Origin of the sequence: Nocardia anaemiae NBRC 100462, assembly GCF_001612725.1 — a bacterium.
Classification (GTDB): Bacteria; Actinomycetota; Actinomycetes; order Mycobacteriales; family Mycobacteriaceae; genus Nocardia; species Nocardia anaemiae.
Genome location: NZ_BDAZ01000024.1, coordinates 56,075 through 113,745 on the forward strand (window position 1 = coordinate 56,075; position 57,671 = coordinate 113,745).

Below are 57,671 nucleotides of genomic sequence, written 5' to 3' on the forward strand. Positions count from 1 at the left end.
AAGCTCGACCCACGGGTTTCCCCACTGCTGGCCCCCGATCTCGCCGGACTACCTCCGGCGCTGATTATCACCGCCGAATACGACGCGCTGCGCGACGAGGGCGAAGAGTACGGGCGGCGACTCGAAGAGGCAGGAGTCCCGGTCAGCCTCACCCGCTATCCGGGGATGATCCACGAATTCGTCCGGCATCCCTTCGACGACAGCTTGCGAGCCCGACTCGATGCCGCGACGGCGTTGCGAAAGGCATTCGCGCGGTAGTGAATTGCGTCAGCTGGTGGTGTCGGGGTTCGATGGTGCCCGCGATACGACGATGGGCATCCGCCACGACAGGCGGACCGGATTGTCGACCGAACGATGCAAGAGCAGCCATTGGGCGACGGCCGCCATGGTCGAACCGAGCGAGGTCGCTACCGCGATAAATCCCCAGTGTGTAAGGCCAGCGGTTGTATAGCTGGCGGTACTGGTGCCCGGGATGGCCAGTTTGCCTCGACCGGTTGCCCAGTTCAGTATCTGTCCGATTTGGCCACCCAGGTCATAGGTGCGACCGGTCATGGCCTTGAGTTCGGCACCTTTGCCATTGAGGTAGATCAAGCACAGGATCACGAAAAGTGCGGAGCACGCCAATGAAATCATCGTCAGGCGGGCGAGAAGTTCGTTGCGAAGGCGGATGTTCAGCGCGATGGCGCAGAGCGCGATGATGATGGCAGAGCTGGCGAGGATGGCCCACGTGCCGGTGACCGGCGGGGTTTTGGGCGCCACTTTCGACCAGACGTTCATGGCGTTCGTGGTTATCTCGAGCCGACCGAACGCGTTCGCGGCGACCCTACCGTCGGGCCCCTGTGCGGTGATCCATGATTGGAACAACAGCAGGAGGGTGGCGGTACTGCCGACTGCGGCCAGTATGTAGCCCCAGTGCGATTGGAGCGGCCCCAGCCGCGCGCGGAGATCGGCCAAATCCGCTGCGCGGCCTTGGGTCGGTCCCGGCGGAGCGGTCCCGCGTCGAGAGGAAATGGCTCGGGAGGAGTTCTGCTCCATTAACTCAGCTTAAGTGTGGAGCACTGACGCGATTCACCTCCAGTGGGAACGTCCTATTCGGGTTCGTCGGCCGCCTGCGCACTGGGACCGAGCCGCACGACACCGGCGTCGAGATCGATCTCGACGCGCGGACGGTGCGACTGCCCGTCGCTGTCCTCACTTCCCTCATCGGCCAGTTTCTGACCGGGGAACAGTTCACCCATAACGCCCATGGTTCGACCATAGTCCTGAGCCCGGATATCAGGTTCCGGCATTTGCCACATCACAGGCGACTGGCGACCATCGGCACCTACACTGGCGCGCATGTCTGTGCCACGGATGCTCGCATTGTCCGCGTTCGCCCTGCTCACGCCGCTTGCCGCGGCGGCTTGCTCGTCCCAGGGAGCCGGGTACAAGTCCGAGTGTCAGGTCAGTGGTTGTACGGTCACGTTCACGCGTGGGGTGAATGCCAAGGCGAGTGTGCTCGGGATCGACGCGGAACTCGTCGCGGTGAACGGCAATACGGTCACGTTGAAGGTGGGCGGTCAGCAGGTCGATATTCCGATTGGGCAGACGCAATCCGGCAACGGGTTCAGCGCGACGGTGCAGGATGTCACCGATGACCAGGTCGTGGTTCGGATCAACACCGGCATCAATAGCAATTGACGGCGTGAATTGCCTTGCGGCTATAGCGGTTCGTCGCTGGGTTCCTTCGCCGCGGGCTTTCCCGCCGATGCTGAGGTCTATGCCGAGGAGTACCCGCACCTCAACGAGGCGCATCTGCTTGCCGAGCGGCAGCAGCGGATCGATCAGCACGCATTCGACGTCGGCCTGGAATCACTGCTGGATGGGCTCGAGGGGCGATACCGGTTGCCGGCGCGCACTCGGTAGCTCGAAGTCGGTGCGCTGGTAGGCATCCGGGGGTGTCTGTCTATCGGGTCACAACCGGTGCGTTCATCGAGGCCGTACCGGCGCGGCGCACCATGCGATATGCGGGTCGCGAAAAGACCTAGGAGAGAGCAAGTTTCATCGAAATCTCTGTTCTCTACAACGCACCGATCACGGCCGTTTCACAAGTTTCGTGTGCATGGGGTCACGTTGCCCCACAGACCGCGGAGTCCTAACGTAACTTCCTGTTAACAGACGATGTCGTCTGTACCAATTCCTATTATTCGTCCCAGGAGGACATGCCCCGCAGCGTCCGCTTCCCCGAATCCGGAAGTGGCACAGCAGGTGTGGTTAGAAATGGCACACACAACGCCTTGGCAAGAAAAAGATGTTCAGCTCGGTCGCTTCGAGAACGATGACGATCTCATCGGCGAGGTGACCGCACAACGCTTCGACCTACGATCCGACTGGGCCTATCTATGTGCCCCGGGTCTGAGTCTGCTCACCTTCCTACTGCTTTTCCAGCCATGGATTTCGGCAACCGGACCCAATGGCACTATCAGTGCCAATGCCTTCGGCCGAATCGATGGATTCACCACCGGCTCATTCCAATCCGTGATCAGCATCAGCAGCACGTGGGCGGTCCTCACCACCCTGGCGATCGCCGGTACGATCGTTTCCACCGTCCTGTTTATCCGGATTCGCAACCGGCTGCTTTCCTACCTGGTGCTCGGCTGCACCAGTGCGGCAGCCCTTTTCGTGCTCGCGGCCTTGGCCTATCTCAACGGCAAGGTGCCGGAGCTGCGCGAAATCACCGAATCCGCAAAAAACACCGGCCTTTTCAGCTGGCTCTTCGGCGATAACTCGGCGACGAACCTGCTGGGCGGTGAGCACCGAATCGCCAGCGCCGGTCTCGATCTCGCCGCGACGCTCGCCGCCATCACCGCATGCGGTGCCGCGTTGGCCGCCGGTGTCATGAGCCTGCGCAAAGAAGGTTTCACAGTTCGCCTGATCTCGACCCCCCAACCGAATGTCACCGCAGCGGAAAGTCCGTCGGAGACGTCGGCCCAGAAGGACTCGGAAGCCAACATATTCCTCTGGGAACAACTGGCTTTCGACGATGACCTGGCCGTCTACGACCCCCAGGTCCGCCGCCGAATGGTCCGTCGAACCAGGACGGCCGATCGCCGTCCCCCGGCCCGCGAAACGGCACTCACCAGGTAACCGTTTCGCGCGCAGGAAAGGGCCGGGCAGCCGATAGGTGCCCGGCCCGATTGCATTGTGTTCGATTACCTCCGATGCGTGACCTATCACGGGAACGGCGAGAAGAACCCGATCGTGGCGCCGATGGCCGCGCCGATGGCGCATCCGACGATCGCGCCGACCAGGAAGAACCAGATCCCGATCAGAACGCCGATAGCGCAACCGATGGATGCGCCGACAACGATCGAAATCGGTCCCCATGCCTGGTGCACGCCGGGCAGCTGGGAGTTGACGGCCTCAGTTGTCGGCCCGCCGACCGGCGTCAGCGTCAGTTGCGTGCTGGTGCTGTCCAGCGACGGTGTTACCGCGAGGCTCTGTCCGGCCTCGGTACGCAGTGTCGTCGGGATGGTGCCGACTACCGCACCGTTGTCCGCTAGAACCGTGATGGCGTCGGGTGCGAGGACGAATCTGCCGGAGGCCAGGCTCACCAGTGCGCTGGTGTGATCTGCTGCCAGACTCGTTGTGTAGGCGACCGGGCCGTCCGCACCTGTGACGCTGACATCGGCCAGCATCCCCTCGCCATGTGCGGTGGCAGTGGCTATGGAGGTCGCCGCGACGGCCATAAAGGCGGTCGCTATCAATTTCTTGACGAACATTGGACTTCCAATCATTTCCGATTTCCATTGACGTTCCCCGACAAAACGGTACCGGATAGCTATAATGATGCTCCGCCGATTTGATTGATGTCGATAACTATTTTCCGGGATCGAAGTCGGTTTTCACCCCCTAGGGATATGCGATTCGGATTCCGAACGAATGGCATCGACCGATTTCTCCGGGGAGCGCCGCGTCGAACTACGCAAGGCGACTGCGCGCGCCGGAAAAATGATCGCCGGTCAACGTGAAATTCGGGTACCGGACTACTCGGTACTTCCGTGCTCGATCGGCCGACACTCATTACGTGTCCACCGGTAAGAACATCGTCATCTGTCTCGACGGAACAGGCAATCAGGTACGCGCCAGCGGTTGTACGAATGTGGTCCGCCTGTTCGAGATGCTGGACCTGAGCGATGCCACGAAACAGATCGCCTACTACGACCCGGGCGTCGGTACTTTCAGCGCTCAGGGCGCATGGACGCCACCGGCCCGGTGGTTGTCCCGAGTGCTGGGACTGGCGGTCGGCAGCGGACTGCGTTCGAATCTCGCCGAGGCCTATTCCTATCTGATAGGGCACTGGCAGCCGGGCGACCGAGTGTTCATATTCGGATTCAGCCGCGGCGCGTATACCGCGCGAGCGCTGGCCGGACTACTGCACGAGCCGGGCCTCTTGCGTCCGGGTAGTGAGAATCTGGTCCAGTACGTTGTCAGCGCCTACACACGCAAGACCACGAACTGGCCGGAACTTCGCCGATACGCCCGCACCTTCTGCTCGAAGTCCACCGACGGCGATTTCTCGATTCCCATCGAATTCCTCGGCGTATGGGACACGGTGAAGGCGGCCGGACTGCTGCGCTGGGAACTGAAATGGCCTTTCACCAGGCAGGTGCCCAATGTGGTGAAGGCACACCATGCCGTTTCGATCGATGAGAAGCGTCGTCCGTATGAGGAATATCTGGTCACCCCGAAGGGCAACCGGCCGATTCTCACCGAGGCCTGGTTCGCCGGTGTCCACTCCGACGTCGGCGGGACCTTCGAGGACGATCCGAAGCTGGCCGAAATCGCGCTCAAGTGGATCACCGACGGTGCGCTCGAGGCCGGATTGCTGCTGCGCGCCGGGGCCTACCTGGATACCTGCGCGATAAGCCCCGCACACGCCAACGGCAGCGTGCACCGGATGGGCTGGATCTGGGCGCTGCTCACTTACCGCCGACGGAAGGTTCCGGCGGGTGCTCGAGTACACGCGAGTGTGCGATCACGGTGCGCGAGCGACACGACATATGGAAAACGAATCCCCCGAGATGTCATGTGGGAGGACGAGCAATGGACGAAACTGCGAATTTAGCGGTGTACTCGAGCGGAATCTGTCCACCGGCCCGGCGCAGGCTGCGCACCTTCGCATTCGATCCGATGTCGACGCGTCTGTCCGGCCAATTCCTCACCCTTGATATCCCGTTCGAACACATCCGGGGACCGGGCCCCGACGGCACGCTCGTACAGGTGGTCGACTTCGACGCCAGCCGTAACGCCTGGTACGAACCGGTAGACCTGGACGATCCATATGTATTGGCGCAGGACGGAATTCGTCCATCCGAAAGCGATCCGCGTGCGCACCAACAGGTCGTCTACGCGGTCGCGATGAGCGTCATCGAGCGGTTCGAACGCTTCATGGGACGTCGATTCCGGTGGCACGGCGACCAGATCCTGCGTCTGGTCCCGCACGCCTTCGAGGGGCAGAACGCCTATTTCGATCCGCGCCGCCGCGCCTTGCTATTCGGCTATTACCAAGCCGATGCCGAGAATCCCGGCGCGAATCTCCCCGGACAGGTCATCTTCACCTGTCTGTCGAGCGACATCATCGCGCACGAGGTGACGCATGCGATCGTGCATCGAATCCGGCGGCTGTACAACGAATGCACCAATCGGGATGTCTTCGCTTGGCACGAGGCCGTCGCCGACTTGATCGCGCTGTTCCAGCACTTCACCCACCGAGACGTGGTGCTCGACGCGATCGCGACCACGTCGGGAGTACTCGAGAAGAGCGCCGGACTACTGGATTTGGCCAGGGAGTTCGGTGAATCCACCGGGCGCGGCGCGGCATTGCGTTCGGCGATAAAGGACCGCAGCCGCACGCCCGAACGATTTCGCGCGGCACAGGAGCCACACGAACGCGGTGCGTGTTTCGTTGCGGCGATATTCGACGCATACCTGGACGCCTACCAGAACGCGATCGCGGACCTGCTGCGGATCGCCAGCGGCGGCACCGGAGTGCTGCCGCCCGGTCGGCTGCATCCGGATCTGGTATCTCGGATCGCCGACGAGGCGGTCAAGACCGCGGACCGGATGCTCGGGATGGTTGTGCGGAGTTTCGACTACCTTCCGGTACTCGACGTCAATTTCGGCGATGTCGTGCGGGCGATCGTCACCGCGGATCGCGCACTTTATCCGGAGGACCGGCAACACCTGCGCAGCACGCTCGTGGAGGCGCTGCGGCGGCGCGGCATCTGGCCGATAAGCGTCACCTCGCTGACCGATGAAGCGCTGGTCTGGCAGCGGCCGGACACCCGGCTCAACCTCGGCGACGGCGATCACCCGGTCGATTTGTCCCGGGTCATCCTGTCCGCATCGAAGGATCTCGACCCGATCGGCATTCCGGGCGAATTGCGTACCCCCGCCGTACCCGACGGCAACGGCTCCTCCGGTCGGGACGTATCCCCGACCAGGCGTTCGGTTTTCGAGCAGGTCGCCCAAGAGCTCATCGGCTGGGCCTGCTCGAATGCCACCCGAATCGGGCTGGATCCGAACTTCAAGATCAGCTGCGAAGGCATCCATGTCTCGTACCGCATGGCGGGTGATCGGCTGCCGCGTCCCGAATTGGCCATTCAACTGCTGCAACGTCGCACGGACCTCGAAGATGCGGGACAGGCCAAGCAACAACCGGTGATCCGCGCCGCCACCGCGCTCGTCGTCAGTGCCGACGGGAGCGTGGACTATGTGATCGCCAAACCTCTGCCGTTCAGCGACGAATCGGCGGCGGCTGACGACACTGCCATTGCATTCCACCGAGCGGGCGAGCTGCGGCTGGCCGCGATGCGGGAATGGTTCGACCGACTGGAAGCCGACGACACACTGAGCGCGTGGACCGCCGAGCATGCGATCCATCGCCTGGACTTCGCGGCGATCCACGCGCAAGCAGATGAGTAGGTACGACATGTCGACGCCGACAACGATTGCCGTCCGGATGTACAACGTCGGATTCGGCGACGCCTTCACCGTGACCGTGCGGCGCAAGCACGAAACCTGGCGCATGCTGGTCGACTGCGGCGTGCACAGCCAGGGCCAGGCCCGCCCGATCCGGGACTCCGTGCAGGCCATCATCGCCGACCTCACCGCGGCCGATCCGCACCACCGACCGCATCTCGACATCGTGGTCGCCACCCATCACCACGCCGATCACATCACCGGATTCGCCTGCCGGGAATGGGAGCAGGTGAGCGTGGACGAGGTGTGGGTGCCGTTCGTCGAGGACCCCGACGACGAGGACGCGCGCCGGATCCGCAGCGGTCAGATCGAGGCCGCGAACGGTCTGCTCGCGCTCATCGAGCGGCGCGGCGACGGGCATCGCATGTCGGCGGCCGTCGAACAGGCACAGGCGTTCGCGGTGAACTCGCAGGGCAATGCCGCCGCGACCGATCGGCTGCTCGGCCGCAATTTCAGTGGATTCGCCGCACCGCACCGGGTGCGCTACCTGCCGAGCAAGGACGAAACCGAGAATACGATCACCGTGGATCGCGTCGGGCTCGTCGCACACATCCTCGGGCCGCCGCGCGACGCCCGATTCCTCAAGCGCATGGATCCGCCCGCGAAGCAATCGTGGCCGCTGGTACGGGCCGGCGCGTCCGCGGAGAGCGACGGCAGGCCGACACCGCTGTTCAACCGGCGCTATATCGCGCGGAATCCGCTGCCCGGCCGCCTGCTCCAAGCGAAGGCGGCTCTGAACCTGGACGAACTCGTCGACGATGACGATCGCCTGCTGCGCGCCGCCTCGATCCTGGAGAACGCCGTCAACAACACCAGCGTCTTCTTCGTACTGGATATCGCCGGAACCCGGCTGCTATTTCCGGGAGACGCGCAGCAGGGTGCATGGGAGCACGTCCTATCCGATCCGCGCAATGTCGAGCTGGTTTCCCGCCTGGCCTTCTACAAGGTCGGCCACCACGGTTCACACAATGCCACACCGCGGCGTTTCGTCGAAACAGATTGGCAGACAGAAGGTTACGCGATGATTCCGTTCGGACTCGTCAAGCGCTGGGCCAAGACCATACCGAAGAAATCGCTGGTGGACGCGCTGGTGGGTCACGATCACACCGTCATCAGAGCAGACGAGGCACCCGATGTCGTCCCAGGCAAGGTCGCCGTAAACGGTGACCTGTGGACCGAGGTAACCCTCACAGCCTGACTCCAGATCTAATGCCGCGTCCAGCCTGCCTGTCGCGCTTCTCCCGGCCGCTCGCCGAGCGTAGTGATATGGCGTCGAATTCACCGTGGGCAACCACGATTTCGACTACGTTCGACGAACGTCGGCGACTAGCCGCCGCGCAGCCAGCGTTCCTTTAGCATCCAGTGGTTGGCCCACCAGGCACGGATGACTTCGGGGTCGGCGTTCAGCGAGGGCGGCGGGGACTCACCGGGGAAGAGCCAGTTGCCATCCGGCGCGCCGACAGTGGTCGAAGTCGGTGTCGGCGATTCGGGCGTCGTGGAGCCGGGAGCGGCTGGGGGCGCGACCGGGGTCGTTGTCGCCGTTGATGGGGCGGAGCCGGGTCCGGTCGGGGCCATCGTCTCCGTTGTGGGTGCGGAAGCGGTTGCGGACGGAGTGCGGCGTGCCGGTGGCCGGGTGGGTGCGATCGGCGCGATCTGTTGCGGCGTCGGTTCGACGGCAGGGGTAGTGGGCAGTACGGATTCGATAGTGATCGGCGCGGATGGGATGGCGGCCGGGGGCGTGCTCGGCGGGGGCGATGCGGCTCGGCCGACGGCCTCGCTCGGATGGTCATCGAGGATCTGCGCAACCGCGATACCAGACGCACCGAGCAGCGTCGCGATGGCGGCGGCGCCCAGTAGCAGCCGCCGGTTCCGACGGCTATTGCTCGGCGTCACCACCGGTAGCTCGCGCAGCCGCTCGGCGGCGATCAGCGCCGCCCCGCGTGCCGCGGCATCGGCGAGTTCGCGATCCGCCCCGGTCAGCACAGCCAGCGCCGACCGATCCGAGACCAGCGACGACGACGCCCACTTCCCGGCCGCCAGCTGCGAGACGATCGAGCGCCGCTCGGCCACCGACCGGTACACGATGGCGACGTCCTCGACCCCAGCACCGAGCTCGTCGACGAAACCATCCAGCACACCGGTGATCGCGGCCCCGACCGCCCCCTCGCGCAGAGGTCGCTGTTCCGAACGCACAACAATGCCCGGCACCCCCTCCGCCAGCACGACCCCGCGCACCACCGCCTGCTCCACCGATATACCGACTGTGGCCATACCGAACACCTCTGATCGGAGACAACTCTCCTGATGGATTCGAAACGGACACGTCAACCGATTGCACCCAGCTCGATCTGAATCGGAGCTCATCGAATGGAGCGACGCCCGTACGCTCCACCCCAAACCGATCGGCTCAGACAGCACATGCCTCGCTGACCAGCGGCCGCCTCAGACAGGCGGACATAGCTAATACATGGCAAGCAGGCTCGAACACCTGCTCGGCGCATCCAGGTTTCAGGGCCGCGTTACGCGCCGCCTGGGGCAAGCCACAGATTTGCCGCATGCCTCTTGGATTCGGCAGTTCTCCATGCGCCGATCGTGTCAGCCGCTTAAACTATCCCCGCCGCAACGTGCGACAAGCAATCAGAGGTCGAGAAATAGCTGGTAGAAATCCAGGAGGTGCGGAATGTCGGAAGCCAGTCGTCGGCACCGATCCCGTCCGATATTGATTGCGAGTATGTTGCCACTTGCGGTCCTTCTCGGCACAGGAGCAGCCAACGCGTCGCCGGATGACGCCACGCAGGCACCTGCGGCGCCACCGATAACAACGGATTGGCTAGCGCCGACACACCACGAGCCGTGGCGAAGTTCATTCCCAGCGAATCCGCTCACCGCCGATCGTTGGACCCGAGTCCAGGCGGTGGTCACACCGGACGCGCCGCCGGCCGCAGATCAGGAGCCGATCCAGGCGTTCTGCGCGCACATCCCGGTAGATCCCGGCCGATGCACCGTCACCGCCGTCGACGCGGGTGTCGGTGCGGCAATCGGTGCTGGCATCGCCGCGGGCGTGTCCGCGCCCGTCGCGATATCCGCCGCACTCGCTGGTGCGGCCGCCGGGTTCGTCGCCGGTATCCCGTTCCTGCCGACCGGCTTGGTGGTCGGCCCGCTCGCCGGGGCGGCCGTCGGCGTCGCCGTCGTCGCGGTCCCCGCCGCCGTGCTCGGTGGGGCGCTCGGGGCGGCGGTCGGTGCGATAGTGGGCATCACCACGCCTCTCCCGCAAGGGGACGGCCGAACCGATGGATCCAGCGCGCCCTCCACCTCGCCGAACTGAACGCGGTCCTCACTCCAGTCGTTCATCGAGAATCCGGGCGATCTGGGCGACCGCGCTCGGTTCGGTCATCGCGAGGTGGGTCGCATCGATGTCGAAAACCGAAATCCGCCCGCGGATTACTTGCTCCCATCCCTCGTGACCTGCGGCATCGGATCGTCTTTCCCGTGTCGCGGTGAAGTAGAGCATGTCGCTGTCCAATACTGCGGGCCGCCACCTGCCAGCTGCCCGGATCGCCATGTTGTAGGCGTCGGTCAGGCGCTCGATTCTCGCGGCATCGATACCGAGGCTGCCTCCCAGGTGCCGTTCGATCAGGTCGGCGGCCTCCTCGGCGGTCGCATCGGGCCGCACGAAATCGACGCCCATGACCGGGCCGAGATTGCTGATCAGCTCTCCGGCCGTGACGGTGTAGAGCGTCGACACGTCGACACCGTCCAACTCGGCGTCCAACAGGGCCAGCAGCGCGACTTGTTCACCGGCGGTACGCATCTCGACGGCAATGGCATGGGCGATCACACCACCCAGCGACCAGCCGAGCAGGTGATAGGGGCCGTGCGGCTGAAGCGCCCGAATCTCGTCGAAGTAGCGTTGGGCCATTTCTTCGATCGACGTCGGACCGGGGACCTCGCCGCCGATTTGGGGCGCCTGAAGGCCGTAGATCGGTCGGCCGTCGGAGAGGTACCGGTCGAGGGTGCGGTAACACCACGACAGGCCGACGGCCGGGTGGATACAGAACAGTGGTGCTCGCTCACCGCCGGTCCGGATCGGCAACAGCACGTCGAAGCCGTCATCGGTGCGATCGACGGCGGGACCCGAGCGCATTCCGGATTCGATCCGCTTGGCCAGGTCGGCCGGGCACGGATCGGACAACATCCAGCTGATCGGAATCTCGCAGTCGAGTTCTCTGCGCAACTCGCTCACCACTTGCACCGACTTCAGCGAGTTACCACCCAAGGCGTAGAAGTCGTCATCGGCGCCCACCCGATCCACGCCGAGCACCGCTCCGAAGGCCCGTGCGACCTCCCCTTCCAGCCACGACGCGGGCTGCCTGAACTCCCCTACTGCGAGCACCGGCTCCGGCAGCCGGGTGTGGTCCAGCTTTCCCGGCGCGGTGAGGGGTACCGTGTCCAGCACCATCATCGTGGTGGGCACCATGTAGTCGGGCAATTCGGCCGCCGCGTACGCCAAGACCGCGGCGGTGTCGATGATGGCGCCCGCAGTGGGTATCACGTAGCCGACGAGGTAGTCCACCGCACCGGTGGAATGCACCACGGCGAACGCCCGCGCGACGCTCGGGTGCTCGGCGAGTACTGCCTCGATTTCACCGAGTTCGATACGCAGGCCGCGCAGCTTCACCTGGAAATCGGTGCGGCCCAGGTATTCCAATTCGCCGGTGCGGCGCCAGCGCACCAAGTCGCCGGTGCGGTACAAGCGTCGGCCGACACCGTACGGATCTGGCACGAACCGCTCCGCGGTGAGGCCAGGGCGTGACTGATAGCCGCGCGCGAGCTGGGCACCCGCCAAGTACAGCTCCCCGGCAACACCGGGCGGTACCGGATGTAACCGGTTGTCGAGTACGTATGCCCGCGCATTCCATACCGGCGCGCCCATCGGCATGCTCCCGCTGTCGGCTTCGGTCACCCGATGCGCGGTCGCGCACACGGTGAACTCGGTCGGCCCGTACAGATTGTGCAACTCGGCCCCGGGCACTGTTCGCCGCACCGTGGCCAGCACATCGGGTCCGAATGCCTCACCACCCACTAGCAGCGTCCGCACCGATGCCAGGGATTCCGCGGGTACCGCGTCCGCGAATACCGCCAGCATCGACGGCACGAACGCGGTGATCGTGACCCGCTGGGTGGCAATGGTTTCGGCGAGATAGGCCGGGTCGGTATGCCCGTCGGCTCGCGTGATCACCAGCTTCGCCCCCATCGCCAGTGTCGCGAAAAGCTCCCACACCGACATGTCGAACGTGGCCGGGGACTTGTACAGCACCACATCATTCGGCATCAGCGCGTAGGTCTCGTTGACCCACCGCACCTGGTTGACCACCGAATAGTGCGCTATCGCAACACCTTTCGGTCGACCGGTCGACCCCGAAGTGAAGAGCAGGTATGCGACGTTGTGCGGGCGCAGCGGTGCCAGCCGATCGGCATCGGTGACCGGCGCGTCATCGAATCCGGACAGCTCCACCCCGTCGAGCGACGACAGCTCCAGCACCGGTGCGGCGATCGACAGCATGTACGCGATGCGGTCGTCCGGAAGGTCCGGATCGACCGGCACGTACCCACCGCCGGCCGCGTGCACCGCGTACATGGCGGTGACCTGGTCCAATGAACGCCGCATCCGCAGCGCCACCAACGATTCCGGACCCACGCCGCGCGAGATCAACCACCGCGCCAATCGGGATACCCGAGACGCGAATTCCGCATAGGTCAGCGATTGTTCTCCGAAAGTCACCGCGGGCCGGTCCGGGTAAGCCCGCACGGAGTCGGCGAAGATCGAGGCGAGCGTCTCGCCGGATGGGACCGCGCGATCGGTCGAATTCCACTGGGTCAGAACGGCTTCCCGTTCATCGGCGGCGAGCAGATCGACCTCGTACACCGGCTGTGCGGCATCGGTGACGAGTGCGCCGAGCAACCGCAGCAGGCGATCGACGATCGTGGTCACCGTCGTCGCGTCGAAGAGGTCGCTCGCGTAGGTCACCGCGCCGCTGATGCCAGCGGGGGCGCCGGTGGAGTCGTAGGAATCCGACACCATGATCTGCAGATCGAACAGTGCGCTGTCGGTGTCGGCGGTCATGGCCGACGCCGAGAGCCCCGGCAGTTCGAACTCGGCCGTGCCGACATTCTGGAATGCCAGCATCACCTGGAACAGCGGATGGTGGGCGTGCGAGCGCACTGGGTTCAGCTCCTGCACCAGCCGTTCGAACGGAACATCGGCGTGCCCGAACGCGGCCAGATCGGTCCCGCGCACCTGCTCGAGCAACTGGGTGAACGTCATCTCGGGGGTCAACCGGGTCCGCAGCACCAGGGTGTTGACGAACATCCCGACCAGATCGTCGAGTTCGGGCTCACCGCGTCCGGCATACGGACTGCCGATCGCGATATCGTCCGTGCCTGCCAGCCGGGCCAGCGTAGCCGCCAGCGCGGCGTGGAAGACCATGAACAGTGTCGTGTTGTGTGCTCGCGCGATCTGCTGCAATCGCGCGTGCAGATCGGCACCGACGGTTATCGGCACGCTCGCGCCCGCATAGCTCTGTGTGGGCGGACGCGGTCGGTCGGTCGGGAGTTCCAGCAAGACCGGAAGCTCCGCCAATTCGAGTGTCCAGTAGTCGATCTGGGCGCGCAGCAGCGATTCCGGGCCGTCTTCGGTCCCCAGCACCGTCCGCTGCCAGATCGCGTAGTCGGCGTACTGCACCGGCAGCGGCGCCAGGCTGGGTGTCTCACCGCGCAGGTGTGCCGTGTACGCGGTCATCATGTCCCGCGCCAGCGGGCCCAGCGACGACCCGTCGCAGGAAATGTGGTGCACCACCACGGCCAGGACCCACTCGTTCGGCTCGAGCTCGAACAATCGCACCCGGACCGGCGCCTCGACCGTCACATCGAACACCATCGAGACGAACGCCGACAGCGACTCGGCCAGTTCCGATTCCGCGATCGCCGTCACGGTGACCGGCGTAATCACCTCGGTGGCGGGAAGGACCACCTGCGACGGCTCGCCCTCGGCGTACGGATATATGGTCCGCAGGACCTCGTGCCGGTTCAGCACGTCCTCGACGGCCGCATGCAGCGCGTCGAGATCCAGCTCTCCGGACAGCCGCAGCAGGATCGGAATGCTGTAGGCGGCCGAGCCGGGTTCGAGCTGGTTCAGGAACCACATTCGCTGCTGTGCGTAGGACAGCGGGATGCGCTGTGGCCGTTGCTGTGCGGTCAGCGCCACCCGGCCGGTATCGGCCTGCGATTCGGCGCGCGCGGCCAACCGCGCGACCGTCGGCGCCTCGAAAATCATCGACGCCGGGATGGTCGCGTCGAGCGCGACACCGAGCCGCGCGGCGACGCGGGTGGCCACCAGGCTGTTGCCACCCAGTTCGAAGAAGTCGTCGTCGGCGCCTACCGGACCGTCGATGTCAAGGACGTCGGCGAATACGGCGGCCACTATTTCCTCCACCGCTGACGCCGGTGCCCGGAAACGCTTGGCCTGGACGACGGGGGCGGGCAGAGCCGCGCGATCGAGCTTTCCGTTCGGCGACAATGGGATCGAGTCCAGGATCATCACCGCGGCGGGCACCAGGTACGACGGTAGCACCTCGATCAACGCCGCCCGCAACTGTTCGCCGGACAGACTCGCCCCGGTTTCGGGCACCGCATAGGACACCAACATCACCGGACCGGTACCGTCCTGGCGCGCCACCGTGACCGCGTATGCCACATCCGCGCGCGCGCTCAGCACCGCATCGATCTCGCCCAGCTCGACCCGGTAACCGCGGATCTTCACCTGGAAATCGTTGCGCCCCAGGAACTCCAGGGCACCGTCGGCATTCCAGCGCACCACATCACCCGTGCGGTACATGCGACGTCCCGCTTCCCCGAACGGGTGCGCGACGAATCGTGCCGCGTTCGTCGCCGCCAGATTCAGATAGCCGCGAGCCAGCGCCCGGCCCGCCAGATACAGCTCACCCGTCACCCCGACCGGCACCGGCTGCAACCGGGCGTCCAGGACCAGCGCCTGTATTCCGGGCACCGGGGCACCGATCGTCGGCCGGTCGTCCGGCCGCAGCGCACCCGTCGCCGTGGCGACTATGGTGGCCTCGGTCGGCCCGTACAGCACCTGGAATCTTCGGGCGCCGTCGATATCGGTGCCCGCCCAGCGCCGTACCAGATCCGCCGGGACCTCCTCGCCACCGGACAGCACCAGCCGCAAGTCGTCCAATCCGGCCGGGTCCACCGATGCGAGCGCGGCCGGGGTCAGGAAGGCATGGGTGACCCGCTGCACGCGCAGGAACTCGGCCAGCTCACCACCGCCGTACATGCCCGTCGGCGCCACAACCAGTGCAGCGGCCCGGCTGACCGCGATCAGGATCTCCATCAGTGCGGCGTCGAACGACGGTGACGCGAAATGCAACATCCTGGACGTGGGCTGGAACTCCGGTTCGGCGCGCCAGCTCGAGACGAAGTCGGCGATGCCGGCATGGGTGACGGCGACGCCCTTCGGCACCCCGGTGGATCCGGAGGTGAAGACCACGTAGGCGATATCCGCGGCCCGCAGCGGCCGCGTCCGCTCGTCATCATCGATCGGGCCGCTCGCCGACGCGTCGATCCGCGCGGCGTCGGCCGGGTCGTCGAGCACGATCCAGTGCACCGAATCGGGCAGCTGGGCACGCACCGAGGACACCGTAACCCCCAGCGTCGCACCGGAATCCGACACCATCTGCTCGATCCGCGCCGCGGGATAGCCGGGATCGACGGGCACGTATGCCGCACCCGTCTGGACCACCGCCCACCACGCGACCACGGACTCCATCGACCGCGCTGCCGCCACCAGGACCGGACACTCCGGTCCAGCGCCGCTGCGGATCAGTGACCGCGCCAGCCGACTCGACCGCTCGTCCAGCTGTGCATACGACAACGTGGCTTCCCCCGCGACGACGGCGAGTCCGTCGCCGTTGTCGCGGACGGCCGAGGCGAACACCTCCGGCAGTAATCCGGACGGCTCCGGCATCGCGACGGTGCGCGCCCCCACCCGCGACGTGAGCGCCGAGCGCTCGTCGGCCTCCAGCCAGTCGATATCCCCGATCACCGCGGCCGGATCGTCGGCGACGGCTTCCAATACCCGCACCAGCCGTCGGACGATCGCCGCCGCGGTCGCCTCGTCGAACAGATCCCGCGCATAGGTCATCGTTCCCGAGATGCCCTGCACCACACCGGCATTGCCGAACGAATCGGACAGCATCAGTTGCAGGTCGAACTGGGTCGCCCCGGTATCCACATCCGCTCGGGTAACCCGGACATCGGGCAGTGCGATATCGACCGTCGACACGTTCTGGAACGCCAGGGCCACCTGGAACAACGGATGCCGCGCCGCCGATCGTTCCGGGCTCAACGCCTCCACGACCCGCTCGAACGGCACGTCCGCGTGCTCGAACGCAAGCAGGTCCGTCTCGCGCGTGCGCCGCAGCAACTCGGCGAACGGTTCGCTCGGATCCACCTGGGTCCGCAAGGCGAGGGTGTTCACGAACATCCCCACCAGATCGTCCAGCGCGGGCTCGCCGCGCCCCGCAACCGGGGTGCCGATCACTACATCATCGCTGCCGCCGAGACGCCCCAATACCGTTGCCAGCGCGGCATGTATCACCATGAACAGCGACGACCCGTGCGACCGTGCCAGCGCGAGCAACCGCTCGTGCAGCCTCGCATCGATCTGCACCGGAACCCGGCTTCCCGACAGTGACGCGACGGTCGGGCGTGCTCGGTCCGCGGGCAGTTCCAGCCGGTCCGGTGCACCCGCGAGCGTCGAGCGCCAGAACTCCAGCTGCGTGGACATCAACGACGTCCGATCGTCCTCGGTCCCCAGCATCTGCCGTTGCCACCACGCGAAATCCGCGTACTGCACGGCGAGCGGCGACCAGTCCGGCGCGTGCCCTGCCAGTCGCGCGGCATACGCCGCCATCACGTCCCGGGCCAGCGGCCCCATCGACTGACCGTCGCCCGCGATGTGATGGACCACCAGCGCCAGTAGGAATTCTCCGGTGGCACCGTCGAGCTCGAACAATCCCACTCGCATCGGCACCGCGGCCGTCACATCGAATCCGCGCCGCACGAACTCGCCCACCACATCCGGGACCGAATCCACCGGCACGCGCACCGGCTCCACCGGCACCGCGGGCTCGTCGAGAACGACCTGCCGCGGCTCACCCGAGACTTCCGGATATATCGTTCGCAGTACCTCGTGACGTGCCATCACATCCGCGAGCGCGGCCGCCAGCGCCTCGGTGTCCAGCCGTCCCGACAGCCGCAGCAGCACCGGAATGTTGTATGCCGCAGAGTCCGGCTCGAACCGGTTCAGGAACCACATCCGCTGCTGTGCGAGTGACAGCGGCACGGGGTCGGGCCGCACTCCGGCCAGTAGGGGCAGTCGCCCGCCGCCGCTGAGTGTCCCTGCGAGCGCGGCCAATTCGCCGACGGTCGGCGCCTCGAATACCGATCGCACCGGCACGTGCACGTCCATGGCCGCACCTATGCGCGCCGCCACGAGCGAGGCGCTCAGCGAATCGCCGCCCAGCGCGAAGAAGTCGTCGTCGACTCCCACCCGGTCCACGTCGAGGACCTGCTCGAATGTGCGCGCGACCAACTCTTCCAACCCCGGCGCAGGCGCCCGGAATTCGCGGACGACGGCAACCGGTTCGGGCAACCGCTCGCGGTCCAACTTCCCGTTGGCGGTCAGCGGCACCTCGTCCAACACCACCACCGCGGACGGCACCATGTACCGGGGCAACGCCTCGGCCAGCGCCGCACGCAACTCATCACCCGAGACCTCCGCCCCGGTCGCGGGCACGACATAGGACACCAGCAGCACCGCTCGTCCCGCATCGCCGCGCGGCACGGTGACGGCGTATGCCACATCCGCACGCGCACCCAGCACCGCGTCGATCTCCCCCAGCTCGATCCTGGTGCCGCGCACCTTCACCTGAAAATCGTTGCGCCCCAAGAAGTCCAGCTCACCATCGGCGGTGCGACGCACCATGTCACCGGTCGCGTACATGCGCTGACCCGGCGCACCGAACGGGCATGCGACGAATCGCGCGGCAGTCAACGCCATCCTGGCGACGTACCCATGGGCCACGCCGGGTCCGAACAGGTACAGCTCGCCCGCGACACCGGTCGGCACAGGCCGCAACCAGGTATCCAGGACCACGGCCGCAACCGGTCCCACCGGCCTGCCGATCGTTATCGCGGCACCCGGTGTCAGCGCGTCGCCGGAGGTGGCCCAGATAGTGCATTCCGTCGGCCCGTAGACATTGACCATCGCACGATGCGGCGCCCACCGATCCACCAGCTCCGGGCCGACCGGCTCACCGGCCGCCGCCAGCACGCGCAGCCCGTCGAGACCGTCGCACGGGACTGTCGCCAGCGCCGACGGGGTGACTATGGCATGCGAAATAACTTCTCGCCGGATCAGATTCGCCAGCTCGGGACCGGCGTAGACATCGGCGGGCGAGACGACGAGCCGACCGCCCGAGCCGTGCGCCATCAACAGCTCGAACACCGAGGCGTCGAAGCTGGGCGAGGCGACCTGCAGCACCACCGATGTCCGGTCGACGCCGAGCATTCGCCGCTGCGCCGCGACGATATCGGCCAAGCCGCGATGGCTGACCAGAACGCCCTTGGGCGTTCCGGTCGACCCGGAGGTGTAACTCACATACGCGGTCTGATCCCGCCGAATCGGCCCGCCGCGTTCGGCATCGGTGATCGGCGCGGCCGGTAGTGAGTCCAGGGCGGCGAACGTCTGCTCCGCGTCGAGGATCAGATAGTCGGCACCATCCGGAAGGTGCTTCCTGGTGGACGTATCGGTAAGCCCGAGGATGGTTTTCGAGTCCGACAGCAGAAATTCGATGCGGTCCGATGGCAGGGCCGGATCAATCGGCAGGAAGGCGGCGCCCGTCTTGGCCACGGCCCACAGTGCCACCGTCGCCGCAAGGGATCGCGGAAGCACGGACGCGACGACCTGTCCCCGCCGGGCGCCGTGCCGCAGCAGGACCCGAGCCAGACGCGCGGAGCGCTCGTCGAGCTGTCGGTAGGTCATGGTGGCCGTACCGCACCGGACGGCGATCGCGTCGGGTTCGGCGGCGGCGGTGGAAGCGGCGAGCATGCGGTCCAACGTGTCCGGAATCGCCACCTTCGGATCCGAAACCGGCCACAACGGTCCCGGTTCCTCGTCGAGCGGCAGCTCGCCCAACCGCACGTCCGCGTTCGCGGCGATCCGGCGCAGTAACTCGACGAAACGGTCGAGGATGCGACGCGCCGCGGCGGTGTCGAATGCGCGCTCGTGGAATCGGAGGATGATCCGCAGCCCCTGTGTCTCGCCGTCCTCGGACGGCTGCGGTTCCACGACCAGGCTCAGCGGGTACGGCGTCGCGTCCACACCGCTGAGTTCGTCCACCCGCAGGCCCGCCGAATCGACGAGTTCCTGCAGTGCCGCCCGGTCGACGGGGAACGACTGGAAGGTGAGCACGGTGTCGAAGAGTTCGGGCAGGCCGACGCTGCGGTGAATTTCGGGTAGGCCGATATGATGATGCTCCAGCATGCGGGCGTGCCGCGCCTGAATGCCGGTCAGCAACTCGCGCACCGTCATGGTGGGTTCGAGCGGGACGCGCACCGGAATCGTAGTCAGGAACATGCCAAGCGTCTGATCGACCAGCGGCAACTCCGGCGGTCGGCCCGACACCGCGGCGCCGAAGATCACATCGGTCTCACCGGTCGATACGCGCAGATTCAAGGCCCAGGCCGCGGCGACCGCCGTATTGATGGTGACGGCCGTCTCCGCCGCCACGCGACGAAGTTCTGCGAAACGATCCGCCGTGAGTTCGGCCGTGACCTCGGCGGCGGATACGGAGCCCGCCGCGCCAGCGTCGCGGGATACCCGAGTGGGTGAATCGACATCCGAAAAGGCATGCGCCCATGCAGCTTTGGATGCGGCGCTGTCCTGTCGGGCCAACCAGGACAGATATTCGCGGTAGGAGGGGGCGGGTCCGGCGGAGTCGATATGCGCGGGCGATCCGTAGTAGTCGAGCAGTTCTCGCATCAGCAGCGGCATCGACCAACCATCCAGAATCACATGGTGATTCGTGACGAGCAGCCGGTAGGAGCTCGCATCGAGACGGATCAGCGTCAAGCGCAGCAGCGGTGGCGCCGACAGGTCGAAACCCGACGCCGCGTCCGCCGCGGCAATCGCTTCCGGATCGGATTCCGCATCGCCGCTGTCGGCGAGATCGATCTCCCGGAGCGGGATTTCGGCGTGGTCCAGCACGATCTGGCACGGTCCCGCCACCGTCTCCACAAATGCGGCCCGCAGGATATCGTGCCGGTCGACCACGGCCTGGGCGGCACGTCGCAGGCGCTCACCGTCTACCTCGCCGGAGAATCCGATCATCGTCTGGACGGTGTAGTTGTCCCCGGCATCCGGGTCGAACGTCGAGTCGAAATGCATCCCGGATTGCATGGGCGACAGCGGCCAAATGTCGGACAGGCCGCGGTACTGCCGTTCGAGCCGATCGATGTCCTGTTCTGTCAACGCGATGAGCGGATAATTCGAGGTGTGCTCTCGCTGAGTTTCCTCGACGGTCACCGGAGCCGCATCACGACCCGCCAGCGCGGCGAGGGCGGCAACCGTCTTGCCTTCGAAGACATCTCGCGGCGTGAACGTGAGCCCGGCGGATCTCGCCAGCGCCACCAGCCGCATCGAGACGATGCTGTCCCCACCGAGTGCGAAGAAGTTGCTGTCGGCGGACACCGTGTCGAGACGGAGCACGTCGGCGAACAGTTGCGCCACAACCTGCTCGGTATGCGTCGACGGCGGCCTGCCGGCCGATGCGTGCGATTCGAAGACGCGCTCGCACAAAGCTTTCCGATCGATCTTGCCCGTGGGCGTGCGCGGCATCTCGTCGAGCCGCACGATCGCCGCGGGATTCATATAGCGGGGTAACCGGTCGGCGAGATCGTCGCCGAGTGCCGCGACATCCACGGCAGCGCCCGGCGCGCCGACGACATAGGACACCAGAACCGGTTCACCGGCAGGCCCTTGCACCGCAACTGTCGCAACACTCGCGACGTCCGGGTGCCGGGCCACGTAGGCATCGATCTCCCCCGGCTCGATCCGCAGGCCGTGAATCTTGATCTGCTGATCGCAGCGGCCCAGGTATTCCAGTGCCAACCCGGCGGATCCGCGCACCCAGCGCACGGAATCGCCGGTCCGGTAGATCCGCTCGCCACGGGTGGATCGCGGATCCGCGACGAAGAGCGCCGCGGTCATGCCCGGTCGATCCACATACCCGCGGGCGACTCCGGGGCCGCCGATATAGAGTTCGCCCGCGACACCGACCGGCACCGGTCGCAGCCACGTGTCGAGCACCATCGCGGACGTACCGCGGATCGGGCCACCGATCGTCAGCGGCTCGCCGGGTACGAGGGCATCCGACCCCGTCGCCCAGATCGTGCACTCGGTCGGTCCGTAATGATTCATCAGCCGTCGTCCACGACCCCACCGGTGCACGGTGTCCGGCCCGGTCGCTTCGCCGACGACCGCCAGCGATATCAGCGACGGTATCCGGGACGGATCCATCGTGTTCAGCACGGACGGGGTGAGGATCGCATGCGAAACCTGCTGCGACCGAAGCAATTCCTCGAGGTCGGTGCCGGCGTACACCTCCGGTGGCGCCACCACGAGACAGGCGCCACTGCCGTGCGCCAACAGCAGCTCCGACAGGTAGGCGTCGAATCCCGGCGACGCGACCTGCAACACCAGCGAATCCGGGCCCACGCCGAAGGCGTCGGCCTGCGCCGCGACCAGATCGGCCAGACCGCGATGGCTGAGGTGGACCGCCTTCGGTTTGCCGGTCGATCCGGACGTATAGATCACATATGCCGCATTGTCGACCGAGAGCCGATCGGACCCGGCCGGACGCGGCGGACCATCATGGGTGTCCGAAGCCGAAGCGTCCAGCGCCAACCACTCGATGGTATCCGGAAGCCCCTGTGCGACAGCGCTCGTCGTCACGCCGAGACCGATCCGCGAGTCGGACAACAACTCCTCGATCCGCGCGGCGGGATTGTCGGGATCCAACGGCAGGAAGGCCGCACCTGTTTTCGCCACCGCCCAGATCGCGACGACCAGTTCAGCCGAACGTGGCACGGTCACCGCGACGATCGACTCGGCGCGAGCACCGTGCCCGGCCAGCAGGCGAGCGCACGCGTCGGCGCGACGCTCCAGCTCACGATAGGTCCAGGTGGTGTCACCGCATCGGACGGCCACGGCATCCGGATACCTGCACGCGGTTCCCCACAGGATGTCACGCAGCATGAGCTCCGCGACCGGCTCCTCACCGCGGACCGAAAGCAGTTCCGCGCGTTCGGCATCCCGGCAGGAGGAGATCGCGGCGACCTTCCTGGCGGGATCGGTGACGATCTGGGTGAGCAGCAATTCGAACCGGTCGAGCAGTGTGCGGGCAGCGTCCGCATCGAATCGGTCGGTGGCGAATTTCAGTGTCACCGTGTAGGTGCCGGGTTCGTCGGCATCCATACGTTCGTCGCGACTCGACCGCGGTGGCGTCACCTGCAAACTCAACGGATACGGCGTCGCGTCGTGTGCGTCGATCGCGACCAGCCGCAATCCGGCGTCGGAGAGATTGCGTGCCAACAGTTCCTGGTCGAGCGGATAGGACTCGAGCACTATCGCGGTGTCGAACATGTCGGGGATACCGGTGGCCCGTTGCAGCTCCGCCAAACCGATGTGCTGGTGATCCAGCATTGCGGCTTGCTCGGATTGGACACGGACGAGCAGGCCACCGACGGTTTCGCCGGGTTCGAGACGGACGCGGACGGGCAGCGTGTTGACCAGGAGCCCGACCATGCGCTCGACATCCGGAAGCTGCGGCGGGCGCTGCGACATCGTATTGCCGAACACCACATCCGAGCGTCCGGTCAGGGCGGCCACCAGCAATGCCCACGCCACCTGCACGACCGTGTTGGCGGTGATGCCGTGTGAGCGGCCCAGATCGAGGATCGCGGCGGTGGTCGTGGCGTCCATGTTCAGGCCGATTTCACCGACTTGCGCGGTGACGGTCCGATCCGGCCCGCCCGTGACCCGCGTCGGACTATCGATTCCGGCGAGCATCTCCCGCCACGCGGCGATGGCGGCATCGCGATCCTGAGCCTGTAGCCACTGCAGATACTCCCGATACGAACGCGGTGACGCGAGCACGGCGGTATCGCCACCGGATGTGTACAACGCGAGCAATTCGTGGATCAGCAGGGGCATCGACCAGCCATCCAGCACGAGGTGGTGGTTGGTGACCAGCAACTGGAACCTATCGGCGCCGGTGCGCACGAGGTGAAAACGCACCAGCGGCGGGCGGGCCGGGTCGAATGGAGCCACGTCCGCCGTCGCGAGCCGCCGAAGTGCCTCGGCCTGTTGGCCGAAATCGCTGATATCGGTGACACTCGATTCGGCCCAATCGACCCCGGCGTCACGCAACACGACCTGACGTGGCCCATCCGCACTTTCGACGAATGCGGTCCGTAGGCTGTCGTGCCGATCGATGAGCACCTGCGCGGCCCGCCGCATCCGCTCCGCATCCACCTGCCCCGCAAATGTCAGCGCCACCTGCACGATGTAGACGTCGTCGCCGCACCGGTCGTAGACCATGTGGAATAGCAGCCCGGACTGCAGGGCGGTGAGTGGCCACACATCGGTCATCGACGGGTATTCCCGCAGCCAGTTGTCGACCTCGTGCTGCGATACCGCGGTGAGCGGGAAGTCGGAGGGGGTGAAGCCGGGTGTGGTGTCGGATCGGACATGATCGGCAAGTGCCCCCAGGGCGCGAGCCCACAGCCCGGCGAGTTCGTCGACCTCATCGCCACCCAAAACCTGCGAGGCGAACTCCCAGGTCGCGTCGAGTTCGAGCCCGTCGCGACCTTCCTCGGCGATCGTATTGATATCGAGCACGGCGGCCAGCGCCATCGCCGGATCGCTGGTCGCGGTCAGTGCGGTGAATTCGGTGGTTGGCGCCCAGGGCCCCGAGTATTCACCGACACCTACCCGCCCGAGGTAGTTGAAACTGATCTGGGGCTCGGGCAGAGTTGCGAGCTCGGCCCTCCCCCGGGAATCGAGACAGCGCAGCATTTCATAGCCGATGCCGTTGTCGGGCACCGCGCGCAGCTGCTCCTTCACCTGCTTTATCGCCAGTCCCGCGCTGGGGCCGCCCGCCAGCGCATCGTCGAGGTCGATGTTCTCCCATTCGATCCGGACCGGGAAGCGTGTGGTGAACCAGCCCACGGTGGCGCTGAGATCGACGCCGGGCACGGCCGACTCCTCGCGACCGTGTCCCTCCAGCGAGATCAACTCTCCGGCGGCCGCCGTCGTCCCGCGCCTGCGCCGCCACTCACCGAGCGCCAGTACCAGGGCTGCCAGCAGCGGATCGTTGGCACTGCAGTGGAAGCGGTCCGGAATGGTGGTGAGAATCGCCTCGGCAACCGCTGCCGGGATGCGCTGATGTACCCGGCCCGCGGTGGCGCCGACGTCACGATCCGGGAGCAGACGGCGCAGTCCGAGCAGCTGATCGCCACGCTCGAGTACGGCTTTCCACCGGCCGAGCTCCGCCGACCGCCTGTCTGGCGCCTGTTCGACCAGACCGTGCACCCACCGCCGGAACGAGGTGGTGACCGGCCCGAAATGCGGTTGGCCGCCAACGGAAACCAGCGACCATGCCTGTGCGAGGTCGGCGAGGATGATGCGCCACGACACCGCGTCGACGGCGAGATGGTGAATCACCAGCCACATCAGGTCGGGTGTCGATTCATTGCGATCCCGCATCCAGACGGCCTGCACGAGCACACCGTTGCCCGGGTCCAATCGATCCGCGGCCTGTTGCAGGTGGCGGTCGACTTCGGCGGCGTCTCGTCGATCGAGCCGAACGTCGACGAGTGCGGCTGCCGGGTCGACCGCTTCCCGATCGAGCACCTCGATGTACCGATCAACCGAATCGCCATCGCGCAGCGCCGCGCGCAGCATGTCGTGGCGGTCCAGCAGGAAGCCCAATGCGCGCATGAGACTCGCTCGATCGACTCCCTCCGGCAGGTGCACGAGTGCGGCCTGAGCAAATCGGTCGTAATGACCCCGATCGAGCATTGCGCGCATGATCGGCGACAAAGGCATCGCCCCTACCCCGGCACCGGGCAACTCGGCCAGCTCGGGGGTCCCGCGGGCTTCGGTCGCCGTGGCCGCCAGCCCCGCGACAGTCTTGTGCACAAACACATCCCGTGTGGAGAAACTCAGGCCCTCGGCCTTCGCCCGCGCCACCAGCCGGATCGACAGAATGCTGTCGCCGCCGAGGGCGAAGAAGCTATCGTCCGCCCCGGCCCGAGGCACGCCGAGCACCTCGGCGAACAGCCTTGCGACCGTCTTTTCCCGAGCCGAGGCGGGCGCCCGACCGACCGGCGCGATCCCGAATTCGGGTTTTGGCAAAGCACCGCGGTCGAGCTTGCCGAAGGCATTCACCGGGAGGCTGTCCAACGCGAGGATCACCGCCGGCACCATATGCGGCGGCAGCGAAGCACGGGCGAAGCGCTGGAGTTCGAGCGGATCGACCCTATGGCCGCTGACCGGGACGACATAGGACGCCAGCACGGTGACGCCGACATTGTTCTGTACCGGCACGGTGACGGAAAGGTCCACGTCCTCGTGTGCGGTGAGCGCGGCGTCGATTTCAGCCGGTTCGATCCGGTAGCCGCGGATTTTGACCTGGAAGTCGCTGCGCCCCAATAATTCCAGCGTCATCTCGGCCTCGTCGCCGGTCCAGCGCGCGATATCGCCGGTGCGGTACATCCGTTCTCCGGCGTCGCCGTATGGATCGGCGACGAACCGGGCAGCGGTTTCGACGGACAGATGGCTGTATCCACGCGCCAATCCCGGCCCGGCCAGATATAGCTCGCCCGCGGTGCCTTTGGGCACGGGTTGGAGCGTCCGGTCCAGCACCATCGCCGAGACGCCACGGATGGGGGCACCGACCGTCTGGGCGCGGTCCGCGCTCAGCATGGCACCGACGGCGGTCACGGTGGTCTCGGTCGGACCGTATTCGTTGTACATGGACAACGAGGGTGTCCACCGCTCGATGACGTGCGGTGGACATGTGTCGCCACCGACCACGACCACCCGCAAGTCGGTCGCCGGACGCGGGTCCACCGTTGCCAGCATCGTTGGCGTCAGCGTCAGGTGGGTCACGTGCTCTTCTGCCAGCAGCTGGGTGAGCGGTTCGCCTCCGGTCACCTCGGGCGGCACGATCACCAGCGTGGATCCGCTCGCGAAGCAGGTCAGAAACTGTTCCAGGGAGGCGTCGAAACTGGGCGAGAGGGCATAGGACACGCGAGATGTCGCGTCGATGCCGTACGCGGCGGCGCGGTCGGCAACGAGATTCGCGAGGCCGGTGTGGGTGACCTGGACGCCTTTCGGCGTTCCGGTGGATCCCGAGGTATACGTCATGTAGGCGACATTGGACGGCCGTAGTGGTCGGATGCGTTCATCGTCGGAAATCGGCCGATCCGCGATGTCGGATTCCCACCGGATCGCGGGGTCGTCGAGAACCAGATGGTGTATCTCCTGCGGGAGCCGCCCGCGCAGGGCGTCCACCGTGATCGCCACTGTCGCGCCGCTGTCGGAGATCATGTGGTCGATCCGCTTCGACGGATACTCGGGGACCAGTTGGACAAACGCGGCCCCGCATTTCGCGACCGCCCACGTCGCGACGACGGATTCGACCGAGCGTCGCAGCATGATCGCCACCGCCGTGTCCGGCCCACACCCCAGAGCTATCAGATGGCGTGCCAGCTGGGACGATCTGGTGTCCAGCTCGCGATAGGTCATCGTCTGCTCGGCCGAGACGATCGCGCACGCATGACGATTCCGGCGCGCGCTCTCGCTCAGCATTACCGGAAGCAGGCGTGTTCCGACTCCGCTGGCCCCCCGCACCGGCAGCAGCGCGGATCGTTCCGCTACTTCGAGCAGCGGCAGTCTGCTGACCGGGCAGCCCGCTCCCCCGGCGAGGAACTCATGCAGAAACATGAGGAACCGGCGGTGGTGGCCGGCGAGCTCGTCCGGGCTGTAGGCGCTCGGATTCCCCTGGAAGTCGATACGTGTACTGTTCTTGCCCGCGCCCGGGTAGATATTGACGAAAAGGTCGGCGGTGGGCCCTGAGGTGAGGACGTTCAGGCGGCCTGTCGTGTCGCCCAGCACAACCTCGTTCTCGATCATCATGAGGTTCACGGTCGGTCCGAAGGATGCCGCCTCGTCGCGCGCAATTCCGATGTCGCGGAATATGTCCTCTTGGCGGTAGCGCTGCCGCCGGAGCGCACTGGTCAACTCGCTGAGCACAGCGGCGATCAGTTCACCGACGGTGCGACCGGCGACCCGCACGCGCAGCGGGACCACATTCGCCACCATCCCCCCGGAACGGCGCAGCACGGCAGAGTGCCGACCCGAAACCGGCAGGCTGAGCAATACTTCACCGCTTCCGGTCATCCGAGCGAGATAAGCGGCGAACGCCGCGACGATGGTCGAAGTCACGCTGGGGCCGTGCTCGAGCGCGACGCTTTCGAGCAGTTGCGCAGTGGCGTCCGGCAGCTCGGTGTCGACCAGCGTCGGATGGATGGTGGGCTTGCCAACGCGACCGGCCAGGCTGACAACCGCAGGCGCGTCTGCCAGATGCTCCATCCAGTATCTGCGGTCGTTGTCGAAACGCGCCGAACCCCGGTACGCCAGATCCTGCTCGACGACAGCCCTCAGGTCCTGCGCCGCGCACGGCGGCGTTGCCTCGGACTTCACCCAAGCGTTGTACAGCTCGGTAATCCGGTGCAGCATCGTCACCGCGGCAAATCCGTCGAGTGCGATATGGTGGGCGCGCTGATACCACAGGAAATGGTCCGCGCCGACCTGGAACACAATGCTCGTCACGAGGTGGTCATTCAGCAGGTCAAGCGGAGCAGAGTAATCCTGAACCATCATTCTGTGCGCAGTCGCAACCGGATCGGCGTGCTGACGCAAGTCCACGACCGAAACCTGAGCTCCATGTTCTTCGTCGATGAACTGACGCGGCTCTCCGTCGACCTCGGTCAGCCGAAGATGTCCGGATCCGAACTCGCGATCAGCGGTTCTGCATGCCTCGGCAAGCAATTCCGTGTCCAACTCGCCTGCGATCTCGACGTATTGGGCCACAGATATCGGCGACGATTCCGCGAGATGCTGGGCAAACCAGATGCCCTGCTGCGCCGCGGTCAATGGAAGAACGAATGACGAACTGAATGGGCCGGTTTGCGACGATCTCGACGAGTCCGGACTGCCATCGATACCGCGCTTGAATTGGTCCATTTCGACCTCCGCTGATACCGTTCGTTCGAAAGATCAGGGATATTGCTACACAATTGCTGATTTCAGCTGTTGGAGTTATTCAACATAGTGACGGCAACTGGATCGCATGCTCGAGAACGCGCGGTCGAGGCGATCGGCACCCGCTTTCGCCGACGCACGCGCAGGCATTCCCGACGGTTGGACGTCTCAGCCATCCGGCCATCGTGAGGTCACCCCGAGCGCAAGCCCAGGGACCGAAGTCACGAAGATTGGGTACCATCCGGCACCTCTTGGCAAATATATCGCAGACACTTGCCCTGCCTTTGAGACGGCGATAACGTGGTTGGAAGGCTGAAAAACCACGCAGAGCAGGGGCAGACAAGTAGCATAGCAAAGAGGTGGCTAATATCTAGCATGAATGTTCGGGTTAGGCTATCGACGCTTCCAGCGACCTCACGGCCCGGTAGCGAGCTTCCAAACAAACCGCGAGACCTGTTTCGAACCCCCTAGCCCAGGTCGATCGAATCCTGCGGAGATCCGTGGCCCCGACCCGCTGATGCGATTCCTCTGCGCGAGGATTGCTATCCGTTCACCACGTTCGCTTTCGCATACGTTTGAAGCGCTCTGGAGACCTCGAGGTCGCCGGAGGCGTTAGGTGCTTCCGAATTCGTTCTGCGAAATTTCCGTTTTCACCGAAATTTCCGTTTCGCCAGGGGAAGCGTCAGCACTGGGAATAGCCGCACCGATTCTGAGCGCCCATCTGGCGCCAGCCGAAGGCCGGACCGATACACCCAGCGAAGATATTTGCCTGCGGTCGGTTCGAAATCGAGGCAGCGGTGACGCACCTCGTGCTGCAATGCCGTTACGGATTGCACCCAGCTCGATCTGAATCGGACCAGAATTCTGCTCGGACCGACCACAGGGGAAGGAGACGATGAGCGATGGCCGACACACCCGCCAGACCGACCTGGATCCCTGCGGATCTGTACCCGTTCGCAGACCACTTCGATGAGATCGACGGTTCACTGGTGCATTACGTGGACGAGGGCAGCGGAGCGCCGCTGATCATGCTGCACGGCAATCCGACCTGGTCGTTCCTCTACCGGGACGTGATCATCGGACTGCGCGACCAGTTCCGCTGTATCGCCGTCGACTACCCCGGGTTCGGGCTCTCCCAGGCAGCTCCCGGATACGGATTCACTCCGGCCGAGCACGCCCATGTGGTCGAGCAACTCATCACCCGACTCGACCTGCGTAACGCGACACTGCTGGTGCAGGACTGGGGTGGCCCGATCGGATTCGCCATCGCCACCCGACACCCCGACCGATTTGCCGCGTTCGTGATCGGAAACACCTGGGCTTGGCCCAAGTCCGATCCGGGCACTCAGGCGTTTTCCCGGTTCTTGGGCGGCCCGATCGGCGGCTGGCTGATCCTGCGCCGCAACTTCTTCGTCGAGCGGATCATTCCCGCGGGTGTCCGGCGCAAGAAGCTGGCACCGACGGTGATGGACGCCTACCGTGGTCCGTTCCCGACGCCGCGATCGCGTCGGCCGGTGCACGTGTTCCCGCGCGAAATCCTCGGCAGCAGAGCATTTCTCGCCGAGGTCGAACGCGGACTCGAGGCGGTGCGCAACCGCCCGGCATTGCTGGTGTGGGGCACCGATGACGTCGCGTTCCGCGCACCCGAACGCCGCCGATGGGAGGAACAGTTCGAGGACCATCGAACCGTCCTGCTGAACGGCGCCGGGCACTACATCCAGGAAGACGCCGCCGATGAGATCGTCGCCGCGATCATCGAATGGAACAAAGGCTGAGGAGGCCCGGCTGGAGCGCCTCAGTCTCTGGCGGCGTGTGGGAGCAGGCTCCCCGGGTATCCGCGCGGCAGGGGCATCTGCCGGAGCGAGGCGAAGGAGTGGCGGTGGGTACGAACACGGTTGCCGATGTCACCGTCGAGCGGATCGATGCCAGCGCCTACACGATTCCCACGGATGCACCGGAGGCCGACGGGACGCTGAGTTGGGAGTCGACCACGATGGTGGTGGTGCGCGTGCAAGGCGGCGGACGAACCGGTTTGGGCTGGACCTACGGTCCGGCGGTATGCGCCCGCTTCGTCATCGACAAGCTCGCCGAGATCGTGCGCGGTGCCGACGCGATGAACGTGACCGGTGTGTTCGACCGCATGGTGACCCAGACCCGCAATGCGGGACGGCCCGGTGTGGTCGACTACGCGATCTCCGCGGTGGATGTGGCGCTGTGGGATCTGAAGGCGCGGCTGCTCGATCTCGCGCTGCACCGTTTGCTCGGCGCGGTGCGCACGGAAGTCCCCGTGTACGGCAGCGGCGGTTTCACCACCTACGACGCCGACCGGTTGCGTGCGCAGCTGACCGGTTGGGTCGATCAGCAACAGATCCCGCGCGTCAAGATCAAGATCGGGGAATCGTGGGGTGGCAATATCGAGCGGGACCTGGACCGGATGCGCCGAACCCGCGAGATCATCGGCGACGCCGAACTTTTCGTCGACGCCAACGGCGCCTACGGCCGCAAGCAAGCGATTCGGGTGCTGCGCCGCGCCGCCGATCTCGACGTGCGGTGGATCGAGGAGCCGGTGTCCTCCGACGATCTCGACGGGCTGCGCGAGGTCCGCGACGCGGTGACCGCCGACGTCGCGGCGGGCGAATACGGTAGTGATCTCGCCTATTTCCGGCGCATGTGTCAGGCGGGCGCGGTGGATTGCCTACAAGCCGATGCGTCGCGCTGCGGCGGCATCAGCGAGTGGATGCGAGTCGCGGCGGTGGCCGCGGCCCACAACCTGCCGCTGTCGGGGCATTGCGCGCCGCATTTGCACGCACACGCCGCAGCGGCGATCCCGAATCTTCGGCATCTGGAGTGGTTCCACGACCACGTCCGTATCGAATCAATGGCCTTCGACGGGACGCTCGATCCCCGAGGAGGCGTCCTCCGCCCCGACCCGACCGCGCCCGGTCACGGCCTGACCCTGCGTGAGTCGCAAATCGAACGTTTCCGAGTGCAGTAACTCGACCGTCCGCTCGTGCCCCCAGTCGGACTCGAACCGACACTTTGCAGATTTTAAGTCTGCTGCCTCTGCCAATTGGGCTATAGGGGCCGCCCGGTCAGCGTACCGACTCGTACTGCCGTACCGGAATTCTGTTCTGCAGGCTAGCGCATCTCCGGTGGTGGCCAGAGTAGCGCCGCCATCGCGGTCAGGTGAGCTCGTCGCTGGCGGCTACCGGGGCGATGCCGTCGGAGGAATTCGCGCCCGGTGCGTTGGCGAGCACGGAGTGGCGGCGGCCGTAGGCGAAATACACGATCAAGCCCACGGCCATCCAGACGAGGAAGCGCAGCCAGGTTTCGACCGAGAGGTTGAGCATCAACCAGAGGCACGCGAGTACGGCGAGGACGGGGATGAGCGGGACCAAGGGGACACGGAAGCCGCGCGGGAGTTCGGGGCGAGTGCGGCGCAGGATGAGGACCCCGATGGCGACCAGGACGAACGCGAAGAGCGTGCCGATATTGACCATTTCCTCGAGGGTGCCGAAGTCCACGAAACCGGCTAGTGCGGCGCAGACGACACCGACCACGATGGTCAACCGAACCGGGGTGCCGTTCTTGCCGGTGTGCGCCAGCCGACGCGGCATCAGTCCGTCGCGCGACATCGCGAACAGCACGCGGGTCTGTCCGAGGAACATCACCATGACGACCGTGGTGAGTCCGGCGAGCGCGCCGATGGAGATGATGTTCTTGGTCCAGGTGGCGCCGTGCTGCGCGAAAGCCGTTGCGAGCGTTGCTTTATCGCCCGATAGCGCGGAGTAGGGCACCATTCCGGTGAGGATCAGGGATACCGCGACATAGAGAATGGTGACGATGATCAGCGAGCCGAGGATGCCGCGTGGCACCGAGCGCTGCGGGTTCTTGGTCTCCTCCGCCGTGGTCGCCACGACATCGAACCCGATGAACGCGAAGAACACCAGACTGGCCGCGGCGAGCAGCCCGTACCAGCCGAAGGTGCTGTGTCCGGCGCCGGTGAAGTAGGAGAACAGCGACTGGTGCAGCCCCTCCCCTTCCGCGCCGGACTGCGACGGCGGGATATAGGGCGTCAGGTTCGACTTGTCGAAGTAGGTGGCGCCGACAACGAGTACCACCGCGATAACGGTCAGCTTGATGGCAACGGCCACCGCCGAAACCCGCGAGGACACCTTGGTGCCGACCGCCAGCAGCACACCCAGCACCGTGATGAGCAGGACCGCGCCCCAATCGAAGTCGATCGGCCCCAGGTGCGCGATCGGCGAATGCGATCCCATCACCTCACCGAGGTACTGCGACCACCCCTTGGCGACCACCGAGACCGCGAGCGCGAACTCCAGAATCAGATCCCAGCCGATGATCCAGGCGACGAGTTCACCGAAGGTGGCGTAGGAGAACGTGTACGCGCTGCCCGCCACCGGAACCGTCGAGGCGAATTCGGCGTAGCACAGCGCGGTCAACCCGCAGGCGATGGCGGCGAAAACGAAGGCCAGCGAAACCGAAGGTCCGGCGACATTGCCCGCGGTCCGCGCGGTGAGCGTGAAGATGCCCGCACCGACGACAACGGCGACACCGAAGACAGTGAGGTCCCACGCGGTCAGATCCTTGCGCAGTTTCGAATCGGGTTCGTCGGTGTCCCGGATGGACTGCTCGACCGATTTGGTGCGGAACAGACCGCCCCATCGAGTACCTGGGGTCGCCAACACTATCTCCTTGCTGTCGTCGACGGGTTGGCCGTCGATTTCTCTAATGCACACCGGCCATATGTCGGCTCACCCATGGTGTGAGTGCGACGACGCTCAGACCGGCACAGATCGCTACCGCTCCGGTGATGCCGAAGTACGCGAATTCGTGGTCCGCGTCATAGAACCGAGCCAAAGTACCGGACATCGAGGTTCCGATGCCAACGGAGAAGAAGTACAGCGCCATCATCTGGGCACGGAACGCCTCGGGCGCCAACTGCGTGGTGACCGAGAGACCGATCGGAGACAGCAGCAGCTCGGAGACCGCGAATGCGCCCATGATGAGCAGTACCGCCAGCGCCGGTACCGATTTGCCGCTGCTCCCCGCGAACAGCACGAATAACCAGAACGCCAGGCCCATGCCGATGACACCGAGGGCGAATTTGCGCGGTGTGCTCGGCGCGCGATTACCCAGCTTGGTCCACATCAGCGCGAACAGCGGCGACAGGCAGATGATCCATACCGGCTCGACCGAGCCGATCCAGTTCGACGGGGCGGTCCAGCCGAAGATGGTCCACCGCATCCGCTCATCGGAATACACCGCGAGCACCGTGAAGATCTGCTGGAACAGCGACCAGAAGACCGCGTTCGCGATGAAAAGCGGTATGAAGGCGCGGACCCGGCTGCGCTCCACCGGCGTCACCTTGGCGCTGGTCAGCATGAGCACGAAGTAGGCGAGCGCGGCGACGATGATAACGCCGGTGGTGACCTCGGAGAGGTTGTCCAGGTTCACCAGCCCGGTGATCAATGCCAGCGCGACCACGATGGCGGCACCGGTTACGATGCCGAGGATCGGCCCAATCGCGTTGCGCGGCAATGGATTGGGCACATGTCTACCCGCGGTGCCGAGGTTGCGTCGGTACACCACGTACTGCGTCAGACCCAACGCCATGCCGACCGCGGCCGCGCCGAAGCCGTAATGGAAGCCCCAATGCCGTTGCAGCAGGCCGGTGAGCAGCGGGCCGACGAACGCGCCGAGGTTGATGCCCAGATAGAACAGCGTGAAGCCGCCGTCGAAGCGCGGATCACCGGGCCGGTAGAGGGTGCCGAGCAGCGAGGACGCATTGGCCTTCAGTCCGCCGCTGCCGAGCGCGACCAGCACCAGCCCGACTCCGACACCGCTCAGTCCGGGCAGCACCGCCAGCGCGAGATGCCCGGCCATGACCACGACGCCGCCGTAAAAGACGGTGCGCTCCATGCCGATCAACCGGTCGGCGATCCACCCGCCGAGCACCGTGGACAGATACACCAGCCCGCCGTACGCGCCGACGATCCCGACGCCGGTGCTCTGCGATAGGCCCAGTCCGCCCTCGGTGGTCGAGTAGTACAGGTAGTACCCGAGGATGGTGAGCATTCCGTAGAACGAGAAGCGCTCCCAGAGTTCGACTCCGAAGAGGTTGGTCAACCCGATGGGATGACCGAACAGGGTGCGCTCCCGAACTGGTTGCTCCGCCATTGCTGCGTCGGACATGCTGAGACGATCCCATATGGGCAGAGAATTTCCGGCATCCCGAACAAAGTTTCCCTGCTCACGGCCGACACAGCCGGACGCGTCCGAGCTGCCGCGGGAGCAATCCGTCAACCGGTACGTCCATCTTGGATATGCCCGTTCGACGCGCGTAGTCAGCGAATTCGAGGCAACGTCGAATATTCGTCGACCCCCCTCGGTGACCCACGGCACTCGACGAGAAGACCGGACAACTTCCCGGTAAAGTTCGCCTCGCTGGACGGGGAACCCTCGTTTGTTGGCCGGACGGGGGAACCTGATGAAGCGCTCGAGCGCCCATGCGGCGCTGCTGCTCGTCGTGATCGGCGCGCTGGTGTCGCTGCTGGGCACCGGATGCGCGTCGGTATCCGCGGTGGACGCCGATCCCGTCGGGGGTGCGCTGCGGGAACCTGCGCTGACAACCAATACGCTGCACGCCGAGTTGCGCCTGTCCGCGCTGCGGTGTCAACTGCCGCCCATCGAGATGAGCGCGGCAGGCCAGCGGGAATTCGTGCAGACCGAGTTGGACTGCTTGACGAAGGCATGGGATCCGGCCCTGCGCGGGGCGGGAATGACCCTCGCGCCGCTGCAACTCGTGGTGGTCGACGACGTAACGACCGGCTGCTCGAAGCAGGTACAGTCCACCGATCCCGCGTTCTACTGCGGCGGCACTGTGTACTGGCCGACCGACGATCCGATTCATCGGGGTTGGGGTTCGCAGCTCGCGCAGTACCTGATGTTCGTCGTGATGCACGAATACGGCCACCACCTACAGTCCTCCACCGGCATCCTGCGCACCGCCGACCGCGATATCGGTACCGCGGGCGAGAAGTCACCGCTGGGACTGGAACTCAGCCGACGCATCGAACTCCAGGCCCAGTGCCTGGCCGGAGTGATGCTGGCGGCAGCGCAGGCGGGCGGCATGCTGACTCCGGCCGAGGCCGCGGATCTGATCGATATCCAATCCGATACCGAGGAGGACCCGACCCACGGCACCGGGGTGAACAGTCGGCGCTGGGTCGAATCCGGTTACCGCGGCGCCTCGACGTCATCGTGCAATACCTGGGCGGCCGCGATCGGCGAAGTGCAGTGACCGGTTCCCGATGGGGGCCGACGGGCGGCCGGTCGGGTACAAGGTCGCGATCTCGTTGTCGCGGTTGACGATCATCACGTAGTGAATCCGCCGGGTGGCCGCGATGCTAGGACCGCGCTGCCTCGGCGCCTTGGTCGTCGAGTACGACTGCTCTCCCTCGGCGCCTTGGTCGTCGAGTACGACTGCTCTCCCTCGGCGCCTTGGTCGTCGAGGTCGAGGGCGTCCGCCAGCCACGATAGCGCGTCAGGCGATGGACATGGCTATGCCGTCGAGGATGTCGTGTTCGCTGACGACGAGAGCGGAAATATCTGTGCGGCGGGACAGTTCGTAGGCGAGTACCTCGGTGATGACAGCTCCGCCACCGATCACATCGACGCGGCCGGGATGCATCGGGCCGAGGGCGGCGCGCTCATCGTGGTTCATGCCGATCAGGCGATCACAGACCTCGCGCACCTGGTCCAGGGTGAGGCTGGTGAGATGGACGCGCTCCGAATCGTATTCGGGCAGATCGAGCGCGACGGCGGCGATCGTGGTCATGGTGCCCGCGACGCCGACCCAGGTGTGCGCGCCCTCGACGGGCACCTTGGCGAAGGCCTCATCCAGTCGTTCGGTGGCGAATTCCCGTGCGGCGGTGACCTGTTCGGCGGTCGGCGGATTGCCGGGCAGGCACCGTTCGGTAATGCGGACGCAGCCGATATCGGCGGAGAATGCGGCACGCACACCATCGCTGTCGCCGACGACGAGTTCGGTGGAGCCGCCGCCCAGATCGACGACAACGAAAGGCCCTGACTCGCTGGCCAATTCGCCGACGGCACCGGCGAAGGACAGCCGCGCCTCCTCGTCACCGGTGATCACCTCGGCCTCCGCGCCCGCCACCACGGTGCCGAGTTCGGCGCGTGCCATGGCGAAGAAGTCCTCCCGGTTCGCGGCATCGCGAGTCGCGGAGGTCGCGACCATCCGCACCCGACGCACCCCCGCCTCCCGCATCAGCGCGGCATAGTCTGCGAGCGCAACCCTGGTGCGCTCGATCGCCTCCGGCGCGAGCGCCCCCGTCGCATCCACCCCCTGCCCCAGCCGCACAATGCGCATCTCCCGATGCAGATCGGCCAACCGCCCATCACCGAGCACCTCGGCGATCAATAGTCGGATCGAATTCGTCCCGCAATCAACTGCCGCTACCCGATCGCTCATGCTCAGCTCAGCTCCGCTCATTTCAGCCCCTGGCCAATTTCCCACTCGCGCTCACCGGAGCGCCCGGTCATCCAAGTTCATGCGCCGCCCGCCTCCGCGCGTGCGATCATCGCAGCACCCCACGCTCGTTCCAGCAGCCACGCACACCACAGCACCCGAACAGACCACGGCACCCACGCTCAGCTCGAGCCCCACACACAGCTCACGGCCCGGGCCCCTGCCAGCGTCCGCGCACACCGCAGCACCCGCGCTCTCTCCAGCCGCCCCGTACACCGCAGCATCCGAACTGATCGCGGCACCCACGATCGCCTCAGCGGCCATGCCCACGCTCATGCTCATGCGGATCTCACGGCGCACGCGCTCGTTCCAGCGCCCGCACTGATCACAGCGCGCACGCTCATTACAGCGCTCGCGCACAGCGCAGCGCCCAAGCTCGCCTCAGCGGCCACGCCCAAGCTCGCGCTCGTGGAACTCTTAGAACCCGCGCGCACCGCAGTAACCGCGCTCGTTCCAGCAGCCACGCTCACCGGAGCACTCGAACTGATCGCGGCACCCGCGCTCACGGCACTGCCCGCGCTCGTTCCAGCGCCCGCACTGATCACAGCGCGCACGTTCGCTACAGCGCCCGTGGACAATTCAAGCGCCGCGCTCATGTCATTGCTCGTTGGTCGGAGCGTGCGGCGGCTCGTATTTCGGCCAGTCGGCCGGGATTGCGGTGCCGCGCAGGCCGCTGTCGGCCGCCATGGCTACCGCTTCGTCGCCGAATGGGTTGACGCCCGGACCCTTGGCGAGGGAGTGGGCGATCAGGACGTGCAGGCATTTCACTCGTTCCGGCATGCCGCCGCCGGTGAAATCGGTGCCGAGCGATTCGATTTCATCGCGCTCGGCCAGATAGCTCTCGTGGGCGGCGCGGTAGGCGGCGGCCAATTTCGGGTCGGTGGCGAGGCGCTCGGTCATTTCCCGCATGACGCCCGCGGATTCCTGCCTGCTCGCCTCTGCGGTGAGGCGCGGATCGGTCAGGTAGTAGAGGGTCGGGAAGGGGGTGCCGTCGGGCAGCCGCGGCGCGGTCTTGACCACCGCGGGCAGCCCGTCCGGGGTGCGGTAGGCGACGGCGAGTACGCCGCGCGGTTCGCGTCCCAGCTGCTTGGCGATGATTTCGAGATCGCGGTCGTTCGGTGCGGTCACCTGGGTCCTTCCGGTGCTGGCTGCGGTGTGGCCGGTGCGGCCGCGGGCGCCGGGGCCTGCTGCGGTTGCGAAATACTGCGCCACAGTTCGGTGTACCAGGGCTCGGGCGCCTTCGACTGGGTCGGTGCGGCGGGCGGCGCGGGCGCTTCGATACCGGGCACCTGCACGATATAGGGCGTCTCACCCGGCATCACCAGCCGCAACCGGTCCCTGGCCTCGGAGCGCACATATGCCGGATCCTGTTGCTGCGCACGACGATCCCGTAGCTTGGCGAGATCGGCCTCGAGTTCGATGCGCTCCTGCGCCAGGTGCGCGGCCTCGGCGCGCTGGGTGAAATAGGTGCGCAGCGGCACGGCCAGGGTCAGCGCGAGTGCGCACACGACGATGGCCAGGATGACCGCCTTACCGGTGGACAGCCCGAGGATGGTGCGATCGTGCTTGTCCTCGTGCCCGCCGGAGCGCAGCCCTATCTTCTGCGGCTTGGCCTTCTCGGCGGCTTCGGATCGCCTGCGGGTCGTCCGCTTCGGTGCGGCCGCGGGAGATTCGGCGGCCGGGCGCGATCTGGCAGAGCGCGACGTGCGGCGGTTCCCACGTCCGGCTGGACTGGATCCACGCGCACGTCGCTCTGTCATACCGCTCCCCTAGCCGGCTAGCCTTCGAACGCGAAGCGCGGGAACGCGACATCACCCGCGTACCGTGCCGAATCGCCGAGCGCGTCCTCGATGCGCAGCAGCTGGTTGTACTTGGCGACCCGCTCGCTGCGGGCCGGGGCACCGGTCTTGATCTGACCGCTGCCGACCGCGACGGCCAGGTCGGCGATGGTGGTGTCCTCGGTCTCACCGGAACGGTGGCTCATCATCGTCTTGTAGCCGTTGCGGTGCGCGAGCTCGACGGCATCCAGTGTCTCGGTGAGCGTGCCGATCTGGTTGACCTTCACCAGCAGGGCATTGGCCGCGCCCTTGGTGATGCCCTCCTCCAGGCGCTCCGGGTTGGTGACGAACAGGTCGTCGCCGACCAGCTGCACCTTGTCGCCGATCTGATCGGTCAGCGTGACCCAGCCGTCCCAGTCGTCCTCCGAGAGCGGATCCTCGATGGAGACCAGCGGGTAGGCGGCGAGCAGTTCGGCATAGAACTGCGCCATATCGGCGGCCGAGCGGTCGCTGCCCTCGAACTTGTAACCGCTGCCCGCGGTGTAGAACTCGGTGGCGGCGACATCGAGCGCGAGCGCGACATCGGTGCCCAGCTTCAGACCGGTCTTGGCGACGGCGACCCCGATCAGGTCGAGCGCTTCCTTGGTGCCCGCGACGGACGGCGCGAAACCACCCTCGTCACCGAGACCGGTGGACAGGCCCTTGGACTTCAGCACCGACTTGAGCGCGTGGTACACCTCGGCGCCCCAGCGCAGCGACTCCTTGAAGGTGGTCGCACCGATCGGGGCGACCATGAACTCCTGCACATCGACGCCGCTGTCGGCGTGCGCGCCGCCGTTGAGGATGTTCATCATCGGCACCGGGAGCACATGCGCGTTCGGGCCGCCCAGGTAGCGGAACAGCTCGAGGCCCGAGGATTCGGCGGCGGCGCGGGCCACCGCGAGCGAAACCCCGAGCAGGGCGTTCGCGCCGAGGCGGGACTTGTCCGGGGTGCCGTCCAGATCCAGCAGGACCTGGTCGACGGTGCGCTGCTCGACCGCGTCGAGGCCGATGACGGCAGGTGCGATCTCGTCGAGCACACCCTCGACGGCCTTCTGAACCCCCTTGCCGCCGTAGCGCTCGCCGCCGTCGCGCAGTTCGACGGCCTCGTGCTCACCGGTGGAAGCACCGGAGGGCACGGCAGCCCTGGTCAGGGTGCCGTCGTCGAGGGCGATCTCGACCTCGACAGTGGGGTTTCCGCGAGAATCGAGGATCTCGCGAGCTCCGACCTGTTCGATGATGGCCACGAAAACGACACTCCTTCGGCTGTTGGCACGGTAGGTCTGACGGGTAGGGCCGTGCGCCTGCGAGCCTAGCGTCCTCGCCGATTGCGCAGTAACCGGCACTCCGACGAATCGCTTCGCACTGTCGCGATGAGCACCCGTTGTTTCCGCCGAAGGATGCTCATGCCCGGCGCCCGACGCTGTACGCCGCGGCGCGATCGCGGACGGTCAATAGATAGGCATTCGATTGGTTGTAGGTCAATAGTGCCTGCTGCCAGCCGCGCTCGGAGGTCAAATCGCCACCGCTCGCGCACAAATAGCGGGCCGCGGTGAGTGCGGCGTCATCGATATTCTGCGGATCGGCGACGCCGTCGCCATTGGCATCGACACCCCAGCGCTCCCAGGTTTCCGGAATGAATTGCAATGGGCCGAGCGCCCTGTCGAACTCCGGATCGCCGTCGAGCCTGCCGCCGTCGGTGTCCTTGACCAGTGCAACGCCCGGCACACCGTCGAGCGGGATGCCGATGATCGGCGGGCGCACGGTGCCATCCGCGTCGACCTCCGAACCGCGATGGGTGCCGTGCTTACTCTCCACGCTGGCGATCCCCGCAAGCGTGGTCCAGGCGATTCCGCAGTCGGGCCTGGACCGGCCCATGATCGCCGCGGCATAGCCGTACGCCTCCAGCGCGATACTCGGAATGCCGAGTTTGCCGGATTGCTCGTCGGCCCAATCGCGCAACTGCACGGCGGTGCGACCGGGCGCGTCCAGGTCGATCAGCGGCAGCGGCGTGCCGGGGCCGGGCGGGATGCCTTCGGGAATGGGCGGAAGGTTGCGTTCGGCACCGCAACCGGCGAGTACCAGAGTCACCATTGCGGCGACCAATACGCCGGTCAGCTTAGCGAGCATTCCTCCATCATCCAGATCCGAACGACCACCCCCGCGAAGCACGCGTCGCGGCAAGCCCAGCGTCATATTCCCTCCCCCTGCAGACCCAGCATGCCCGGTGGTCATGCGCTCCGTGATCCGAGATTACCGAGCAGCTCACCGAGAGCACAGCCGCGAATTCGTCCTCGCAGAACTACCGCGCATCACGCATAAGCAGTGCGCGGGGAGCACCTAGTGCCATGTCCAGATAGCTTCTGCCGTATCGCCGCTCGGGGTTCGGTCGAACGGAGTCGAATAGTGGTCGCACACGTCGAATTCGACCGCCATATCGCGAGCTGCCGGAGGCGGATAGCAGCAAGCGATCTGGCGCGGCACTAGCCGAGGAGTTCGCGGGTCGCGGTGTGCGCCGGGGTGGTGAGGACCGCTGCCGCCGAGCCGGATTCGACAATGCGGCCGTGGTCGAGGACGACTAGGTCCGAGCAGTGTCCGGTGACAAGCGCCATGTCGTGGGTGATGACGAGTAGGCCGGTGTCGTGTTCGGCGCGGATGCGGTCGAGCAGGGCCATGATCGAGACCGCGGTGTGGTGGTCGAGGGCGGAGGTGATTTCGTCGCAGACCAGGACGGTGGGCTCGGCCGCGAGCGCTCTGGCAAGTGCCACTCGCTGGCGTTGGCCGCCGGAGAGTTCGTGCGGGTAGCGGGTGGCGAGATCCGGTGTGAGTTCGACCGAGTCGAGTAGATCGGTAATGCGCTGCGCCAGTTGTCGTCTCGGCACCCCGCCGAGTCGGCGCAGCGGTCGGCCCAGGGTCTGGGCGACGGTGCGACGGGGGTTGAGCGCGGACCGTGGGTTCTGCGTGACCAGCTGAATACCATTGCGACCTCGTCGACCGGGTCCAACCGGGATCGATTCGCCGCGCAGTTCCAACGATCCGGTCGCTTCCCGGTGCAGCCCGGCAACCACCCGCGCGAGAGTGGTCTTTCCCGCTCCCGACGCCCCGACAATAGCCAGAGCCGCGCCGCCAGGAAGCACGAAGTCGATGTCTGCCAATACCTCGTGCCCGTCGATCGAGGCACCGATATCCTGGGCGCGCAATATGGGATCCGCAGCAACCTCGACTGTCCTGGAGCGCACTGCTACTGCCCCGTGGCCCTCGTCAGGCTGCAAAGCCGCGGTGTCGACGTCTCGGCCGAGCGGAATCTGCGCGGCCGTCGCCAGGATCGACGCTGCACTCCCATTCGATCGCGGCCCACCGGAACGAGTGGGCACGGCTGCGCGGCCGATTACCTCGGTATGCCCGGCCCCTAACTCGACCACATCATCGGTGATCGTGTGAATGGTCGCGGTGTCGTGCCCGGACAGCAGGATCGCGGCCGAGCGCTGAGCCGCGATATCGGCTAGCAGCCGGGCTATTTCAGTACGGAGGGAACCGTGCAGCCCAGCCAGGGGTTCGTCGAGAACAAGGATCCCGGTATTACGGACCAGCGCACGCGCGAGGGCCACCCGACGCTGCTGACCACCGGAAAGTTCCCCGGGGCGACGTCGCAAGTGCTCGTCGGATAGGCCGACCATTTCCAGAGTTTCGGACACGGCGACAGCGGGGTGGCGAACCTCGTTGAGCAGAGAACGCACCCGCATCAACGGATTGAGGGCCGAACCGGGATCCTGGCCGACATAGGCGATGCTTTCACGCCGGAATCGTTGCAGTGCAGCGGGATTCAATGCGAATACGTCTTGTCCGGCCACCACGGCCGAACCAGCCGAACGCCGGGCTCCGGTTGGCAGATGCCCGAGCAGTGCCCGCATCAGGGTGGTCTTGCCCGACCCGGACGGACCGGTGAGCGCGGTGACCTTACCCGCCGCGACGCGGAAACTGGTGGGCCCGAATAACTCCTGACCATTCGATCCGCATACGGTCAGCGCATCGACGACGACAGACGCATTCATCCCCGCTCCTCCAACGCATTCGATCGCGCACCGGCCGGTAAGTCGAAATCGCGTGTCCTGCGAACTGCCCACCGTCGTGGACGGTGCTGATCGAATGAGGTCACCGCGAGATTCACGCTGACCGCGACCACCGCGATCGCCAGACTCGGCGCCAGCACCGACCAGGGGTTGAGCAGCATGCCGGAGGAATTCTCGCGCACCATGACCGCCCAGTTGCTCGCGCCGAGCGTGGTCGGCAGTTGCAGAAACGAGGCGGTGCTGACCACATACACCCCCTCCACGAAGCGCAGGCCGAGTTGCGCGGCCGAGACCGCACGCAGATTCGGAATCACCTCACGGAATACCAAGTGCGGCAGAGTTTCACCGCTGGCTCGGGCGGCTTCGACATAGCCGCTCGCCGCAACTCCGGCGGCGGCCGCCGCGAAAACTCTTGCGCAGTATGGCGTTCCGAAGAGCAGAGCCACCACGACAAGCCCGTATACACCGGCATCCGGCCATGCCGTCAGCACCAGCAGGATCCCGAGCACCGCCGGGAGCAGGATCGCGAAATCGGCGACGCCCTCGATCACCGCACCGACCCGAGGACGCAATGCCGCGATCGCGCCGAGCACGCACGACAACCCCGTCACCGCGACCGCGATCACGCCCGCCAGCAACAACAGACCCCAACCGCCATAGAGCAGTTGAGCCAGCACATCGCGTCCGAGCCGATCGGTACCCAACCAGGTGTCCGCACCCGGCCGTGCGAACGGAATCCCCACCGCCTCCTCAGCAGGCCGAGTCGCCGCGCTCGGACCGAGCGCCGCAGCGACGACCACGATCAGCGCGGGCACTACCGTGAGAAATCTCTTCACTTGCGACCCCTGCGGCCTCGAAATCCACGGCGCGCCTGTCATATCCGCCCCCGCAGCGCCCAGGCCCGAATCCCGTCCGCCATGGCCAGCATCGCCATGACGACCACCCCGGTCAGCGCGACCACCGCGGCGATCAGGGAGGTGTCCCGATCGGCCACCGAACCCGCCAGCACCGCACCCAGCCCCGGATAGTTGAAGATGGTCTCCACCACCAGCGCACCGCCGAGCAGCATGCCGACCGTCGTCGCGAAACTCGCCACAATCGTCGGCAGCGCGAACGGCAGCACATGCCGGGTCAGCACCGTGGTGGTCGAAAGTCCGTCCAGCACCGCCGTTTCCACATGCGGCGTGCGCGCGGAATCGAGTAGCGCGGCGCGCACCACCCGGGTATTCCAGCCGGTCTGCGGTATCGCCAGTGCGAGCACCGGCAGCACCAACATGTCCGGACCGGCGGGAAATCCGGAGCGCCCGGTAATGGTGACGGCGGGCAACCACCCCAGGCCCAAGGCGAACACCAGGATCAACAAGGTTGCGATGACGAACTCCGGAATCGCCGCCGCCGCAGTGGTGCTCGGCTGCAGCAGCCGAGTAGCCGGGCCGCGCCGCGCCGCCCACCAGCCGCCGAGCAGCAGCGACGCGACGACCGTCACCAGGAAGGCCAGCCCACCGAGCAGCAGCGTCGGCGGAAACTTATCGGCCAGTAGCGCATTGATCGATCGCCCGCGCGCGGTGCGGCCGAAATCACCGGTCACCACACCGAATATCCACTCGACGAACCGCACCGGCAGCGGACGGTCGAGGCCGAGCTCGTGTTCCTTCGCCGCGATCTGCTCCGCGGTGGCGTCGCGGCCGAGTACCGCGCGGGCGGAATTGCCCGGCAGCAGATCGACGGCCGCGAACACCGTCGCCAGCAGCGCGATCAGCAGGACGACGCGCCGGATGAGGAGTCGGGCGAAGGACATCACTCCGCGAGCCAGGCTCGTTCCAGCTGCACCCTGGCGAAGCCGCCGAGGGTCGGCACATCACGCACCCGGGACGCCGCGATATCGATACCGTCGGCCATGCCCCACACCAGATAGCCGCCGCGGGCGTACTGGATCCGCTGCACGTCACGGCAGGCCGCCGCGTATTCCGAGTCACTGGTAGCGGCAAGGGCTTTCGCGGTGGCCGCATCGAATTCGGCGTCCTTGAAGGCGGTTTCGTTGCGATTGGATGTCGATGACATCAGCTTGGTCGCGAAGAACAGCGTGGAGTCATTGGTGCCCCAGGAGACCGTGTACAGCGGCGCCTTCAACCAGGTCTGGTCGTAGAAGGTGTTCGACTCCTGCGTCACGACGTCGAGGCGCAGTCCGATATCGGCCAGCTGCGTGGCGATCACCTTTGCCGATTCGACCTCGCCCGGAGCTTCGGCCTTGGTGAGGAACTGGTAGCTGCGCCCGGTATCGAATCCGGCATCGCGCAGCAGCGTCTTCGCCCGGTCCACATCGCGGGTCCGCTGGGCAATGGTGTTGTCGTACAATGGATCACCGGTGCCGAGGATGTCGTTCGCGACTGCGCCGTACCCCGAATGCACCTGATTCACCAGGGCCTTGCGATCGACACCCAGCCGAATGGCCTCGCGTACCCGCGCATCGGCGAACGGTCCGTCGACGGTCCGCAGCGCGACCCCGACCATGGTGTCGTTCGAGCGCCGCACCACCCGCAGATCACCGCGTCCCTCGGCGGTCCGGCCAGCGATCGCACCGACATTCGAGGCCAGATCGATCTGCCCGCCGAGCACCGCATTGCCAAGTGCCGTCACGCTGTCGAACATGGTGACCTCGATGGCATCCAGCAGTGGTGCCGGACCGTACCACCGATCGTTGCGCACCAGCCGGGCATTGCCACCCTGATAGGACTCCAACCGGAACGGCCCGGTGCCGATGGCCTTGGTGAAATCGGTGGTGTCCTTCTTGACCGTGAACGTCATCAACCGAACCAGCAGCGGTAGTTGCGAATTCGGTTCGGGCAGCGCGATGACCACCCGGTTGGGGCCGTCCGCGGTGATGTCCTCCACGGCGGCAGGCATTTTCGAGGCACCGCCGACGGTGCGCAGCCGACGCAGCGACCACACCACGTCGTCGGAGGTGACCGGGGTGCCGTCGTGGAAGCTCGCGCCGTCGGCGATGGTGAAACTCCAGCGCCGCCGCTGCGCATCGGCTTCCCACCGACTCGAAAGGCGCGCAGCAACATTCGGGTTCGCGCCGGGTACCGTGAGCGCGTCGTACACCAGCGAGGTGATGAGGAAGTCGCTGTCATTGCTGAGATTCGCATGCGGATCGCGTTCGATGCGCGCCGCGCTGCCGAGCGCACCGACCCGCAGGGTGCCGCCGCGCCGCGCCGGGCCGTCCGAATTGCCGCCGTCCGAACATGCGGCGACCAATAGCACCGCGCCGACACCGAGTCCCGATCGCAGGAGTTGTCGTCGATTCCATTCCATGGTGCTGCCTTCCTCGAACATCAACGAGCTACCCGCGCCCGACCGCGAACCCTAGCGAATCCAGCTAGGACAGGCTAGCCTAATAGAGTTCCAGGCGTTGAGTTTTGCCGCAGCACAGCTATCAGTCACCACCCCGAAGATGATGCCGCGAATTAGCCACAAGCTCTGATCTCAGTCATGCAGTCGTGCTATTTTGAGACTCGCTTAGGTAAGGCTTGCTTAACGCGGCAAGACCCACTAGCTTCGCAGATCGAATCGTCATACCCCGCTTTTCGACCCGATGCGAAGAAGGGATTCCTGGTGAAAGGCGTTCTCTCCGAACGTAAGACGCTTCACCCACTGGATATCGAACGGCGCCAGCTGCCGAGCACCGCCGGACATGCGGTGCGCGCGCTGGCCCGTGAGATATGTATCACGCTCGACTCCCGGCCCGATGGCACCGCGAATATCGCGCGCACGCTGACCGATCCGGCATTGCTCGAGCAAATCGATGCCCGTGTCGGCGAGTTGCCCGATGCGGTGCGCGTCGCCATGCGACCGCCCGCCACCACGGCGGGCGCCACCATTGTCGGCACATTGCCTTTGCACGACGGCGAATTCGGCCCGACCCCGCCGAGCTGGGTCGAAGCGGCCCGCTGGAGTGGTGAATCCGACCGCCGCGCTAGCTCATTCGAGCTCGATATCGCGATGCTGCTGCTGGCCCGCAGCGCGGGTGAACCGTTCGGCTGGCAGGGCCAGCAGGGCGGGCGGCTGGTCAACAACATCGTGCCATCCCCCGGCCACGAACACGAACAATCCGGTGCGAGTAGCAAGACCCTGCTCAGCCCGCATACCGAGGACGCCTTCCACCCGGATCGGGCCAACCTGCTGATGCTGGCGTGTCTGCGCAATCCGGACGGCGTCGGCACCACCGTCTCCTCCGTGCGCCGGACCGAGCTCTCCGCCGACGAGCGCCGACTACTCGCGGCGCCGACCCTGCCGATCCTGCCCGACGTCTCCTACGGCACCGGGCACGAGTGCTACTCCGCAACGCCACTGCCGACGCTGTGGAGCGAATCCGCCGAGGGCACAGCGGATTTGACGCTTCGCTACGATCCGGCATACACCCCGCTCGACGATGCCGATACCGAATTCCGGCTGGCATACGCGCGCCTCACCGCGGAGCTCGAACGCGTCTGCGTCACCGCCGCACTGACCCCCGGCGAGCTATTGCTGGTGGACAATGACGTGGCCGTACACGGTCGAGTACCGTTCACCGCGCGCTACGACGGCACCGACCGCTGGCTCAAGCGCGTCAATGTCCGGCTGCCCGAACGACGGCGGCGGGCCGCCGAGGCCGACGAAAATGGTTATGGGCAACGGATCGTCGCCCCGTTCCGAGCGGCAAGCAACCCGCTCGCGATCGTCGGTGTACCGGCCCGGGCTACCACCCGGACCGCAGTAAGGCTGGATACGACAAAAAATGATCGAGGAACCGTTGAGCACTCGTGACCGGAGCACACCACTGCGTGTGCTGAGCCGCAGCGATCTCGCGGACGTGCCGATCACGCCCGCCGATGTGGTTCGCGCGGTGGAGGATGCGTATCTCGCCTTCGCCGCGGGTGATTCGGATAATCCGCGCAAACTCAGCGTCGCGAATCCGGATGGCTGGTCGGTGTCCTATGCCATGCTCGGGCGCGACGGCCGTCGCCGGGTGGTCGCGATGAAGACCTCCTATAAATTCGATCCCGGCCACGACCGCAGCACAAAGCGCTACTACACGACCATCACGCTGTATGACGACAGCACCGGCGCGCCGATCGCCATGATGGACTGCGCCAGGGTCGGCGCGCTGCGCACCCCTGCGGTTTCGGCGCTGTTGGTGCGCGAGACCGCACGCCGCGGCGCGGAGAGCGTGCTGCTCATCGGCACCGGCACCCAGGGCCGAAATGCGCTGCCGCACTTGCTCGCCGCCAATCCGCAGCTGCGCAAGCTGATGCTCTACGGCACCCATCCGGAGGGCCTTGCGGCGGTGCGCGATTACCTCGCTGCGTACAACCCGCACGCATTACTCGAAACCGTCGAGGATCCGCGTGCGGCCGCGGGTGCCGCCGATGTGGTGTTGGCGACGGCGGGGCCGGGCACCGAGGTCGCGATCGAATCCGAGGATCTCGCACCGGGTTCCACCGTGGTGCTCGTCGGCTACGGATTGGCGCCGTCCACGCTGGTCGACGCCGATCGTGTCATCGCGACAAGCGCCGAGCAAATGGCGCTGACCGGCACCGATATGACCGGTCCCGACGGCAGGTTGCGCACCGTCGACGCCGAACTGCCGCAGATCCTGAGCCGCCGCGCGATCGGCCGCCGCTCCGACGACGAGCGGATCTTCGTCTACAACAGCGGGTTGGTGCTCACCGATATCGCGGTGGCACACGCACTCGCCGAACGAGCCATCGCCCAGGGCCGTGGCACGGAGGTGCCCCTGTGGGACTAGACATCGGCGCCGTCGAATTCGACAAGGAGGTGCACACCCTCGGCACCGCCGAGCCCGACGGCACCCTGCCGTTCGACGACGGTTCGACCCGCGACAAGGTCAAGCTCGGCGAACATCCGTCGAATGCCGACGCAGCCCCCGATCCCGCCGTACTGGCGGCAGTGCAGGGACTGCTGAGCATCTGCGCACGTGCCCTGCCCGCACGCGCGGACGAGTTGGAGCGCAGGCTGCTCGCCGATCCGAATCTGCTCGGCGATATCGCCTTTGCGATCGGCGGGCCGTTCCATGTGATGTATCCGTCCCGAGTTGCCTTGAATATCAAGGCGTTCCAGCGTGCGTTCGAGCAGGCCGGTGTGGATGGCGTCGTCTACTACGGCAAGAAGGCCAACAAGGCAGCCTGTGTGGCACGTGCCTGCGCCGAATATGGTGCGGGCATTGACGTTTCCAGCATCGGCGAACTGAATACCGCACTGTCACAGGGTGTTTGCGGTGACGAGCTGATGGTCACCGGTCCCGCCAAATCCGACGATCTGCTGTGGTTGGCGGTGCGGCACCGTGCGTTGATCGCCGTGGACAGCCTCGACGAGCTCGACAGGTTGGCCGCGATCACCACCCCGGCGGCCGCGGCTCGCGTACTACTTCGGGTGCTGCCCAAGGAATCCGCGAGCCGATTCGGCATGACCACCGCGGAATTGGACCGCGCGATTTCGGTGATCGGCGCGTCCGGCACGGTCGGGCACGAATCGATTCGCCTGCACGGCTTGAGCTTCCACCTCTCCGGCTACGACGCTGTCGCACGCGCCGAACAGGCCGACGATTTGATCACCCGCTGCCTGGATGCCCGCACACTCGGCCACCCGGCCACCACCATCTCCATCGGCGGCGGGTTCGGCGTCGATTACGTGTCCGCGAGTGCCTGGTCGGAGTTCACCGAACACGCGAACGGCCGGTGGTTCCATGCGGGGAAGTCCTTCGATTCGTACTACCCCTACCACTTCCCGGCACCGGGCCCGGCCATGCTCAGCGCCATCCTCGAACACAACGCGCTCGCGGAGCGGTTGCGCGACAATGAAATCCGGCTCGCCATCGAACCCGGCCGGGCCCTGCTCGACCGCGCCGGATCCAGCGTCTTCCGGGTGCAGGGCAGCAAGACCCGCCACGCCGACGGTCACCCCTACCAACTGCTCACCGTGGACGGCACCAGCCTGAGCCTGTCCGAGCAATGGTTCGACAGTGAATACCTCCCCGATCCGATACTGTGGCCGCCGCGCCCCGGCGAGCTCACCCCGACCTGCGTCGGCGCGGCCAGCTGTCTGGAGTCCGACATGCTCAGCTGGCGGCGCATCCCGCTGCCGCGACGAGCCGAGGTCGGCGATCTGCTGATCTATCCGAATACCGCCGGTTACCAAATGGATTCGAACGAGTCGGCCTTTCATGAGTTGCCGATTCCGCCGAAGGTGGTGCTGCACGACACCGGTGATCGACTCCGCTGGACGCTCGACGCCGGATGATCCGGCACCCATTCGACCAATACCCGTACGGCCCGAACGAGGAGACCTCCATGCCGATCGTCACGCGCGTGACGGATCTGATCGGTCGCACCCCGCTATTCGAACTGGCGACCACCCCGACCGGCACCCGGCTGCTGCTCAAACTCGAGCAGTTCAATCCGACGGGTGCGGCCAAGATCAGGATGGCGCGCGCGATGATCGACGATGCGGAGCGTCGAGGTTTGCTGAGCGATGGCGGGCATATTATCGAGTCCACATCCGGGAATACCGGGCTCGGCCTCGCGGTAGTAGCTGCCGAACGTGGGTATCGCTTCACCGCGGTGGTCGATCACCACGCATGTAAGGACAAGCTGCGCGCGATGCGAGCAATGGGTGCGGAATTGGTATTCGTCGCCGATGAGGGCGACGACAATCTGGCCACCTCGGCGCGGGAAGACCTGGCCGAGGCAATGGCGGCCGGACAGTCCGATGCGTACTTCACCGAACAGCACAACAACGACGCGAACGCGGTCGGGTACTACGCCGTGGCCGAGGAATTGCTGGAAGATGTGGAGCGCGTCGATATCCTGCTGTCCGCGGTGGGCACCGGCGGTTCGCTGTTCGGCACCGCGACCCGACTGCGTCAACTCGGTTGCGCGCCAAGGGTGATCGGTGTGGAGCCCGTCGGATCGATCGCCTTCGGTGGACCGGGCGGACCGTACTGGCAGTCCGGCACCGGCACCCCGCCCGGCGCCACCATCGGCACCGCGGTCGACTATTCGCTGCTAAACGAGGGCGTCAAGGTCTCCGATATCGCGGCCTTCGCCACTGCGCGCGCCGTCGCGGCCGAACTCGGCCTGATGATCGGTGGCTCCGCGGGCGGCTCGGTACACGCCGCGCTCACCCGGCTCGAGGAGTTCCCGCCCGGCTCGACCGTGGTCACCATCGTCTGCGACGGCGGCGAGAAATACCTCGACACCGTCTTCGACGACGAGTGGATGCGCGAGCGCGATCTGCTCGACGCCGATGCCGAACGCGATGTGCGCGCCATGCTCGGTCGCTACGCTCCCGCCCGCCGGGACCGACTTGTCGAGGCGCGATGAAGCACATGCGCGCTTTCGATCACCGTTGCGCGATACCCCCTACGTCTGAAATGATCACCCAGTTAGGGTTACCTTACTCAAAAGCTCAGCGACGAGTTGGAATGGGACTCATGCCGATCGGTTTCGGGATTCGCCCCGGGGAGGTGCGATGGTGAATCTGTCCACCTTCCGCGCCGATGGCCGACAGCTGACCGCGCTGGCCGCACCGATCGCACTCACCCAGCTCGCGCAGATCGCGGTGTCCACGACCAATATCGCGCTCATGGGCACGCTCGGTGTGCGCGAGGTCGCCGCGGGCGGGCTGGCGATGGTGCTGTTCAACCAGATTCGCACCATGTGCGTCGGACTGATCACCGGCACCGGGAATCAGATCGCGTCCTCGGTGAGTGCGGCGGATAAGCGCGGCGAGTCCGCGGATGCAGAGGTCCGCGATATCGTCCGGTCGAGTTTCCTGATCGCCACCTTCGCCGGAATCATCGGCGGCGCGGTACTGGTCGGGCTCGGCTGGGCGCTGCAATGGCTCGGCCAGGACGCGGGCGTGCTCGCCGACGCCCGACCGCTCATGCTCGCCCTCGCCCCCGGACTGCTGCCCTGCCTGTGGTTCCAAGTGCTGCGGCAGTACACCGTCGGTATGCAGCGTCCGCAGGCGCTGCTGCTGGTCACCCTCGGCTCGGTGGTGCTGAATCTGCTACTGGCCCTTACCTTCATGCACGGCTGGGTCGGACTGCCCGCACTGGGCCTGACCGGCATCGGCATCGCGTCGTCACTGGTCCACCTCATCACCTTCGGAGTCTTCTTCGCGATGGTGCGCGCCGATGCGACACTCGGCGCCACACTGCCGCTGCGTCCGTGGCCGGTGCACGTGCCGACCATCTGGGCCGAGCTCAAACTCGGTGCGCCGATCGCGCTCACCTACGGTTCGGAGGCGGGCATGTTCTCCGTGCTCGCCCTGGTGATGGGCAGTATCGGACCGGCCGCGCTGGCCGCGCACAACGTGGTCTACCAGATTATCTATATCGTCTTCCAGGTCGCGATCGGCCTGTCGCACGGCGCGTCCATTCTGGTCAGCCATGCCGTCGCGCGTGACGAATTCGGCCACGCCCGCGCGCTGGCCTGGCTGGCGCTACAGCACGCGGGCATCGTCGCCGCGGTCACCGGCACGGTCTATATCGCCGCGCCGAAGCTCGTGCTGAGCCCCTTCCTCGAACCGAGCGACACCGCGACGATGGAGCTGGCCCGCTCGCTACTGCTCATCGGCATCGTGCTCCAATTCTTCGATGCCGCACAGAACATCGGCACCGGACTGCTGCGCGGTCTGAAGGAGACCAAGGCGGGCTTCCGTCTTTCCCTGGTCGGCTATTGGCTCGTCGGCCTACCCACCGCCCTACTGCTGGCCTTCCCGCTCGGCCTCGGCGCCGCGGGCGTCTGGTGGGGTCTGACCGCGGGCCTGGCAAGCACCGCCGTCCTCATGCTCCGCCGTTACTTCGCCCTGCTCGACACCGCCGCCGCCACCCACCCGCACCCGCTCCCACAATCCCTACCCACCCCTTCCTGACCTCGTGAAATCCGGACTTAACGGGCGGCGGAAAAGTGTTGTGCAGCAACCTGATAGCGTGCGGGGAATGCGGCAGAGCCTGGCATTGAGTTGTGAGCGGATCTCCGCTGAACTGCTCGACCACTTCGATGGGGTCGGGATGGTGCGCGGCGAGTACGTGTTCCGCGCGGCCGGGAAATATCCGACGCCCGAATCGGTTTCGGGTTACCTCGTGCCATACCTGCGCCATATTGCGAAGCGGACCAGCGGAACAACGATCTGGTATCGCACCATGGAAGCCGATACCGCCGAATGCAATATCCTCGACGGCGTCGAAGAGATCATCGACGAGCCGCATAAACTGCTCGGCCTGCGCGGTATTCGCCGAGCGCGTCGCTTTCCCGACGCATTCGTCGCCGAACTCGAGGGCATTGCCCAGGTGCGCGAGGAGGGCGCGGATATCGGCGTGCTTTTCCCCTTCGTCACCTATGTCGACGAATTGCAGTGGGCCATCGAGCAAACCAGGGCCGTGATCGGCGACTGCCCGGTCGCCACCATGATCGAGATCCCGTCGCTGCTGCTCGAGGTCGACCGTGTCGTGACCACCGGGGTGTCACGGGTGGTGATCGGCTGCAACGATCTGTCCTCGCTGTTGCTCGGTCAGGCCCGCGCCACGCTGCGGCCGGTTCGTCCCGTTCCGCCGCTGCTGCGCGCGATCGAGCGCGTCACCATGGTGGCCGCCGCCGCGGGTGTGCGGACCGCGGTCGCCGGTTATCTGCATCCGGACCTGCGCGCGGCCTGCGCGAACCTCGGCGTCGACGAATGCGTGCTGCACTACTCCGATCTGCCCGAAGTACTCGGTGAGCAGTTCGCGGACCTGCCGGATCTCGATGTGCTCCAAGCGATCAAGCGCAAGACCCGCGCCGCGATCGCGCTGTACGACGCGGAGCGGGCGGCCGGATCCGGTCCCGACCACCCGCACGCCCATCAGACGTTGACGCCGTAGTCGCGGGCAATACCCGCGAGCCCGGAGGCATAGCCCTGACCGATGGCACGGAACTTCCATTCGTTGTTGTGCCGGTACAACTCCCCGAACACCATGGCGGTCTCGGTGGACGCGTCCTCGGTGAGGTCATACCGAGCCAGCTCGGCGCCGGTGGTCGCATCGACTACGCGGATGTAGGCGTTGCGGATCTGGCCGAACGACTGTCCGCGCGCATCGGCATCGTGAATGGATACCGGGAAGAAGATATTGGTGATCGTCGGTGGCGTCGCCGCCAGATCGACATTGATCACCTCGTCATCGCCTTCTCCCTCACCGGTGAGATTGTCACCGGTATGTTCGATCGTGCCCTCGGGCGAGCGCAGATTGTTGTAGAACACGAAGTGCTGATCCGACAGCACACGCTGATTCGGCCCGGTGGCGAGCGCACTCGCATCGAGGTCGTAATCGGCCCCAGTGGTCGTTCGCACATCCCAACCGAGCCCGACCGCAACCTTGGTGAGGTTGGCGGCCTGCTTCGACAGCGAGACATTTCCGCCTTTGGCCAATGTGACGCTCATGATCCCCTTCCATTCGACGCGTTCGCGCCGCCTTTCATCACGATTATTACTCTGTACCGGACTGGTTGTGCCGGTTCAGTTCTGGAGATCGGCCCAGGCGCGCAATGTCTGCACGCGCCCTTCGAGCGCATGCAATTCGCTCGCGTCCAGTACGGTGCGCTCGATTCCGTGCGCCACCGCGAAGGCCGACTGCCGGTGGTCATCGATGACTTCGACATCGATCTGGACCGCGACATAGTCTGTCGCACCGGGCATTTCCTCGGCGATAACCCGCGCCTGTCCACGCGCGCACAGCGCGACATTGCCACCGCCGAGAATCAGCAGTGCGACATTGGGCCTTTCGCGCAAGCGGGCCAGCGAACCGCGATCGAATTTCAGGCTGAGCAGAATCTGCCGATCACCCGCGCGCACCGGCCAGGACACCGGAATCGCATGCGGCGCTGGGTCGGTGGTGACCAGCACCGCGATCGTCTCCTGGGGCCATTCCGGGAGTACGTCCAGTTCGGGATGATCGGCCGTAGAGTGGTCTTGACGTTGCACGGGGCTCGCTCCGGCTGCCATGTTCGTCACCTCTTGATCGCTGCAACGCGGCGGGCTGTGCCACGTTCGCTGCAAGTCTAAGGTGCTGTGTCCCTTGTTCGCTGGCGCTGCGACCTTTGTCCGAAGTGCTCTCAGCCACCTCTCAGGACCTCGATACCGCGTCGTAGCGTCCCGGCGCCGGATCCTCGAGGATTATGCGGAGAGGCTACCCTCATTTCAAAGGGACAATTCCGCCAAGCCGCCTGTCCGGGACACCACAGCACTGTCCGGTTGACGGGCCGTCACCAGTCGATGCATCATTTCTGACAGCACTCTGTTCAGCAGGTGCTTCTCCATTTCGCCGGCCGATGACTGTCCGGCCCGGCGTGCTGCTCCGGTCCTGCTCGGCCGCTGTGCCGTGCCCGCACCGACAGCACTGATCCAAGCAGACGCGATGGCGTCCGGCCGTGAGTGAGGTGAGAACGACATGGTGTACCGATCGTCTGAGACTCGGCTGATCACTTCGTTCCTGCACTACGGCATCGTCCCGAATTTCTGAATTCGGCCGCGCCGGGCGCGGCAGCCGAGGACGGCGCCGACGGCGTCGTCCGCAGCGGTGCCCGGGTGTAGCGCGGTACCACGGGACATTTCGGCACAGATACGGACGTGGAGCAGACACATGGTTGATATGGGGGCAATGGATTCCGGAGCGGTCGATATGGTGGCGTGGCCGACGGCGGGCAATCTCGTCGTCTCGCCCGCGATGCTGGACGACCTGGGCTATCTGCGCGGCGAGTTGGCCGCCGCGGAGGTGCCGTTCCTGCTGATTCGCGATGGCGAACATCGGCTGGCACTGGCCGCGGATGCCGCGCAGCGGAATATGGTGCGTCGGGTGACGGCCACCGCCGTCGCCGCGGGTTTCGCGTGTAGCGAGGTGCGGCACAATGTCTTTCGGTTGAGTCGCGATGCCGATCCGGCGCATTACGTGGATCTGGAGCTGTGGGAGTACCACGGCGACACCGTCGAATGCCCGCGGCCGAATTCCTTCACCCGCAATGTCTTCGACCTCGCCGATGTCGAATGCACGGAGGTTCGGCTGTTCGACCGCAATTGGCCGACACTGACGGATATGTTCGCCCCGCAGCCGACCGACGTCGGCTTCGATATCGATCTGGTGTTCTCCTGGGTCGATGGCACCGATCCCGAATTCCGCGCCCGCCGTGCGGGAATGCTGGCCCAGGTCGTGGTCGGTGAGGGCGATGACGCGGACGCTCGGATCCGCCAGATCGACGAACTGAAGTACGCACTTCGCTCGGTGTACAAGAATGCGCCGTGGATCCGCCGGATCTTCATCGCGACCGATTCCGCGGTGCCGGAATGGCTCGACGAACATCCACGGGTGACGGTGGTGCGCGCGGTCGATCACTTCAGCGATACCAGCGGGCTGCCCACCTTCAATTCCCATGCGGTGGAATGTCAATTGCAGCATATCGATGGGCTCAGCGAACATTTCCTGTATTCGAACGACGATATGTTCTTCGCGCGTCCGGTGCGGCCGTCGATGTTCTTCACCCCGGCCGGGGTGAGTCGGTTCATCGAGGCGGGCACCCGCATCGGACCGGGTCGGAACAACGAGCGGCGCAGTGGTTTCGAGAATGCCGCGCGGGTGAATCGAGAACTGCTGGCCGGGCGGTTCGGACATGTCATCACCCGGCATCTGGAACACACACCGGTTCCCTTGCGGCGCAGTGTATTACTCGAAATGGAGCAGGAATTCGCGACCGACTTCGCGCGGACCAGGGCCAGCAGATTCCGTGCGGCCACCGACATTTCGGTGACGAACTCGCTGTACCACTACTACGCCATGCTCACCGGGCGCGCGGTGCCGCAGGAGATGGCGCGGATGCGCTATGTCGACACCACGAGTCGACGTGGGCTCGCACTGCTCGACGGACTCGCCGTCCATCGTGATGTCGATTTCTTCTGCCTCAACGACGGCAGTTTTCCGGAGGTCGCGGAGGCCGAACGGGTGCGGGCGGTATCGGAATTTCTGTCCGCCTACTTCCCGGACCGCGCGCCGTGGGAACGGGTCAGTGCACGGCCTCGTCATCTTCCGGAGTCTGCGCCTGGCGCCGCATGACCCGCGGAATGCGGGCGGCGGGCGGGATCACGATGCCCTCCTCGGCCAGCTTGCGCGCCGCCTCTTCCGGGGTGGACGGGGTGCCGACGGTCGGGCCGCGATCGATCGGGACCACCGAGTGCACGATGGTGTCCGGATAGATGTGCACGTAGTTGAAGGCCTGCGCGCCGTCGCGGCCGCGTAGGCCGCCCTCGGCGACGGCCAAATCCTGGCTGTAGCAGGTCGCCGACGCGACCGAGACCGGGATGCCCGCGAAGGTGGCGCTGGTCGAAAAGTGCAGGTGCCCAGCGAGAATCGCGCGGACATCGGTGCCGTCGAGCACATCGGCCAGCCTGCGCTGGTCGCGCAGTTCGACGGTGACCGCGAGATCGAGCACACACGGCACCGGCGGGTGGTGCATCGCCAGAATCGTGCCGAAGGGGGCTGGTTCGGCCAGTACCGATCGCAGCCAGTCCAGCTGTTCGTCGCGGATTTCGCCGTAGTGGTGGCCGGGGACGCTGGTGTCCAGAGCGATGATGCGCAGGCCGTCGATCATGTGCACTCGATCGAGCGGCTTCGTCGACGCGCGCTCACCGAGCAG

At 65.9% G+C, this 57,671-nt stretch carries 37 protein-coding genes and 1 tRNA gene (2 of these 38 running past the window's edge); 18 read left to right on the plus strand and 20 right to left on the minus strand.

Translation table 11 applies throughout. The features are described from left to right. Positions 1-258: the final stretch of a LipP1 family hormone-sensitive lipase gene (lipP1, locus tag NA5_RS15485; protein ID WP_062986375.1), read on the plus strand. The gene continues 678 nt to the left of window position 1, outside the view; 258 of the gene's 936 nt are visible here — the last part of the coding sequence; the start codon falls outside the window, past its left edge; the stop codon is at positions 256-258. A 9-nt stretch (positions 259-267) separates the two neighbouring features. Here the strand turns inward: lipP1 and NA5_RS15490 are convergent, their stop codons facing one another. Further along, complete coding sequence (locus tag NA5_RS15490; RefSeq protein ID WP_157110436.1) at positions 268-777, minus strand: hypothetical protein; 510 nt, start codon at positions 775-777, stop codon at positions 268-270. A gap of 311 nt (positions 778-1,088) precedes the next feature. Further along, the gene (locus NA5_RS40395) at positions 1,089-1,247 is read right to left on the minus strand and encodes a hypothetical protein (protein WP_157110437.1); all 159 of its coding nucleotides are present in this window, start codon (positions 1,245-1,247) and stop codon (positions 1,089-1,091) included. Between the two features lie 91 nt (positions 1,248-1,338). On the opposite strand from NA5_RS40395, the gene NA5_RS15495 reads away from it, so the two are divergent. The 3 genes from NA5_RS15495 to NA5_RS15505 all read left to right on the plus strand — a co-directional run bounded on the left by NA5_RS15495 (position 1,339) and on the right by NA5_RS15505 (position 3,126). Then, positions 1,339-1,680 carry a hypothetical protein gene (locus tag NA5_RS15495; RefSeq protein WP_062986381.1) on the plus strand — a complete coding sequence of 114 codons (342 nt, stop codon included), beginning with the start codon at positions 1,339-1,341 and terminating at the stop codon, positions 1,678-1,680. A gap of 9 nt (positions 1,681-1,689) precedes the next feature. Continuing rightward, positions 1,690-1,905, plus strand: a complete 216-nt coding sequence (locus NA5_RS15500) for a hypothetical protein (protein ID WP_062986383.1) — start codon at positions 1,690-1,692, stop codon at positions 1,903-1,905. A 354-nt stretch (positions 1,906-2,259) separates the two neighbouring features. Continuing rightward, entirely contained in the window at positions 2,260-3,126 is an 867-nt protein-coding gene (locus NA5_RS15505; RefSeq protein ID WP_062986385.1) for a hypothetical protein, read from the plus strand. Positions 3,127-3,212: 86 nt separating this feature from the next. Here NA5_RS15505 and NA5_RS15510 read toward each other — a convergent pair whose 3' ends face one another. Then, a complete protein-coding gene (locus tag NA5_RS15510) occupies positions 3,213-3,761 on the minus strand; it encodes a DUF8020 domain-containing protein (protein WP_063813414.1) in 549 nt (182 codons plus the stop codon). 305 nt (positions 3,762-4,066) lie between these two features. On the opposite strand from NA5_RS15510, the gene NA5_RS15515 reads away from it, so the two are divergent. The 3 genes from NA5_RS15515 to NA5_RS15525 are packed head-to-tail and all read left to right on the plus strand — an operon-like array spanning position 4,067 to position 8,221. After that, complete coding sequence (locus tag NA5_RS15515; RefSeq protein WP_062986386.1) at positions 4,067-5,107, plus strand: T6SS phospholipase effector Tle1-like catalytic domain-containing protein; 1,041 nt, start codon at positions 4,067-4,069, stop codon at positions 5,105-5,107. Continuing rightward, on the plus strand, positions 5,086-6,966 hold the full coding sequence (locus tag NA5_RS15520) for a gluzincin family metallopeptidase (protein WP_157110438.1): 1,881 nt from the start codon (positions 5,086-5,088) through the stop codon (positions 6,964-6,966). Before NA5_RS15515 ends, NA5_RS15520 begins: the two co-directional genes overlap by 22 nt. Further along, positions 6,959-8,221, plus strand: a complete 1,263-nt coding sequence (locus NA5_RS15525; protein WP_157110439.1) for a ComEC/Rec2 family competence protein — start codon at positions 6,959-6,961, stop codon at positions 8,219-8,221. Before NA5_RS15520 ends, NA5_RS15525 begins: the two co-directional genes overlap by 8 nt. 128 nt (positions 8,222-8,349) lie before the next feature. Here NA5_RS15525 and NA5_RS15530 read toward each other — a convergent pair whose 3' ends face one another. Next, positions 8,350-9,294, minus strand: a complete 945-nt coding sequence (locus NA5_RS15530) for a hypothetical protein (protein WP_157110440.1) — start codon at positions 9,292-9,294, stop codon at positions 8,350-8,352. Positions 9,295-9,937: 643 nt separating this feature from the next. Here NA5_RS15530 and NA5_RS15535 point away from each other — a divergent pair. Next, positions 9,938-10,348 carry a hypothetical protein gene (locus tag NA5_RS15535; protein ID WP_062986394.1) on the plus strand — a complete coding sequence of 137 codons (411 nt, stop codon included), beginning with the start codon at positions 9,938-9,940 and terminating at the stop codon, positions 10,346-10,348. Between the two features lie 9 nt (positions 10,349-10,357). On the opposite strand, the gene NA5_RS15540 is transcribed toward NA5_RS15535, so the two are convergent. Further along, positions 10,358-28,477, minus strand: coding sequence for a non-ribosomal peptide synthetase (locus tag NA5_RS15540; protein WP_084484158.1), 18,120 nt, complete (start codon positions 28,475-28,477; stop codon positions 10,358-10,360). Between the two features lie 920 nt (positions 28,478-29,397). Between NA5_RS15540 and NA5_RS15545 the strand changes: the two genes are divergently transcribed. Beyond that, entirely contained in the window at positions 29,398-30,270 is an 873-nt protein-coding gene (locus NA5_RS15545; RefSeq protein ID WP_062986396.1) for an alpha/beta fold hydrolase, read from the plus strand. A gap of 104 nt (positions 30,271-30,374) precedes the next feature. Further along, the gene (locus tag NA5_RS15550) at positions 30,375-31,490 is read left to right on the plus strand and encodes an enolase C-terminal domain-like protein (RefSeq protein ID WP_062986594.1); all 1,116 of its coding nucleotides are present in this window, start codon (positions 30,375-30,377) and stop codon (positions 31,488-31,490) included. A 16-nt stretch (positions 31,491-31,506) separates the two neighbouring features. Here NA5_RS15550 and NA5_RS15555 read toward each other — a convergent pair. The 3 genes from NA5_RS15555 to NA5_RS15565 form a co-directional block, all read right to left on the minus strand. Continuing rightward, positions 31,507-31,580: transfer RNA gene (locus NA5_RS15555), tRNA-Leu, on the minus strand. Between the two features lie 97 nt (positions 31,581-31,677). Beyond that, the gene (locus NA5_RS15560) at positions 31,678-33,201 is read right to left on the minus strand and encodes an amino acid permease (protein ID WP_157110441.1); all 1,524 of its coding nucleotides are present in this window, start codon (positions 33,199-33,201) and stop codon (positions 31,678-31,680) included. A gap of 43 nt (positions 33,202-33,244) precedes the next feature. Further along, on the minus strand, positions 33,245-34,711 hold the full coding sequence (locus NA5_RS15565) for a peptide MFS transporter (protein WP_084484160.1): 1,467 nt from the start codon (positions 34,709-34,711) through the stop codon (positions 33,245-33,247). 295 nt (positions 34,712-35,006) lie between these two features. On the opposite strand from NA5_RS15565, the gene NA5_RS15570 reads away from it, so the two are divergent. Next, positions 35,007-35,819 (plus strand): neutral zinc metallopeptidase, encoded by an 813-nt coding sequence (locus NA5_RS15570; protein ID WP_062986401.1) that lies wholly within the window; start codon positions 35,007-35,009, stop codon positions 35,817-35,819. Between the two features lie 243 nt (positions 35,820-36,062). Here NA5_RS15570 and NA5_RS15575 read toward each other — a convergent pair whose 3' ends face one another. From NA5_RS15575 to NA5_RS15620, 9 genes are all read right to left on the minus strand, one after another. Beyond that, entirely contained in the window at positions 36,063-37,010 is a 948-nt protein-coding gene (locus NA5_RS15575) for a Ppx/GppA phosphatase family protein (protein ID WP_062986403.1), read from the minus strand. A gap of 654 nt (positions 37,011-37,664) precedes the next feature. Then, positions 37,665-38,195, minus strand: a complete 531-nt coding sequence (locus tag NA5_RS15585; protein WP_062986407.1) for a DUF501 domain-containing protein — start codon at positions 38,193-38,195, stop codon at positions 37,665-37,667. Next, on the minus strand, positions 38,192-38,827 hold the full coding sequence (locus NA5_RS15590; RefSeq protein ID WP_062986409.1) for an FtsB family cell division protein: 636 nt from the start codon (positions 38,825-38,827) through the stop codon (positions 38,192-38,194). The genes NA5_RS15585 and NA5_RS15590 overlap by 4 nt, the downstream gene beginning before the upstream one ends. Before the next feature lie 17 nt (positions 38,828-38,844). Next, complete coding sequence (gene eno, locus NA5_RS15595) at positions 38,845-40,131, minus strand: phosphopyruvate hydratase (RefSeq protein WP_062986411.1); 1,287 nt, start codon at positions 40,129-40,131, stop codon at positions 38,845-38,847. Between the two features lie 157 nt (positions 40,132-40,288). Then, complete coding sequence (locus NA5_RS15600) at positions 40,289-41,014, minus strand: lytic transglycosylase domain-containing protein (protein WP_062986413.1); 726 nt, start codon at positions 41,012-41,014, stop codon at positions 40,289-40,291. A gap of 353 nt (positions 41,015-41,367) precedes the next feature. Then, positions 41,368-42,936, minus strand: a complete 1,569-nt coding sequence (locus tag NA5_RS15605; protein ID WP_062986415.1) for an ABC transporter ATP-binding protein — start codon at positions 42,934-42,936, stop codon at positions 41,368-41,370. Continuing rightward, on the minus strand, positions 42,933-43,790 hold the full coding sequence (locus tag NA5_RS15610; RefSeq protein WP_245672247.1) for an ABC transporter permease: 858 nt from the start codon (positions 43,788-43,790) through the stop codon (positions 42,933-42,935). Before NA5_RS15610 ends, NA5_RS15605 begins: the two co-directional genes overlap by 4 nt. A 38-nt stretch (positions 43,791-43,828) precedes the next feature. Continuing rightward, positions 43,829-44,752: an ABC transporter permease gene (locus NA5_RS15615; RefSeq protein WP_062986416.1), complete on the minus strand. Its 924-nt coding sequence runs from the start codon at positions 44,750-44,752 to the stop codon at positions 43,829-43,831. Beyond that, positions 44,752-46,269, minus strand: a complete 1,518-nt coding sequence (locus tag NA5_RS15620) for an ABC transporter substrate-binding protein (RefSeq protein WP_062986598.1) — start codon at positions 46,267-46,269, stop codon at positions 44,752-44,754. The genes NA5_RS15615 and NA5_RS15620 overlap by 1 nt, the downstream gene beginning before the upstream one ends. Before the next feature lie 300 nt (positions 46,270-46,569). On the opposite strand from NA5_RS15620, the gene NA5_RS15625 reads away from it, so the two are divergent. From NA5_RS15625 to NA5_RS15650, 6 genes are all read left to right on the plus strand, one after another. After that, a complete protein-coding gene (locus NA5_RS15625; protein WP_062986417.1) occupies positions 46,570-47,760 on the plus strand; it encodes a TauD/TfdA family dioxygenase in 1,191 nt (396 codons plus the stop codon). Beyond that, the gene (locus tag NA5_RS15630) at positions 47,732-48,742 is read left to right on the plus strand and encodes an ornithine cyclodeaminase family protein (protein WP_174555235.1); all 1,011 of its coding nucleotides are present in this window, start codon (positions 47,732-47,734) and stop codon (positions 48,740-48,742) included. Before NA5_RS15625 ends, NA5_RS15630 begins: the two co-directional genes overlap by 29 nt. 152 nt (positions 48,743-48,894) lie before the next feature. Then, on the plus strand, positions 48,895-50,253 hold the full coding sequence (locus NA5_RS15635) for an alanine racemase (protein ID WP_371856426.1): 1,359 nt from the start codon (positions 48,895-48,897) through the stop codon (positions 50,251-50,253). A 50-nt stretch (positions 50,254-50,303) separates the two neighbouring features. Beyond that, positions 50,304-51,335: a PLP-dependent cysteine synthase family protein gene (locus NA5_RS15640; protein ID WP_062986604.1), complete on the plus strand. Its 1,032-nt coding sequence runs from the start codon at positions 50,304-50,306 to the stop codon at positions 51,333-51,335. Between the two features lie 148 nt (positions 51,336-51,483). Beyond that, positions 51,484-52,890 carry an MATE family efflux transporter gene (locus tag NA5_RS15645; protein WP_062986418.1) on the plus strand — a complete coding sequence of 469 codons (1,407 nt, stop codon included), beginning with the start codon at positions 51,484-51,486 and terminating at the stop codon, positions 52,888-52,890. Between the two features lie 67 nt (positions 52,891-52,957). After that, entirely contained in the window at positions 52,958-53,875 is a 918-nt protein-coding gene (locus tag NA5_RS15650; RefSeq protein WP_062986419.1) for a putative PEP-binding protein, read from the plus strand. On the opposite strand, the gene NA5_RS15655 is transcribed toward NA5_RS15650, so the two are convergent. Together NA5_RS15655 and NA5_RS15660 are read right to left on the minus strand one after the other, a co-directional pair. Beyond that, the gene (locus NA5_RS15655) at positions 53,857-54,432 is read right to left on the minus strand and encodes a TerD family protein (RefSeq protein ID WP_062986421.1); all 576 of its coding nucleotides are present in this window, start codon (positions 54,430-54,432) and stop codon (positions 53,857-53,859) included. The genes NA5_RS15650 and NA5_RS15655 overlap by 19 nt on opposite strands. Positions 54,433-54,507: 75 nt before the next feature. Then, positions 54,508-54,993, minus strand: coding sequence for a hypothetical protein (locus NA5_RS15660; RefSeq protein WP_062986422.1), 486 nt, complete (start codon positions 54,991-54,993; stop codon positions 54,508-54,510). Between the two features lie 646 nt (positions 54,994-55,639). Here NA5_RS15660 and NA5_RS15665 point away from each other — a divergent pair. Continuing rightward, complete coding sequence (locus NA5_RS15665) at positions 55,640-57,091, plus strand: stealth family protein (RefSeq protein WP_371856427.1); 1,452 nt, start codon at positions 55,640-55,642, stop codon at positions 57,089-57,091. On the opposite strand, the gene NA5_RS15670 is transcribed toward NA5_RS15665, so the two are convergent. Continuing rightward, positions 57,042-57,671, minus strand: the 3' portion of a protein-coding gene (locus tag NA5_RS15670) for a phosphodiesterase (RefSeq protein WP_084484162.1). Its footprint extends 372 nt past the window's final position; 630 of the gene's 1,002 nt are visible here — the last part of the coding sequence; its start codon lies off the right edge, out of view; the stop codon is at positions 57,042-57,044. The two genes, NA5_RS15665 and NA5_RS15670, sit on opposite strands and share 50 nt — an antisense overlap.

Bases quoted from the DNA above. Each gene is read 5' to 3' on its own strand.
- NA5_RS15655 (WP_062986421.1), bottom strand. From the start codon at position 54,432: ATGAGCGTCACATTGGCCAAAGGCGGAAATGTCTCGCTGTCGAAGCAG.
- NA5_RS40395 (WP_157110437.1), bottom strand. From the start codon at position 1,247: ATGGGCGTTATGGGTGAACTGTTCCCCGGTCAGAAACTGGCCGATGAG.
- NA5_RS15605 (WP_062986415.1), bottom strand. From the start codon at position 42,936: ATGAATGCGTCTGTCGTCGTCGATGCGCTGACCGTATGCGGATCGAAT.
- NA5_RS15520 (WP_157110438.1), top strand. From the start codon at position 5,086: ATGGACGAAACTGCGAATTTAGCGGTGTACTCGAGCGGAATCTGTCCA.
- NA5_RS15640 (WP_062986604.1), top strand. From the start codon at position 50,304: ATGCCGATCGTCACGCGCGTGACGGATCTGATCGGTCGCACCCCGCTA.
- NA5_RS15600 (WP_062986413.1), bottom strand. From the start codon at position 41,014: ATGCTCGCTAAGCTGACCGGCGTATTGGTCGCCGCAATGGTGACTCTG.
- NA5_RS15495 (WP_062986381.1), top strand. From the start codon at position 1,339: ATGTCTGTGCCACGGATGCTCGCATTGTCCGCGTTCGCCCTGCTCACG.
- NA5_RS15545 (WP_062986396.1), top strand. From the start codon at position 29,398: ATGGCCGACACACCCGCCAGACCGACCTGGATCCCTGCGGATCTGTAC.
- NA5_RS15565 (WP_084484160.1), bottom strand. From the start codon at position 34,711: ATGTCCGACGCAGCAATGGCGGAGCAACCAGTTCGGGAGCGCACCCTG.
- NA5_RS15540 (WP_084484158.1), bottom strand. From the start codon at position 28,477: ATGGACCAATTCAAGCGCGGTATCGATGGCAGTCCGGACTCGTCGAGA.
- NA5_RS15590 (WP_062986409.1), bottom strand. From the start codon at position 38,827: ATGACAGAGCGACGTGCGCGTGGATCCAGTCCAGCCGGACGTGGGAAC.
- NA5_RS15530 (WP_157110440.1), bottom strand. From the start codon at position 9,294: ATGGCCACAGTCGGTATATCGGTGGAGCAGGCGGTGGTGCGCGGGGTC.
- NA5_RS15490 (WP_157110436.1), bottom strand. From the start codon at position 777: ATGAACGTCTGGTCGAAAGTGGCGCCCAAAACCCCGCCGGTCACCGGC.
- NA5_RS15620 (WP_062986598.1), bottom strand. From the start codon at position 46,269: ATGGAATGGAATCGACGACAACTCCTGCGATCGGGACTCGGTGTCGGC.
- NA5_RS15665 (WP_371856427.1), top strand. From the start codon at position 55,640: ATGGGGGCAATGGATTCCGGAGCGGTCGATATGGTGGCGTGGCCGACG.
- NA5_RS15645 (WP_062986418.1), top strand. From the start codon at position 51,484: ATGGTGAATCTGTCCACCTTCCGCGCCGATGGCCGACAGCTGACCGCG.
- NA5_RS15570 (WP_062986401.1), top strand. From the start codon at position 35,007: ATGAAGCGCTCGAGCGCCCATGCGGCGCTGCTGCTCGTCGTGATCGGC.
- NA5_RS15525 (WP_157110439.1), top strand. From the start codon at position 6,959: ATGAGTAGGTACGACATGTCGACGCCGACAACGATTGCCGTCCGGATG.
- NA5_RS15615 (WP_062986416.1), bottom strand. From the start codon at position 44,752: ATGTCCTTCGCCCGACTCCTCATCCGGCGCGTCGTCCTGCTGATCGCG.
- NA5_RS15630 (WP_174555235.1), top strand. From the start codon at position 47,732: ATGATCGAGGAACCGTTGAGCACTCGTGACCGGAGCACACCACTGCGT.
- NA5_RS15510 (WP_063813414.1), bottom strand. From the start codon at position 3,761: ATGTTCGTCAAGAAATTGATAGCGACCGCCTTTATGGCCGTCGCGGCG.
- NA5_RS15575 (WP_062986403.1), bottom strand. From the start codon at position 37,010: ATGAGCGATCGGGTAGCGGCAGTTGATTGCGGGACGAATTCGATCCGA.
- NA5_RS15660 (WP_062986422.1), bottom strand. From the start codon at position 54,993: ATGGCAGCCGGAGCGAGCCCCGTGCAACGTCAAGACCACTCTACGGCC.
- NA5_RS15650 (WP_062986419.1), top strand. From the start codon at position 52,958: ATGCGGCAGAGCCTGGCATTGAGTTGTGAGCGGATCTCCGCTGAACTG.
- NA5_RS15505 (WP_062986385.1), top strand. From the start codon at position 2,260: ATGGCACACACAACGCCTTGGCAAGAAAAAGATGTTCAGCTCGGTCGC.